Here is a 57,671-nt window from a genome sequence, read left to right as displayed (position 1 = left end):
AAGACCTAACTGATACACAATTTGTGTTGCTGTGCTCCACAAGGTTAACTGATTCATGTACTCCGCATCCAATGGTACGACTATCGTGTCACCGGGCTGAAGCACTTGATCATCATCATGAACTGCGAACCAACTTGAATGGTTTGGAATATAAACAGAGCCGTTAGCTTTGATTACGTAGATTCTGTCTTCATCAGCCCTTTGCTTTAAACCACCACTGGCTTTTAGGTAATCCTCAACTGACAGGTTTTTACCGTATAGATGAGATGTTGCAACATTAACTTCACCTATCACACTAATAGTGCTCTGTTTGGCTGGAATATATAGGGCATCTCCTTTCTCCAGCTCTAATGACACGGAGCCAGACTGAACTTTTGGTAGGTCAATTACAAGACGACCTAAAGCTTGAACTTTGGCCAAATCTTTTAATAGTTTATCAGTATCATCATAGGTCAGCGTGGCATCCGTTACTGAGTTAGAAAAACTCTTCGATGCAATCTCACGGCGTAAATCGTCTGATAGTTTTTGTAATTGCGCACGTTCCTGTGTACGGATTGATTCTCTTGTAAAAATGGCTCCGTTTTCTGATGCAAACTCGGTTAATCCACCAGCTCGTTCAAGTACATTTTGTAGTGTTTCGCCACGCTTGATAGAATATTTACCTGGAAAACGAACTTCTCCATAAAGACTAACGGTTCTTTCCTCTGACCAATTAGGAGTAGGGAAAATATTTAATGCGTCTTTACTTTTTAATCCATGGTTTTCTGGCTCGGAAATCGCACTATCTAAGCTAACTGAAATATGTTCGACACTTGCATCATCACCTTTAATTACACGAGTTACTTCAGCATTTTGCATATAAGCAGACTCGAGTAGCCCACCTGCGGCCTCAATTGCAAGTTTAATGTTTGATTTTTTAACTAAAGGATATACACCAGGATATCGAACACGGCCATTTACTGCGATTAATGCCGTATCTTCAAATGCAGATGCTTGTTTTTGCAATTTTAGAATAATTGGTGCTAGTAGGTTTTTACGACTAAATACAGAATACTCATCCTCACCTAGTTCTTCCGTCTGTCCTGTTAAAAGCTTCGTTAAATTGTCTAACTGGTTTTCATCAGTTTCTTCAGCTTCCTCAAGTTCTTCACCAATAAACTCCAAAAACTTACGAGTTTCAAATTCCTGCCATTGCTCAACTTTTGCTTGATGGGCTAAATCTTTTTCACTTACAGCTAGATCTGTTAAAAGCCTTTTTTCTTCAGATTTTTCTTCAAAACGACTAAATACAATAACTATATCACGCGGTTTTAATTGGAAATTACTCTCTTCTCCTTCGAGTGCATCTACTAATGAGAATTGCAACAATTCAATATCACCACGGATATTCTTTTCCCTTACAATTAAAGAATAATCAAAATCTGCAATTGGCAGTACATCAGACTTCAATGATGTAATCAGATCTGAAATACGATCACCACTTTTCCACTGATAATTGCCAGGGTGTGAAACAGCTCCCATTATTGTAACAGCATTTTCAAGCTCTTCACTGGAGCCTTGTATCTTAATAATATCGCCATCATGCGGCTCATAATTAAGTGTCTGTTGAGCAAAGTCCCTAGTTAAAACCGTTTTAAAACTATTGCCTGCATAGCGCTCTATAACTGTTTTTTTAGGAAAAGCCTCAGCTTTAAAGCCACCAGCTAAACGAATTAAATCCTTTGCACTTTCGCCTTTCTTTAGCTCAAAAATAGCAGGACGCTTAACTAAACCTGAAACAGTTACTTGCTTGCCTACAGGAGGCACAAATACAACATCTCCTGATTGCAATACAATATCATTTGAACTGTCGCCTTTGGTGAGTAAGTCGTATAAGTCAAGCGACGCTACAACCTTACCACTACGTTTCACTTGAATATTTCGAAGCGAACCAATTTCTGTGATACCACCACTAACAAATAACGCGTGAGTTACCGACGCAAGTGAAGTTACACTATAGGCACCAGGTTTATAAGCCTCACCTAGTACCAATATACGCATTGAACGAAGGCGCCCCATAGAAACGAAAGCTTGAACACCAATAACCTCCTGCTCTACTTTCGCTTTAACTAAATCTTTAACCTCTGAGAATCGAAGACCTGCAACGTTAACAGGGCTTAAGTTTGGAATAGCTAAACGCCCCTCTCGATCAACTTCTATTTCAAAACTATCGCTCTCTTTACCATATAAGTTTATTTGAAAACTATCCCCTGGACCCACAATATATGAATCAGGAATTGCAGCATTTTCGCTGGGCATAAAAGACATTGGCTCACCAGCAAACAATTCATAGCCAAACGGCTTTAACTCTGCCAACTGTGGCTTAAACTTTTCCTCTTCTGTTTGTTCTTCTTCATCAGCCCGAGGTTGAACCAGCAAACTTTCATCTTGAAGCACTTCGTCTAACTCTTTTTCAGATTTATTAAGTTGGTTTAGATCTATTCCGTACTGCTTTGCAAGGGCTTTCTGTTGAGATTTCGGCAGTTTTTTAAACTGCTCAATTTGCTGTTTCGACGGAGTCACAGCTATTGCTATGTGACTTAATGATAATATAACCACACATAAAAAAAGTTTGAGTATATGCACAGGATCCCTTTTCATTCTCAAAAGTTAAAATTTAACAAACAATCTTACCCAACTAATAGGTAAACAAACCAGTTTAATTCATTACTAGTTTTAGCCTAGTAAAGTGTTATTAAAGCCTTTTCGAAATCAAGTTTTTAGGTAAAACACCTTTAATATCATAAACTAAAGTACCATCATGAATAATATCGCGTATCATTTTCGCATCATGAGCTAAAAATTGCTCATGTCCAACACACAAAACTACGATGTCAAAACTAAGACCTTCAAGTGATTTTATAGGTTCGATACCATACTCCTTTCTGATCTCTTCACTATCAGCTAAAGGATCGAAAACACTAGTGTTAACATTATATTCGTTCTTAAGTTCTGAAACGATATCTATCACACGAGTATTCCTAATATCCGGACAATTTTCTTTAAACGTAAAGCCTAGCAACAATATATTAGCGTCTTTAGGTGCAAGTCCCTTTTGAAGAGTTAACTTAATCAACTCATTCGCAATAAAGCCACCCATAGAATCATTTATATGCCTACCTGACAATATTACGTCAGGAATATACCCTATAGATTGTGATTTATAAGTTAAGTAATAAGGGTCTACACCAATACAGTGCCCACCCACAAGGCCGGGTTTAAAATGAAGAAAGTTCCATTTTGTCGCAGCGGCTTCTAAAACTTCATGAGTATCAATTTTTAGGGCATTAAAAATGATCGCTAACTCATTCATTAATGCAATATTTAAATCCCTCTGTGTATTTTCTATGACTTTAGAGGCTTCTGCTACTTTTATTGACGACGCTTTATGCGTGCCAGCGGTAATAATTTCAGAATATAATTTATCGACCTGCTCAGCAGCTCCGGCTGTACTGCCCGACGTAACTTTCTTGATATTTGATAATTTGTTAGTTTTATCGCCTGGATTGATACGCTCTGGAGAATACCCCGCGAAAAAGTCCTTATTAAATTGCAAACCTGAAGCGTGCTCTACTTCAGGTATACACACCTCCTCTGTAGCACCGGGATAAACTGTTGACTCATAAATAACAATATCACCTTTATTAATAACCTTACCTATTAACTGGCTGGCTTTTACTAGAGGCGTTAGATCTGGAGTTTTATTATTATCTACTGGTGTAGGAACGGTTACAATATAGTAGTTCGATTCTACTATATCTTTATAGTTTGAAGTGAAGGTAAGATTAGTTGAGTGTTGCAACTCCTCTCTTTCAACCTCTAAAGTTAAATCTATTCCTGAAATTAACTGTTCCACTCTTTCATTATTGATGTCAAACCCTACAACATGGTTTTTCTTACTTAGCTCAACTGCTAAAGGTAACCCCACATAACCTAAACCAATGACCGCAACTTTTCTCATAATAAAATCCAAAATAAATTAAATATTAGATATTCTAAGTATTTAATTTTTACATGCCCAAATTAAATTTGCGTATAATACCAAACTAATGTAAAAATTCCTTTTTTTATTTAAGCTCATTCATTACTTTCAAGTCTCTTTATGAAATTATTATATCTCCATCAGTATTTCACTACACCAAAAGGAAAAAGTGGAACTCGTTCCTATGAGTTTGCTAAAAGACTCATCGATAAAGGGCATGATGTAACAATGGTTACAACTAGTGCAGCTTTAGAAAATGAGGGTACCTTCACTAGAGGTTGGAATGAGTTAACTATCGATAAAATTAGAGTTTACGCATACCATCTTCCATACTCAAACAATGATCCTTTTTACAAACGTATTTATAAATTTTTAGCTTTCTCAATTGTAAGCTGTATGAAGGTAAAAAATATCCATGCTGATTTAGTGTTTGCAACGAGTACACCACTAACAATAGCTATCCCTGCTTTATTCAAAAAGCTTTTACACAAAACGCCATTTATTTTTGAAGTAAGAGACCTTTGGCCTGACGTCCCCATAGCAATGGGTATTGTAAAAAACCAAATTGCGATCAAAGTGCTTAAGATATTCGAAAAATACACATATAAGTCTGCAAAGCATATTATTGCTTTATCGCCCGGAATGAAAGATGGTGTTGTTAATACAGGCATATCTCCCGAAAAAGTCACAGTTATCCCTAATTCATCTGACACAAAACTATTTGATGTTCCAAAATCCATCGGAGAAAACTATAAACAATCAAAATTATCATACGTTGGAGAACGCAAACTAGTTATTTACCCTGGTTCATTTGGAATGGTAAATAAGGTTGATTACATTGTCGATTTGGCACGCTCAGCAAAAAACAGTGGCTATCCAATTTGCTTTTTAGCAATTGGTGCAGGAAACCAAAAAAATGCAGTTATCGAAATGGCTAAAAAGCACAATGTACTTAACGATAACCTTTACATATTAGAACCGATCTCAAAAAATGAAATTGTACAACTTTTTTCATCAGCTGATTTATGCCTAAGTCTTGTAGGGCCAATTAAAGCATTTTGGAATAACTCTGCAAATAAAGTATTTGATTCTTTAGCTTCTCAGACTCCGATTGCTATTAACCATCAAGGTTGGCAAAAAGATTTTATTGAAAGGACAGGCTGCGGGTTAGTACTCAATGAAAACATTGAAGAATCAGCAAGTAGAATAAATAACTTCCTTAATAATTCAAGCATGTACCTTGAAGCCGTTAGTGCATGTAAAAGTCTGAGTTACAATGACTTTTCAAGAGATATCTTATTTGAAAAGCTCTATATTACAATAGAAAATAACAAAAATTAAAAGGGTTGCAAAGCTACCCTTTTAATTTTTTGCATCCTGCACTGAATAAGGTTGTCCTTTTCCAATTTAAGTTTGGGAGAATGTAATGAGAGCAAAACTTAGAAACGTTACCTAATTCTTCAGCAAGATTAAGCAAACCAGTTTTGTGTTTTATGATTGGATTATTAGTATGCAACATGAGAGTTACCACCTTTTGGTTGTTTTGTTTTAAGATTCAGCACCTTTATCAAAACGGGTAACTCTCAATTTCTCAAATCGAAATGCCAGAGCTTGTCTCAACTAATTCAACTAATACGAATCATCAAAAACTATACACCAAGGTCAATACTGTCTCAGTGTCTGTATTTACTTTATCAGCATCAACTTCTGAGTTGTGAGTTACGTTAAAGCCAACTTTCATTTGTAATGAGCCGTTGATCTTAGTCAGTAATGCTGTTTCAGAAATACTTTTGGTATTGGTACTACCTGATTCAACTTTAACGCGCTGGGTAAATTTAGCGTTATCGCTGATTGTCCAGCTAAAGTCAGCTTTAGCTAGCGCAATCCACTCATCATCGCGCTCACCTGCTTTCGGGCGACCATCTTTGAAAAGCTCTTGGTTTTTCTCTGAGTACTGGAAATATTTGTAACCCGGACCAAAATCGAAACCAAGTGTCATATTTGACTCATCAATCAAACGAAAACCATAACCGCCTGAAAGTACTGTTTCGTGACGGTATGCGCCAAAGTAATCACTATCGTGCGTTAAACCAACAAATAAGTGAGAGTGTTTTTCGCCAAGGTTGTAGTTACCTTGAATCGCCGCACCGTATTTTTCATTGGTACGCTGTGTGTCTTTTAAACCACTATCAAGCGTCACTTCGTCTTCTTTATAAAGTGCGTTTAACTTGTATTCATTGGTCCATTTACCAATATCATGTTTAGCATTTGCACCGAACTTAAACGTGGTAGTTTCGGTATTACCACTGGTAATAATGGCACCAAGCTCGCTACTTGCTTCCCATGTTTTATCTTCGTCAGCAATCGCTTGGTTAGTAAGTGCAATTGCTACAACTGACGCTAAATATCTTAATTTCATTATCTCAGCCTATTACTCGCTAATTTTATTTAAATGAACATCCATTTGAGGGAAAGGAATTGAAATACCCGCTTCATCTAATGCAAGTTTGAAGTTTTCTTGAAGGTAAAAATAAACTGCCCAATAATCTTCAGTTTTTGCCCAAGAGCGCGTTACAAAGTTAACGCTTGAGTCACCTAACGTATGAACACCGATGAAAAATGCAGGGTCTTTAAGTACTTTATCATTTGATTTAATTACATTTTCAAGCACTTCTCGCGTTTGCTTTAAACATGAGTCGTAGCTAACGCCAACCATAATATCAACACGACGCGTTGCTTGACGGCTGTAGTTTACAATTGCGCCACCCATAATTGCCGAGTTTGGTACTATGATTGTTTTATTATCAGGTGTTAACAGTTCTGTTGAAAAAATCTCGATTTTAGAAACACTACCTGAATGACCCGCAGCATCGATAAACTCACCTGATTTAAATGGACGTAGAATAATAATAAGCACGCCTGATGCAAAGTTTGAAAGAGAGCCTTGTAACGCTAAACCAACCGCTAAACCCGCTGCACCCAAAATTGCGATAAACGATGTAGTTTCAATACCAACTTGAGAAAGTGCCATTAGTACTGTTGCCGCAAATACAAGTGCGTACACAATATTTGCTAAAAACGAACCAACTGCTTTATCTACTTTTTTCTTTTCGATCGCTTTTTTGGTTAACTTTTCACATACTTTTGCTACGCGAATGCCCACAAGTAAAATGACAATTGCGACTACCGTTTGTAAGCCGTAATGTAAAAGTAAGTCAGAGTTTTCATTCAACCATTTAGCTGCAGAATCCATGAGTATTCCTTTTGTCGTTGATTTAGGTAATTTTAAGAATTATAAAGATTTTTGAAATTTACGTCACTTCTTTTCACAGTTTAAGCGGATCTTTAGCTTGATTGTCACTCGGTTTTGAAGGTCTACTCCAAATAAACAACAAAACGCTTACAATACTGATCACAACAATCGCTTTCAGCCATATTGGGAAGGGAATAAAGAGCAATGGATAGGAAACTAGTAACAACATGGAGCAAGTCGCGATTACTTTAACTTTTGTTCTTATCACACCATGCGCTTCCCAATCAGTTATTAATTGACCGAATATTCGATGATTCAATAGCCATGAATGCATTCGCGTTGACGATTTAGAAAAGCAAAATGCCGATAACAGTACAAAAGGAGTGGTCGGTAGTAACGGAAGAAAAACCCCAAGTATTCCCAGCAGTAAACTGACCAAACCAATTAGCAACCAAACTGAACGAATAACAGTCTTTTTTAACACTATAAAATCGCACACTAAATTTATTTAGCTAAAAGCATAACATAAGTCTTCACACGGGCATGTTTTTTATGTATTATGCGCGCCACACCAAATAATGTGTTTCAAATTTTGTGGCGGCTGTAGCTCAGTTGGTAGAGCCCTGGATTGTGATTCCGGTTGTCGCGAGTTCAAGTCTCGTCAGTCGCCCCACTTCTTCTTAAAAATTCCTTTTTAAAACTTCAAAAATTTAACATCTAGCTAATTAAAATGCATGTATTTTGCAAGTCACTTTCCTTCGTTTCTAATTAAATCCGTTAATACACCATAAGTTTGTCTCGAGCGTTCACTTTTACAACCTAACGCCAACCTCATTAGCATTATAAAGATTCATACCTTAAGCATAGAACAAGCATATTTGCTCATTGTCTATTAGCTGCTTTTAACAAATTAAAGGTGTTTAGCATACTAGAGCGCGCACACATGACGACACTAGAAAACATTATTTTAAGCAATAAAAAACGCGACTTAAGTCGCGTTTTTTTTAATTTGATTAAGTTTGAAAAAACTAAACTGTTGCAGTTTCCAAACCTGGTGCAGCCATAGTGACAGACTCTTCAAATGTTGCCCATTCCCAAGCTGATTCAGTCGCCATCAACTTACGAAGTAGCTTATTATTCAGATCATGGCCTGATTTATACGCAGTTACCTTACCAAGTAAGTTATGACCCGTCATAAACAAATCACCAACACAATCTAAAATCTTGTGTTTTACAAACTCATCAGGGTAGCGTAATCCATCTGGGTTAAGTACTTTAAAGTCATCAAGTACAACTGCATTATCCATGCTACCGCCAAGTGCTAAATTGTTAGCGTGCATGTATTCAATATCACGCATAAAGCCAAATGTACGCGCTCGGCTAATTTGCTCGATAAAGTTCTTAGCTGTGATGTCTAACCCAATACGTTGGCGACTTTCGTTAATTGCTGGGTGGTTAAACGCAATTTCAAAGTCGATATGAAAACCATCATATGGTTCAATCTCAGCCCACTTATCGCCGTCTTCAACACGCACCGTTTCGGTAATGCGAATAAAACGTTTAGCTGCATTTTGCTCTTCGATGCCAGCCTTTTGGATAAGGTAAATAAACGGTAATGAACTACCATCCATAATTGGCACTTCAGGGCTATCTAATTCAACAATCAGATTGTCTAAGCCTAATGCTGCAATTGCAGCGATTAAATGCTCAGTGGTCGATAAGCGAACGCCATCTTTATTAATTAAGCATGTACATAATTGAGTATCGCCCACGGCCTCAGGTGTTGTTTCAAAATCAACAACAGGATCAAGGTCTACCCGGCGAAATACAATACCTGTATTCGCACTAGCAGGTCGGAGAGTGATAGAAACCTTTTCACCCTTATGTAATCCAACACCTACGGCACTGACTTTTTCAGTTATGGTACGCTGCTTAATCATAGGCTATCCACTTATTCGTTAAAATCGGCCGGCTATCCTACCACAGATAAGACCAGCTTGCCAAATTATGTATATTTTTCAAACAATCTTATTAATCAGCTTGATTACGTAAGAAAGTTGGTACGTCAAAATAATCTGCTTTGTCTTGCTTTTTGTCTAATGGCGCGCTTTCTTTGACTTCGTTTTGAACACTTGGTTCAACCGTCTCAGGCGTTTCTACACTGCCCGACTGCGCAAAACTTGGTACAAATACACCTGGTGTTGCAGTAGCGTTGCTCGGAGCACTTGTTGCTTGCGCTGTATCAGAGCCAGACACTTTTTTGATATCTGCACCTACAATACCAAACTGAGGTTTGCGCTCGCCGCCAAGTCCCGTTGCAACAACAGTCACACGTAACTCTTCGGACATATCAGGGTCGATAACTGCACCTACAACAACCGTTGCATTTTCTGATGCTAGTGCCTTAACGTGGTTACCAACTGTTTCAAATTCTTCAATCGCAATGTCCATACCCGCGGTAATATTTACAAGAATGCCTTTCGCACCAGTTAAATCAACGTCTTCAAGTAACGGGCTAGAAATTGCAGCTTCTGCAGCTTCTTGTGCACGATCAGGACCTTTCGCTGACGCTGTGCCCATCATTGCAGTTCCCATTGCAGACATAACTGTACGTACGTCGGCGAAATCCACATTGATCAGACCTGAACGAGTAATTAACTCAGCGATACCTTGTACAGCACCAAATAACACATCATTCGCTTTAGCGAATGCATCTAATAATGTCGTACCTTTGCCTAAAACTTTAAGCAATTTATTGTTAGGAATTGTAATAAGCGAATCAACGTGTTGAGACAACTCATTAATGCCATCTTCTGCTGCCGATGCACGCTTTTTACCTTCAAATTCAAAAGGTCGTGTTACTACTGCAACAGTTAAAATGCCCATTTCTTTAGCAATACGTGCCACAACAGGTGCAGCACCAGTACCTGTACCACCGCCCATACCGGCAGCAATAAAGATCATATCTGCGCCTTCAAGACTGTTACGAATCGTTTCTGCATCTTCTTCTGCAGAATCACGACCCACTTCAGGGTTTGCCCCAGCACCTAAACCTTGCGTAATTTGCGTACCTAGCTGCACTGTTACATCAGCTGATGATTTACGCAGTGCTTGCGCATCGGTATTAGCCGCAATAAATTTTACGCCTTCAATTTGCTTTTTAACCATGTGCTCAACAGCGTTACCACCGCCACCGCCGACACCGATCACTTTAATTACGGCTTCTTCACCGTGCTGTTCCATTAAATCAAACATGTTTAACTCTCCGACTAACTACCTTATGAAAATTCACAAGGCAAAAGCTTAAAACTCCCCTTGAAACCATTTGGTTAAACGGTTCCACCAATTTCCATTACCAGACTCTGTGGTGCGGCTGCTCTGGCTATGCTGCATAGTTCGACCATACTGCAACAACCCAACTGACGTTGCGAACGACGGATCATTCACATAATCAGTAAGTCCAGCTATCCCTACTGGTTGACCAACGCGCACTGGCATTTGGAAAATTTCTTCTGCTACTTCAACAACACCTTGCATCTTGGCGGTACCGCCTGTCAGCACGATGCCTGCAGCTATTTGTTCTTCTAAACCTGAGCGACGAATCTCTTTCATCGCCAACTCAAAAATCTCTCTCATGCGCGGCTCTACAACTTCAGAAAGTGTATGGCGCGACATAATGCGTGCAGGTCTACCACCTACACTTGGTACTTCAATACTGTCTTCTTGACTTGCTAAGCGACTTAGTGCGCTGGCATATTGTACTTTAATTGCTTCAGCATGCGAGATAGGCGTGCGAAATATTTTCGCTATATCGCCAGTTACTTGATTTCCCGCAACTGGTAGCACCGCCGAGTGGCGCAAAGAGCCTTGCGTGTATATGGTAATGTCCATAGTGCCACCACCAATATCAACCACAGCAACACCAAGCTCACGCTCATCTTCAGTTAAAACTGAATCGCCCGACGCAAGCGCCGAGAAGATAAATTGGTCAACACGTAAGCCACAACGCTCAACACATTTTTCAATGTTTTTCGCCATATCGTTTGAACACGTAATAATATGCGCTCGCGCTTCCATACGTACGCCACTCATACCAAGAGGATTACGAATGCCTTCTTGCATATCAACGGTGTATTCTTGTGGTAACGCATGCAGCATCTTGCGTTCAGCTGAAATAGGAACTGATTTAGCGATATGAATAACATTATCGATGTCGTCATGGGTGATTTCAGCGTTGTTAATCGCCACTACACCATTTTCATTTTGACACTGAATATGTTTTCCAGATATGCCTAGGTACACCGAGCTAATACGGCAATCTGCCATTAATTCAGCTTCATCTAACGCACGCTGAATCGACTCAGACACTAAATTAAGATCGTTAACACCACCTTTATCCATGCCTTTCGCGTTTTGACTGCCAACGCCTACAATGCTCAGCTGATTATCAGGTGTTACCTCACCGACAACAGCAACAACTTTAGACGTTCCTACGTCTAAGCCGATAATGAGATTACGTTCAACTGCCTTGGTCATACCCTAGTTATACCTTATTATTTTTAGTTTGCTCTTGCACTGGCTGAAGCCAGCTCACAGCTAATCCCGTATCATACCTTAAATCTATCGACTCTACCTCTTTATCCGACGAGTTTTTTATCTCCGGATATAAATCGATAAACCGCTGCACTCTAAGCGCAATATCTTTGCGTCCTAGATTTAATTTAACACCGCTATTGAGCCATAATTTCCAGGAAAAACGCTCAGACAGTGCAAGGCTGCTTAACCCGATCTCATGTAGCGCTAATAACTCTTTAAATGTTTTAAAGGTTTTCCACGCTTCATTTTCACTGCCTTCTGGCCCATACAACATAGGTAACTTGTTAAAAAACTGCTCTGCCGGTGCCTGAAAGATGTCGCCATGGGTATTTAGCAGTAAATCTTGATTCCAAATTGCCACAGCCTGATGCTCAGTAACATAAACACGTAGTGTGTCTGGCCACTGTTTCCGTACCGATACACTTGCTACCCAAGGCAATTCCAGCAATTTTTCTTGCACTTGGTTTACATCTACATCAAAAAACGTTTTAACTTTTAATGACTTAATCTTATCAACAATTGCTTTCTCACTTGTATATACAGGATCACCATGTACCAATACTTTGCTCAACTTACTATTTTGTTCCGTTGCTAAGTAATCAGTTAAGGCATTCACCCCTTGCCACGTAATAAACAAGGTCAAAACAAAAAAACTTACTCCCATTAGCAAAGACCAATTAGTTGCAGCAACTAATCGCTTTGTTAAATTTGCTAATGTAAGTAGTGTTTCTTTCATTTACAGTGTCGAATCTAAAATTTCTAAAACTAACTGAGCAAAATCTCTACCTGAGTCTTTTGCAGCCATAGGTACCAATGACTTTTCTGTCATGCCCGGTACAGTATTCACTTCCAACAAATAGAATTCACCGCTTTGGTCACGCATCGCGTCCACTCGGCCCCAATCTTTAGCACCAACAAGCGCAAATGCCTGCGTTGCGATCATTTGTAAATACGCGGTATCAGCGTTTGATAAATCAGCAGGGCAATGATAACTCGTGGTAGATGACTTATATTTCGCTTCATAGTCATAGAAACCACGTGGTGTTTTCATTTCAATCACCGATAGCGGTTGGTTGTTAAGCATGCTAACGGTATATTCGGTACCTGTGATCCACTGCTCAAGCAATACTTCATCATCAAATTTGAAGGCATTTTCAAGCGCACTTTTTAACTCTTCACTCGTGCTTGCTTTAGCCATACCGATACTCGAACCTTCATGGCTAGGCTTAACCATTACCGCGCCAAATTCGTTAATAATCGATTCAATACTAAAGCCTTCACCTTTTTTAACCGTGGTAAATTTAGCGGTTGGTAAGTTGCTGGCAACAAATAACTGTTTACAACGTACTTTATCCATAGCTAACGCACTGCCTAACACGCCGCTGCCGGTATAAGGCAAGCCCATAAATTCAAGTGCACCTTGAATCGTACCGTCTTCACCGCCACGGCCATGCAACGCAATAAACACGCGATCGATACCTAATGTTTTAAGCTCAGCAAGTTCTCGTTCTTTTGGATCAAATGCAATCGCATCAACACCATTGGTAATCAGGGCGTTTAATATGGCACTTCCCGAATTGAGTGACACCTCACGCTCAGCCGAATTACCACCTAATAAAACGGCGACTTTACCATACTGCTTTTGGCTCATTGTGCTACCTGCTTTAGCTTAGTTACTTTCATTTCTGTTTCAGCAATTTGTTTTACCAATTGACCTATATTGCCCGCACCTTGCGTTAACACTAAGTCATTGTCTTTTACCGCGTCAGCCAATGCTGTGAATAGCTCATTCGGCGTGGCGATATATCTAGGCTCTTTACCACGTTGTCTTAAGCTGCGACATAAACTCTTGCTGTCTGCACCAACGATAGGTTCTTCACCAGCTGCGTATACTTCCAACAACAATAATTCGTCTACCTGACTCAACACATCTACAAATTCTTCATAAAGGTCACGCGTGCGCGTAAAGCGATGGGGTTGATACGCCATTACTAAACGCTTATCAGGCCAGCCTTGTTTTGCCGCCTTAATTGTTGCTGCGACTTCAGATGGGTGATGGCCATAGTCATCGACTAACATTATTGAGCCAACTTCGTTATTGAACTCGCCATAATGTTGAAAACGACGACCAATACCTTCAAATTCTTTTAGTGCTGCTTTTATTGCGCTTTCACTTACGCCTTCCTCAAACGCCACCGCAATTGCCGCTGTTGCATTTAAGGCATTGTGCTTGCCCGGTAAATTCAGGGTAATCGCCAGTGTTTCACCATTTGGCAATACAACTTCAAAGGCACTGCAGCTAGCTGATTGTGAGAAATTAATGAGACGGTAATCTGCGTCTTGCGATTCACCATAAGACACATATTTACGACTAAAGCGTGGCAATAACTCGCGAACCACTGAGTCGTCTATACAAGCTACAGCTAACCCATAAAAAGGGAGGTTATGGATAAATTCAATATAGGTGTCTTTCATATTTTCAAAGTCACCTTGATACGTATCCATATGATCCGCTTCAATATTTGTAATAATGCTGATCATTGGGCTTAAGTGTAAAAAGCTTGCGTCACTTTCATCTGCTTCCGCAATAAGATATTGACCACTACCTAACTTCGCATTGGTACCCGCGCTATTTAATAAGCCACCAATCACAAAGGTGGGATCAAGTTCAGCTTTGGCAAAAATACTTGCTACTAAACTCGTTGTTGTGGTTTTACCATGCGTACCAGCAACTGCAATACCCTGCCTAAAGCGCATTAACTCAGCCAACATTTCCGCACGGCGTACAATTGGAATGTGTTTTTCTTTCGCGCAAATGATTTCAGGGTTACTTTCATCAATGGCACTTGAAACAACTACCACGTCTGCTTGCTCAACATTTTCTTCTCGGTGTCCAATAAAAACGTTCGCGCCCGCTTTACTCAAACGCTCGGTCATGGCGCCTTTGTTTATATCTGAGCCAGTAATTTGATAGCCTAAATGTAATAGTACTTCTGCAATTCCGCCCATACCTGCACCACCAATACCAATAAAGTGGATAGTGTTGATTCGTCTCATTGCAGGTAAATTATCTTTTTTCAATGTTCTACTCTTACTTACTAAATTCGATACATAAATTTGCAACATCGCGTGTTGCATCTAATTTGGCTGCTGCTTTTGCTTTTTCAGCCATTTTTAATACCCGTGACTTATCTTGAACATAGGGTTTTAGCAAGGCAACTAGGTCGTCTTGCGTCATATCTTTTTGCTGAATAAGTAACGCAGCTTGTTGCGCTACAAGGTAATTGGCATTTGCAGTTTGATGATCATCAACGGCGTACGGAAAAGGCACAAATACAGCCATTTTACCTGCGGCAGCAACTTCGCTTACCGTTAACGCGCCTGCGCGACATACAACAATATCCGCCCACGCATAAGCTTTATCCATATCATGAATAAATTCGTTCACCTGTGCGTTAAGCGCCATTTTTTCATAACGTTTAGTTACTTCCGCCAAGTGACCTTTACCGGTTTGATGGAAAATAGCCAATTTACTTTCTTGTGCCAGCGTTTTAAACACATCAGGTAATTGATCATTAAATACTTTTGCACCTAATGAGCCGCCAACCACCAAAATATTGCAGCATTCGTTGTCTTTCTCTACTTGCGCTGTTGCAACACTGCTGCGAACGGGATTACCAATGATTTTGCATTTTGCGCTATCAAATGCCGAAGGAAAAGCAGCCATCACTTGATTTGCAATTTTGGCAAGCAACTTATTGCTAAGCCCAGCAACCGCATTTTGCTCATGAATTAGTACCGGAATACCTAGTAACTTTGCCGCTACACCAGCAGGTCCGGTTACATAACCCCCCATGCCAAGTAATACATTTGGCTTTTCTTGTTTCATCACTTTACGTGCTTGCAATATCGCTTTAGCCACCATAAAAGGCGCTTTTAGCAAACGTATAATGCCATTACCGCGCACCCCTTTGACATCAATGTAGCGAATATCAATACCGTGACGCGGCACAACATCCGCTTCCATTCTATCGGAAGTGCCTAACCACACTATTTGCCAACTTTGCTCTTGCAGATAATTTGCTACGGCGATCCCCGGGAAAATATGCCCCCCTGTGCCACCAGCGACAATCATTATTTTCTTACTCATGATTTTCGCCCTCTTATAGTGGCTTGTTTCGTCGCCATTTTCACCTCAAAATCAACACGCAATAAAATGCCGGCTGCAACCGTCATTACTAATAAACTTGAACCACCATAAGATACAAAAGGTAAAGTCAGGCCTTTAGTAGGTAAAATACCCGCGCTTGCCCCAACGTTAACCATACTTTGAAAGGCGAACCAAATTGCAATACCTAGTGCCAAATAACCTTCGTAGTCTTTACCAGCTTTAAGGGCATTAAAGCCAATATTTAGCGCTCTAAAAATCAGCACAAATAACACAGTTAAAACACTTAATACGCCGATAAATCCGGTCTCTTCTGCTAAAATCGCAAAAATAAAGTCGGTATGCGCTTCAGGCAGATATTGTAGTTTTTGCACACTATTACCCAACCCTTGGCCAAACCAATCACCACGGCTATATGCCATTAACGACTGAACCAATTGATAACCCTTGCCAAACGGGTCATCCCAAGGATCCATAAAACCGGTAATACGTGCACGACGATAAGGAGAACTGGCAATCAGTAACACTACGAGGCCAACACCTGCCATCATCAAAGCAAAGAATTGCCACAAACGTGCGCCCGCTAAGAACAGCAACCCCACAGTTGTAACAAACATTACTACTACCGTACCTAAGTCGGGTTGCATCAAAATCAAAAATGCATAAACCGTAAATACAGCTAGTGGTTTAATAAAGCCTTTTAAATTTTCTTGCACTTCAGATTTTTTGCGAACCAAGTAACCTGCGAGATAACAAAAGAAAAATAACTTAGCAACTTCAGATACTTGAATATTAATCGGCCCTAAACCAATCCAGCGCGTTGAACCGTTTACTTCACGACCGATAACCAGTACCGCGATTAACATAGGTACACCCGCCAGCAACAGCGGTAAATTGGCCTTTTTCCAAAAACTCATCGGTAAGCTGGTTGAGATCATCAACAAAGTCATACTCAACACTAAATACACCACATGGCGAATGGTGAAATGGAAGGGGTTATCAAACATACGAATTGCAGTTGGCATCGACGCGCTGGTTACCATAATAAAACCAACACCAACCAAAATAACCATGCAATAAATAAGTGGAATATCGTAAAGTGTATTTGAGCGCACATGAAATTGCGCTTTTAAAAACTCAAGCACCTTCATGATTTCACCGCCTTGTTAACCAGCTCAACAAATACATCGCCGCGATGTTCAAAGCTGTTAAACATATCAAAACTCGCGCACGCCGGCGCAAGCAATACAATATCGCCCGAAACAGCGATAGCCTTCGCCTGTAATACGGCATCTTCAAGTGAATCTGTCTGGATTGCGCTTTCACATAACGCTACTATCTGAGCTTTATCTTTACCAAACGTAATAAGCTGTTTAACGGTCGTTTCAATATCAACTTTTAACGGTGAAAAATCGGCACCTTTGCCAACACCACCCGCTAATAAAATTATATTTTTACCTTTAGCTAAGCTTGTTAATGCAGCTTGAGTTGCACCAACATTCGTCGCTTTGGAATCATTAACATAAAGTACGCCGTTATCTTCACATACTAACTGGCAGCGATGAGCAAGCCCTGAAAACTGATTAAACGCCGTTTTAAACACATCAACTGACAGTTTAAGATTTTCTAACAGCGCCATAACTGCGAGTGCGTTTAATTGGTTGTGTAATCCAATCACTTTTAGCTCGTCAGAACTCAACATTTGTTTGCCGTATACATTAAAGTATTGCTGCGAAATCGTGTAATCACCTTGTTGCGCACCAAAACTAACACAAGGCGTTTGCTTGCAATGAGTTAACACATCATCAAAATTAACAACCACGTGTTTACTGTGTAAATGAATACGCTGTTTAGCGTAAGCATAATCACCAAGGCTGTCGTAACGATCCATATGGTCTTCACTAATGTTTAGCACGCAACTTGCTTCACACACTAACGAATGCGTTGTCTCTAATTGGAAGCTCGATAGCTCCAATACATAGCAATCGTAATCTTGGTCAATAACATCCAGTACCGGTGTACCAATGTTGCCCGCAAGTGCCACTTTATAACCCGCTTGTTTTAATACATCGCGCGTTAGTGTAACCACAGACGACTTGCCATTAGAGCCTGTTACTGCATATACAGCTTTGGTATTGATCCGAGCAAATAGCTCTACATCGCCAATCACTTCTACACCACGGGTTATTGCATCTTGTATATACATGTTAAAAAGCGCAATACCTGGGCTAATAACGATTAAATCAACGTTTTTAAACAACGTATCATTAAGAGCACCAAAATGTGTATCTGTTGCAAGCTGTGTAGCGATATCAGCGTTAGGTGGCAAATCACGACTATCCACAACACTAAAAGCAATATTTTTACGAGCGAAAAAACGCATTGTGCTCAGACCGGATACACCCAGCCCAAGCACAATAATTTTTTTGTTTTTAAGTTCGTCTAAATAATTCATTTATCTCAGCTTTAATGTTGCTAAACCGGCTAAAACCAAGACCACCGAAATAATCCAAAAACGTACAATAACGCGTGGTTCTGGCCAACCTTTTAACTCATAGTGATGGTGTATGGGTGCCATGCGAAATATACGTTGGCCGCGTAACTTGTATGAACCCACCTGTAAAATAACCGATAGTGCTTCCATTACAAAAACACCACCCATAATCACGAGTACCAATTCTTGTCGCACTAATACCGCGATAATGCCAAGTGCACCACCTAGCGCAAGTGAACCTACATCGCCCATAAATACTTGCGCAGGATATGTGTTAAACCATAAGAAACCTAAACCCGCCCCCACAATCGCAGTACACAGAACAACAAGTTCACTCGCCTCAGGGATATAAGGAATATGCAGGTAGTTGGCAAAATTAACGTTACTGGTTACGTACGCAATAAATGCAAATGCGCCCGCAACTAAAATCGTAGGTACAATAGCTAGTCCGTCTAATCCATCGGTTAAGTTAACCGCATTTGATGTACCAACAATTACAAAGTAAGCCATTACAATGTAAAACAAGCCGAGCTGTGGCATTACTTCTTTAAAGAAAGGCACAACAAGCGCAGTTTCTTGCGGTAACGCAGCACTGTAAAATAAAAATGCACCGGCAGTTAAGGCGATTACTGACTGCCAAAAGTATTTCCAACGTGCAATCAGGCCGTCAGTGTTTTTGCGTACTACTTTACGGTAGTCATCAATAAAACCCACAACCCCAAGTGAGCCGATAACAAATAATGTGACTAATACATAACGGTTGCTTAAGTCAGCCCATAACAATGTACTGGCAAAAATAGAACCTAAAATCAAAATACCACCCATTGTTGGCGTGCCTGATTTAGATAAATGCGATTCTGGACCGTCATCACGTACAGTTTGGCCAATTTGCATTAGCTGTAAACGACGAATCAATTTTGGACCAAAATAAAGCGACAGCATAAGTGCGGTTAACACACCTAGAATAGAGCGAAACGTTAAGTACGAAAAAACGTTAAAGCCTGAGTAAAATTGTGTTAAATATTCAGCCAACCACATTAACATGACTGTTCACCTTTCTTATTATTGAGCTCGTCTACAAGTAGTTCCATTCGAGAACTACGCGAACCCTTTATCAAAATTGTTGTACGTTCATTGCCGCTAGCTGCATCGTTAAGTAACGCCTGCTTTAACGCATCGACAAGTTTTTCGCGGGTTGAGAAGTGGCGGCCAGGTTGTTCAAACACATCACTCGCCGATTGACTAAGCACACCTAATGTATATACATGGTCTATGCCTTTGTCTCTGGCGTATTCACCTACTTCTTGGTGATAGACACGTGCATCTTCACCAAGTTCAGCCATATCACCTAAAACCAGTATTTTTTTGCCATTAATGCCGCTTAGTAGGTCAATTGCTGCACGAACCGAGCCTGGATTAGCATTGTAGCTATCATCGATAAGAGTCAGCTTTTGCGAGACCTCAATAATATTCACGCGCCCTTTTACCTGCGGCATATTACTTAAGCCCGAAGCGACTTGTTTTAAACTAACGCCTAGCGGAAGTACCAACGCTGAAGCAACTAAGCTGTTAGTGACATTGTGTGAACCTGGAATCGGCAAATCAACTCGCACCGCTTCACCTTTATAAACAAGGTCAAAGCTTGCACGACCAAAATCATCTAATATTATGTTTTCAGCCCAAATATCTTTGTGCTGCGTTGCTGAGAACTGAGTTACCTGTTTGTCTTCAAGGCGTGCTAACCAATAGTCAATAAACTCACTATCGGCATTAACCACTGCCACACCGTTTTCAGGTAAGCCTAAGAAAATTTCGCCTTTTGCACGCGCTACACCAAATAAGTCACCAAAACCTTCTAAATGCGCTTCCGCCACATTGGTGATCGCCGCAACATGCGGTTTTACTAAATCAGTGGTATAGGCAATTTCACCTAGGTGATTTGCGCCCAGCTCAATCACCGCATACTGATGCTTTTCTTCTAATCGCAACAGCGTAAGAGGTACACCAATATCGTTATTAAAATTGCCATCGGTCGCCAGTACTTCACCGAGCTGCGATAAAATAGCTGCGGTCATTTCTTTAACAGTGGTTTTACCTACACTTCCCGTCATTGCAACAGTTTTAGGACTTACTTTAGCCATCACAGCTGCGCCTAATTTACCTAATGCAAGACGAGAGTTTTCAACGATAAACTGAGGGATATCGACATCTTGTTCTACTTCAACAATCAGCGCTTTAGCACCTAACTCTTGTGCTGTTTGGGCGAATTTATGGCCATCAAAGTTTGGTCCTTTAAGTGCTAAAAACACTTCGCCTGCTTGTAATTTTCTTGAATCGGTTACAATTGTTGAAAATGCTACATTTTCGCCGCGGTATGACACACCTAAGACGTCTGCAATCCAATTTAGATCAGCCGTAATCATGCGCTTTCCCCTTTTAAAATCTGCTGTGCAACTAGGCTGTCACTAAAGTGCAGCGTGTTAGTGCCTATTATTTGGTAGTCTTCGTGGCCTTTGCCAGCAATTAAAACAATGCCATCAGCAGAGGTGGTGGCAATCGCATGTGCGATAGCTTGATAGCGATCATGCTCAACCACAGCTCGTTCAGCAGCTGCAAATCCAGCTAAAATGTCTGCGGTAATTGCTTTTTCATCCTCTGTACGCGGATTATCGTTAGTAACAATTACTTTATTTGCATATTTTTCAGCTATTTGCGCCATTAGTGGGCGTTTACCTTTGTCTCTGTCACCACCACAGCCAAACACACACGTGATATTGCTGCCAACATGTTCCGACAATGCAATCAATGCTTGTTCAAGGGCATCTGGTGTATGGGCGTAATCGACAATACAGGTAGGTTTATTATCTGCGCTGAAAGCTTGCATTCTTCCGACTACCGCATCTAATTGGGCAATTTTATCAATTAACCAATTAAAGTCATATGTTAAATTCAGTAATGTCGCGAGTGCAGCGGTTAAGTTATATAAATTAAACTTACCAAACAAAGGTACAGTAACTTTTTGACTTCCCCAGCTTGAGCGAATATCACAACATAAGCCTTGTTTTGAATACTTTGCATTATCAAATGATACAAATGGATAGCTAATATCGGTTGGCAGGTTTTCACCAAATAGAACTGGGTTAGGAATACGACCTTCTGCGAGCCATTGCTTTACTTGTACATCATCAAAATTAACGACATTACATTTCGTAGAGAAATTTGTTAATAATGATAATTTTGCCTCGCCATAAGCGAGCATAGTGCCATGATAATCAAGATGGTCACGACTTAAATTAGTAAACACCGCAATATCAAATGCACTATGCGCCACGCGCTGTTGCACTAAACCATGAGACGATACTTCCATTGCCACTAATTCATAATCGCGCATTTGCCAAAATAAATCTTGTAGGTCAATGGCTGAAGGTGTGGTGTTTGCAAGTGGCGTAAGCTGCTCGGTTTGACCCCAGCCGAGAGTACCAATAACACCTGTTTTAGCATCGTCTGCGCTGGCCAGATTTGCGATCATGCTCGTTACGGTAGATTTACCATTAGTACCTGTAACGCCAACTAACTTAAATTGTGTACTCGGCTCGCCGTAAAAAGCACTCGCAAAAAGGCTCAGCTTATTCGCTAAGCCATCAATAACCTGTACATTCGCTAGAGTTGGTTGATATTGACACTCGCTATCAACAAGCACTAGCGCAGCACCTGCCGCCAAAGCGTTATCGATAAAGCGTGAACCATCGAGTTGATGACCTTTAATCGCAATAAACGCAGTACCGGGCGCTATGGCCCGGCTGTCTAAAGTCAGTTTATGTGTTTCAATGCCGCAGCTAGGTTCTCCTATTGCGAGCAATGCGCGATCAATAGGTAACATAGTTCTGCCGTTGAGTTAGTTGCGCCACTGCCTCAAGATCCGGTGCAACATTTAAAATTCGCAGCGATCCCGACATAATTTCAGAAAACGCAGGGCCGGCAACATCACCACCATAATAAACGTCACCACCAGGTTCATTAATCATCACAACAACCGCTAAACGCGGGTCAGATACTGGCGCAATACCTGCGAAGTAACCGACATATTCATCACCATAGCCGCCAAATGCCGCTTTTTTCGATGTACCCGTCTTAGCTCCAACGCGATAACCATCCAACTTTACACGTCTTGCCGTACCGCCGCGCTCAAACACGCTTTCCATCATTTCTAGCACTGCATAAGCATTACGCTCTTCAAACACGCGGTCGCCATGTACTTTGCCATCTTGTTTTAAAATCGTCAGAGGACGGTTAATACCACCGGAACCGATAGCTGCATAGGCACGCGCCATTTGCGCGGTACTTACTGAAATTCGGTAGCCATATGCTAATGTTGCCACCTCAAAATCAGACCAACGACCATGCGGTGTAAATAAGCCATCGCTTTCACCAACCATACCCGTGCCAGTTTCCTCGCCAAAACCCAAACGTTGGAAGAAACCAATGAAGTCTTGTTTAGGCATAGTTTGTGCTATTTTCGATACACCCACATTTGACGATTTTTGTAAAATTGTACGCAGATCCATTGAGCCATTGTTCTTACCATCGGTAACAATACTACCGCCAACACGCATCCACCCTTTTGTATTAATCACGGTATCAAAATCGATGGTGCCATACTCTAGTCCAGCTAAAACCGAAATAGGCTTTAACGTTGAGCCAGGCTCAAATAAGTCAGTAATTGCGCGGTTACGGCGTTTATGCGGTGCTGCGTCTTTTAAATTATTTGGATTGAATGACGGGCTATTCACCATCGCTAAAACTTCACCGGTCGTCACATCAACAACCATAGCGCTACCCGACGTTGCTTTATAACTCAGAACTGCTGATTTTAAAGAACGGTAAGCCAGTGATTGAATGCGCTGATCAATGCTCAATTGGATATTTTCAGGTTCAATACGCGCACGCTCGTCAAGAATTTCTATTTCTCGACCTTGTGCGTCTTTACGAATGGTACGTTTACCCGCTTCTCCGGTTAACGCTTCATTGTAAAGTTTTTCAATACCTTCGATGCCTTCACCATCGATGTTAGTAAAGCCAAGTACGTGGGCAGTGACTTCACCCGCTGGGTAAAAGCGTTTTGATTCGTCGAGTAGGTAAATTCCAGGCAATTTTAATTCTGAAATATAGCGTGCTACAGGTGGAGTTACCTGACGCTTTAAATACACAAAGCGACGGGTGTTATCGCTTGTTAGTTTTCCATCGATTAACGGCTTTTGCAGGCGTAATACTTCAGCGAGATCCTGCCAGCGCGAATCGCTGTTATAGATTTCAATTTTTTCTTTTGCAACACGTGCGGGATCATCATCTAATGCTTTGACCGCTTGTTTAATATCGAGCTGATTTTCTCTCGCATGCTTGCGCGCAAGACTATAAACCTTGGCTGTTAAGGCCTTATCAAGTTGTTTTGGGTCACCGTATACACTTACAACCGGTACGCTAATCGCCAGTTCGTTACCATGGCGATCTAAAATTAAACCACGCTGTACATTCACCTTTTCCACACGTACCGTGCGTTTGTCATTTTCAGACACAGCAAAATCAGGTTCGATAACCTGAATATAAGCGGCACGTGCAACCAATGTTGCAAATACGGCAAAAATCGTGGCACATACCAATAAGTATCGCCAGCGAATTAAGCTGCCTTGTTTTGGTTTAGTAGTATGTCGTTTCATGGTAATACCACCAGCTTTTCATCCTTGCGTTCTGGTCGTTTCATATTAAGTTTTTTCTTGGCGATATCTTCAACTCGGGCGTGCTGTGCGTAGAATTCACTTTCTACAACCAAGTAGCCCCATGCCAAATCTAATTCATCTTTTTGTTGTAACAACGTGTCTTGTTTGATCACTTCAGCGCGTGACGCATCGGTAACCATCACTACGGCAAATGCCGAAGCAAAAATAGAAAAAAGCAGCCCCAAAGTGACTTTCTCCCTAAAAAGTCCCTTAGTGATCTCGATAAACAGGTTTGGCTGACGTGTATTATTTTTACTAGCCACTACAACCTCTTAGCGATCCTAAGTACGGAGCTGCGCGCACGGCTATTGCGAGCTATTTCTTGCTCGCTAGGTTTAATAGCCTTACCTATCGCTTTTAACGTTAGGTTTTGTTTTAACTGTTCATCAGTAAGCGGGAGGCCTCGCGGTACTGCTTCGCCTTTGCTTTGCTTTTTAACAAATTGCTTAACAATGCGATCTTCGAGCGAATGGAATGAAATTACCGCTAAACGGCCATCTTGCTTAAGCACATCAAGCGAGCCTTGTAAAGCTGTGGTGATTTCTTCAAGCTCACTGTTGATATAAATTCGAATTGCCTGAAACGTACGGGTTGCTGGGTGCTTGTGTTTATCTTTTACTGGTACTGCTTCATCAACTAACTTTGCTAATTGCTTAGTCGTTGTGATTGGATGCTCATCGCGCGTTTCAATAATTTTGGTCGCAATACGGCGACCAAATTTTTCTTCGCCATATTTCTTAATAACAAAAGTGATGTCTTCTAGTTCCGCTTCTGCTAACCACTGCGCGGCACTGCGGCCTGAACTCGGATCCATACGCATATCCAGTGGACCATCATGCATAAAGCTAAAACCACGGTCCGCTTCGTCAAGCTGCGGGCTAGAAACACCAATATCTAGCAAAATACCATCAACCTGATTTAACAAATTAAGGTTTTCAGCTACCTGACGGATATTTGAAAAGCGATCGTGCACAATCTGAAAACGCACATCATCGGCAAACTTTTTCGCCGCTTCAATTGCCGTTGGGTCGCGATCTATCGCAACTAGTCGCCCTTGCTCACCTAAGCGTTTTAAAATTTCACCCGAATGGCCGCCACGACCAAAGGTACCATCGATGTAAATACCGTTTGGCTTAATATCTAAAGCCTCGATCGTTTCGTCGAGTAACACGGAGATATGCTGTTGGCTTTGAGACATAGGGCGCCTATTATTAAAAATTGAAATCTTGTAGTCGTTCGCTAACGGTCAGATCTTTTTGCTGTTCTTGGGCGATATCTTGTTGTAATTTTTCATTCCAAGTATCTTCATCCCAAAGCTCAAACTTATTGAGTTGACCAACTAACATTAGTTTTTTATTGAGCCCTGCATGTGCTCGAAGTGGAGATGACAATAAAATTCTGCCGTTTTTATCAAGCTGACATTCCATCGCACTACCAAGTAAAATACGTTTAACGCGGCGTTCCGCTTCAACCATATTCGATAACTGACTCAGTTTTTGCTCAACTTCTTGCCATTCACTTAGCGGATACAACAAAAGACAGGGATCTTTTAAATCAATCGTGCACACTAACTGGCCTTCGCAATCTGCCTGCAATAAAGCACGAAACTTGGTTGGTATTGCCAAGCGTCCTTTATCGTCGAGGTTAATTGCATGTGCGCCACGAAACATGTAAGCGTTCCCATATTGTTATTAGTGCCGATCCACTGAGATCCATTTTTTACCACTTTTCTCCACAACGTTAGAGTCTAGGGCTTGACACAGGTATTTGTCAAGAATTGTAACAATAATATTTTTCTCGCAAGCCCTTTATTGATAAGGGCTAGAGCAAAGTTAATGAATTTAGTGGAAAAATGTGGAGAGAGATCTTAGATCAGGCCTTTACTAGCCTAGCATTGAAACTTTTTGCACAAAAAGCGATCGAATATTTATGGTTTAAGAAAATAAGCATACGCATAACAGATCGTGCTTTTACAAACTTTAACTGTAAACAGTTGTTGTTATTTTGACCCTCTGATATTTTGTGACGATAAATTGCGATCTTATTTAAGGAAATATTTATGAAGTTCAGCAAATTGCAAAAAGGAATTACCTTAGCGTTATCAATGTCGATGTTAGTAGCCTGTAATGGTGATTCAGACTCAGATAATGATATTGGTAGCGGCGATAATTCATGGGTTGCCGGTGAATTTAAAGCAAAAGAAATATTTGCGAATAAATGTGCCGTTGTTCGTACGGGGTCTGATCCTTATACCAATGAAGTATATAAAGACCGTGCTGGTACACTCACAGATGAGAAAATGTGGTTACGTTCATGGAATCATGAATCATACCTCTGGTTCGATGAAGTTGAAGATGTCGACCCTGCCAATTACAGTACACCACAAGCTTATTTCGAGGTGCTTAAAACGTTTGCCAAAACCAGCTCAGGTGCAGATAAAGATAACTTCCACTTCGCGCAAGATACCGCTGAGTATCGTAAGCGCACGCAAGGCAGTGCATCTTCAGGATATGGCATTCGCTGGCAAGCGCGTAACCTCGATGAAGATGGTCGTTTCACGCTTCCACGCACATTGTATGTGGCAACTATTGAACCCGGTTCACCTGCAGATACAGCAGGCTTTATGCGTGGTGACCAAATCATCAAAGTGGATGGTGCTGATTTCTTAAATGGCAATGATGTTGACACACTTAATGCCGGTTTGTTTCCGACAAATAATGGTCAAAGTCATGACATCACAGTAAAAGATGTATTTGGCGCAGAAAGAACCATTACAGTTACATCTGGCAGTTATGACCTTTCGCCAGTTAAAGCGACCAATACCTTTGTCCATGCAGGTAAAACAGTTGGCTATATTCAATTCGATACATTTAATATCAGCGACGCACAAGATGAGCTAATCAACAAGTTCACCCAGTTTAGGAACCAAAATGTTAGTGAGCTGGTAGTTGATTTAAGATACAACGGCGGTGGTTTGCTCGCGCTTTCGTCACAGCTTGCTTATATGATTGCCGGTGACGTAAATACGCAAAACAGAGATTATTATACGCTTAAGTACAATGGCAAATGGTCTAACGATGAAACTATCGGCTTCTATGATAAAAAAATTGATTGGCAAAACGGTAATTTAACTAACATCGATTTACCTACCGTAGGCCTAAACAAGGTATACGTGTTATCGAGTGATTCAACTTGTTCAGCGAGTGAAGCACTAATTAACGGCTTAAAAGGTATTGATTTAGATGTTGTGTTAATTGGTGGCCAAACATGTGGTAAGCCTTATGGCTTTGTTCCAACCGATAATTGCAGCACAACCTATTTCACAATTCAGTTTAGCGGTGTAAATGATAAAGGTTTTGGTGAGTACTCTGATGGACTAATCCCTAAGCAAAACCCTAACTTCCAAAACGAAGTACGTGGTTGTACGGTAAGTGATGACTTAACTCGTCCACTCGGTGATATTTCAGAAGGCATGCTATCAGCTGCGCTTTACCACATCGAACGAGGCAGCTGCCCACCAATTGCTGCAAGCTATGCACCAAAGACATCAACAACGGCTAAACAAGTTGTTGGTGAGCCTCTTAAAATGCCACAAGATCGTACGCAACAAATGATTGAAAATAATGCGATCTTTACGCCTCTTGAGACTACAAATAAATAAACGGCGGTTTATTTATTAACACTAAAAAAGGTGGCTTTGCCACCTTTTTTATTAACACATCGTATTTATTGCATTTGTTTTCACATCAATACTGTTAAGTATGTGATCAGCAATACTGTTAAGTATGTGATCAGCAATAGCGCTGGATAAATGAAATGGTATCAATTACCGGAAAATAAAAAACAACGAGATCCCACCGACCGCAAGCACAGTGCCAAACAGCGTTTTTCCAGAAGGGATTTGCCCTTTTAAAATTGAAAACAACAAAATAAATAAAGGTGATGTGGCAATTAACGTTTGCGCTACAGCCGGATTCGCATATTTAAGTGCAATTTGCTGCAACCAAAGTGTCAAGAAGGTACCTACCACAATGGCAAGTAACAGTAATACAAACTCACGCTGTGCCATTTTTGAAAAACCAATAACTAGCTGGGCTAACTGTTGTCGTTTAATCAGTACAAGGGTTAAAAGCAGCACGCCCACACCTGCAAGTAGTCTAAGTACTGCACCTAGTAACGGCTCAATATCGCCAGCGACAAGCGCATAATGAGATATCACCACGCCCGAGGCTTGGCAAACACTGGCTAATAGACCAAACCCGATGCCAGCTGCATTCACTTTTTGGGTATGGGTTTCAGGCTGCATCACCACTAAGGCTACCGCAAAGGTCGTGACTAATACTCCTAACCAACTCTGCCAAGTTAATAAGCTACCAAGTATTAATACCGCTAAAATACCGGAAAGTGGCGGAGCTATAGATTCAAGCAAGAGAGTTTTATTTACGCCTATGCGCTTTAATGATGCAAAATAAGCACTATCACCAATAGCAATACCTATCACACCTGAAAATAACAAAATCCCTATATGTTCAGGCGATAAAGAAAATTCCACATTTGGCAGTAAAGGCAGCGTAAACAGCATTAATGATGCAGCAATAACACCTTTAACCAAATTAAGCTGCAAGGCACTAAAGTGATGACTAAAACGACCGTACAGCAGGCTTGCTAGTGCCCAAAAAAAAGCCGCAGCTAACGCTGCCACTTCACCTAACATACTATTTCCTCAATAAAATTCTTTCCACCAGATTGAAATTCTCAGCGCAGCTGCCACAGTTAAAGTAGCCCCAAATAAATGTTGAGAGCAAATTATGGCAAATTGGATTGATGGACAAGTTACTCATATCAAGTGGTGGAACGACAAGCTATTTAGTTTAACCGTGTCTGCATCATTACCAAGTTATAAAGCAGGGCAATTTACTAAACTTGCAATGACAATTGAAGATAAAAAAATCGCCCGTGCATATTCTTTCGTCAATACACCCTCAAACAATAACCTTCATGAGTTTTTACTGGTTACTGTGGAAGACGGATTACTTTCACCGCCGCTTTCGGATTTAAAAAAAGGTGACACATTGCAAATTGCTGAGCAAGCCTCTGGTTTTTTTACGTTAGATGAAGTACCAGAATCTGACACATTATGGCTCTTAGCAACAGGCACGGCGATTGGGCCTTTTTTATCTATGCTAGGTGATGATGTGATTTGGCAAAAGTATAAACATGTTGTGCTTGTTCACGGAGTACGTAAACACACTGACTTAGTTTATCAGCAGCTAATTCGGGAGCTGTGTAGCAATCATCCACTGACGTTTGTGCCCGTTGTCAGTCAAGAGAAATGGCCCGATGGGCTGCAAGGTCGCATTACTAATGCGATAACCTCAGGTGAGTTGTTTAGCCATGTTGAAATACCGCCAACGCCACAAAACAGTCAATTTATGCTTTGTGGTAATCCAGAAATGGTCAAAGAAACAACGCAATTACTATTAGATTTAGGCTTTACGCGAAATCGCCGTGCAAAGCCTGGAAATATTACCGTGGAGCAATATTGGTAAGGTGTCGTAGTTAAGGCCGACTACTCACCGGCAATAGACATACTCTCAATCAAAATTGAGCCTGTTTGAATGCTGCCGCGCACATCAACATCACCGCCAATTGCCGCCACTTTTAAGAACATGTCTTTTAGGTTTCCAGCAATGGTAACTTCACTTACCGGGTATTGAATTTCACCATTCTCTACCCAAAAACCAGCTGCACCGCGTGAATAGTCACCAGTAACAATATTAACACCTTGGCCCATCACTTCAGTTACTAACAAACCTGTGCCCATTTCATTAAGCACATTTTTTAAATCGTGATGCGAGGCTTCAACTAACCAGTTATGAATACCACCAGCATGACCTGTTGCCTGCATGCCTAGTTTACGCGATGCATAACTTGCTAATAAGTAAGTTTGTAACTCGCCACCTTTAATGATTTCACGATCTATGGTTTTAACCCCTTCACTGTCTACAGCTGAAGATGCTAGGCCACCTAAAATGTGCGGACGTTCTTGAATATTCACTTTATCGCTAAATACTTGGCTACCTAAGCTATCGAGCAAGAAACTCGATTTGCGATAAAGTGCACCACCACCAATGGCTGAAACTAAATGACCAAATAACGAGCTGGCGATATCAGCGCGAAACACAACCGGATACTTACCCGTTGGAATACGGCGACAATTTAAACGTGCGATTGTTTCTTCTGCCGCTTCAATACCAACACTTTCAGCGCTACTTAACCCTTCTTGCTTACGAGCGATGGTATAGGCTGAATCGCGTTGCATCATGCCATTTTCTTCGCCAATCACCATACAGCTAATACTATGACGACTGCGCGGAAATCCCACTAATTGACCGTAGCTATTACCATAAACACGCAGGCCGTTGTGGCTAGAAAAGCTAGCGCCATCTGAATTACTAATACGACTATCAAACTGCATTGCCGCCGCTTCAGCTTGTTTACACAAGTCAATTCCTTGTTCAGCGGATACTTGCCATGGGTGATACAAATCAAGGTCTTGCGGAGCAAAATCAAGCAACTCTTTATCAGCTATGCCATTACATGGATCTTCTGAAGTATATTTGGCAATCTCAACAGCTTTCGATACAACTGTTTTTAGCGCCTCGGGGCTTAAATCTGCAGTTGACGCTGAGCCTTTTTTATTTCCTACGTAAACACTAATGCCAAGTGCACCGTCTTGATTATATTCAATCGTTTCAAGTTCGCCTAAACGGGTTGAAACAGATAAACCTGAGGTACTCGACATTGCCGCTTCAGCAGAGCTTGCGCCTAACTGTTTTGCGTAATCGAGCGCTTCGCTCACCGCTTGCTTAACTTCATTAAGGCGCTGAAAAATTGGATCGTTAGAGTCTGCTTGCATAGGTAAATGAGTTTAAATTTAAATATTTTTTTAAGCATATCAAAAATACCGTCATAAGGCAGAGCATCGAAACAGATTTTTCACGTATAATATAAAGAAATTACGCAATTAGACTTGGGTTGATTGATCCAATACAGACTAACAATGCGTGACATTACTAATTTGTGGAGAAACCATGGCCAAAAAGAACAAAGTTGATTTCGATACGCCAGAGGAAGAAATTATTTACGTATCACGTGCAGAACTTAAACGTGATGCCAAAGAGTTACATGGACTTGGTGCCGATATTGCTGGACTAAGCAAAAAGCAACGTAAGACAATTCCATTAAATGATGAATTGATTGAAGCGATGGAGCTTGCAGATCGCCTTAAAGAGAAAACAGAAGCTTACCGCAGACATTTAAACTACATTGCAAAATGTTTACGCTTAGCCGCAAATATTGAAGAGATCACTAAAGCGGTAGATATTCTGAAAAACAAGCATGCTCAAGGCAATGTGTTGTTTCATAAACTTGAACATATTCGCGATGAGTTAATTGAAGTTGGCGACAATAAGATCAATGAGTTAGTATCAGAATATCCCGAACTTGATAGACAGCGATTACGTCAATTAACACGCCAAGCAAAAAAAGAAAAAGAAGCAAATAAGCCAGCTAAAGCTTATCGCGAAATTTTTCAGTGTTTAAAACAAGTAATCACGCACTAATAAAACAAACAGCAACGGTTAAGGATAAGCATGAGAACAATAAGGCAACTTGGTATTTTACTCACTGCATCTGCGCTTGCAGCGTGTAATGGCTCATCGGGTAAAAACGATGAAGTGACACCGCCAGACCCAAATGCGCCAACACTATTGACGCTTTCGGTACTTGATGAAAACTGCCAAGCACTTACCACACCTTCTCTCGTTGCTGGGTCAACATTTTGTGTACAGGCTTTTCTAAGTAAAAATAGCGAAGCCATAAGCAATACCAGTGTTAGTTTTGAAACAGCGCTAGGCACATTATCGCCAAGTAGTAAATTAACCAATGTCGATGGCATTGCACAAGTATTGCTCAGCAGCACCCCTTCTGATATCGGCGCAGCGGATATCACAGCAACATCGCAAGATGCGAGCGCTAGCACAAGCTTTGAATTTTTACGTGACACTAGTCAAACAACACTACTGCCTGTTGTAACACTCACCAGCTTAGTTGGCGATTTAGCGGTAAACAATGCAAAGCAAGGCGAAGTTATTACCTTAAAGGCCAACTTGCTCGACGACCTCAGCAACCCGATTAGCCAAGTACCGATTAGTTTTTCTGCTGAGATTGGTGAGCTTAATGCTGCATCTTGGTTAACCGACGCAAATGGTAATGCCAGTGTACAGCTAACGCTCGCTTCCGACAGTCCTATTGGCGCGGCCACAGCCGTAGCAACCTATCAAATAGATGAAAGTAATAGCGTAAGTTCGCAAATAAACTATCAAGTATTAAGTGCCGATGATATTGATACACCAGTTGTACAAGCAGGTTACTTTGATAACAATGGCAATTTTGTCGCTAACCAATTGAAACTAAGCGTTGCGCGCCAAAGCAATGGCTCGGTAGATTTAGCGGCTGGCGGTACTCTCGGCTTATCACTGGTATTAGTAGACGAAAATCAGCAAGTAATCACTACGCCAACGGCTGTTAATTTTAGCTCCAGCTGTGTAATTAATGGTACAGCGAGCATTGACCAGCAAGTCCTGACGATAAACGGTGAAGCTAATTCAACGTACAAAGATATTAACTGTGCTGGGGCAAACGGCAATGAAGACCAAATAATCGCAAGCGTTACCGTAAACGGCGAAAACATTATTTTAACGCAAGATGTAAACCTATCAGGCGAAGCACTCGGTGCCATTGAGTTTGTATCAGCAGATCCGATGTCAATCGTGATTAAAGGGACTGGCGGCGTAGGCAAACAAGAAATTTCAACTATCACTTTTCGCGTTAAAGGCAAACAGGGTAATTTACTGGCTCAACAGTTAGTTAATTTTAGCGCAAGTACCGATGTTGGCGGTCTAGAAATATCTCCTACTTCCGCAATTACTAACTCACAAGGAGAAGTGAGTACCAAAGTAATCTCGGGTACTGTGCCAACACCTGTTCGCGTTACGGCAAGTGCCACAACGACTAACGATGCAGGCGAAAGCGTCGAGATTATCAGTCAATCTGATTTGCTCTCGGTTAATACCGGTCTTGCCGATCAAAACAGTATTTCTTTATCTGCAGAAATTCTTAACCCTGAAAGTCACAATACAAATGGCGTAACCAGTGAGATTACCGCATGGCTAGCAGACAGTTTTAATAACCCCGTGCCCGATGGCACTACGGTTAACTTTACCACTGAAGGCGGTCAAATAGAGCCAAGCTGTCAAACTACTAATGGTTCATGTTCAGTTACTTGGCAAAGTAGCAACCCTCGCGTGTTTAACCACAGATCTACCATTCTCGCTACCGCCATTGGCCATGAAACCTTTTTCGATACCAATGGTAATAATCTATTTGATAATCAAGATGGCAGTGCCGTATCAGATACAGCTGTATCAAGCGGGTTTGGTCGTGCTGAATACTTACCTTCAGGTTTTATCGATATGTCTGAAGCATGGCGCGATGACAACGAAAACGACCAATACGACCAAGGCGAAACTTTTATCGACTTTGATAACAATAAAACATTTGCCAGCGCCGATGGCATGTTTAACGGCCCGCAATGTTCGGGCGATTTATGCGCAACAAAAAGCTTAATTAATGTGCGTAAGTCCTTGGTACTGATTATGGCAAGTGGCAATAGCTATTGGTCATTATATGAAATGGTGGAAACCACACCGGGTGAATTTAGCGAAACTATAGTCGCGAGTAATCGTGATAACGTAAGTATCTTTAGAACACCAATTGCACGCGGTGCTAGCCAATCATATTCATTAAGCTTTGCTGACACTGCATTACAAACCTTACCCCAAGGTAGTACTGTCAGCGTAAATACCGATGTTGGCGAGCTAGTTGGTCAAACAAGTTTTACGGTAGGTAATACCAATGGAACACCAAACCCAATTAGTCAAACTGACTTAAATACTAGTATTACTATCTCAAGTGCAAAGAGTAAGAATGTATTTGGCGGCGATACGATAGGTTTTACGCTAAAAAACACGCTCGCTGAAGGTGATGATGCTACTACCGCGAACTTAACGATTGAAATAACAAGTTCCGGTGGCGTGGTCACATCACAGTTTATTACTGTCGACTTACAATAAAGTAAATAAAAAAACGCTGCAATTGCAGCGTTTTTTTGTTTTCTAAAATCAGTGTAGCAATTTAAGCAGCTGTACCGCCAACAGTAAGCTCATCAATTTTAAGGCTTGGCTGACCCACGCCAACTGGCACACTTTGACCATCTTTGCCGCACACGCCAACGCCATTATCAAGTGATAAGTCATTACCTACCATTGAAATTTTGTGCATTACGTCTGGGCCGTTACCAATTAGGGTAGCCCCTTTGATTGGTTGCGTTACTTTACCATCTTTAATCAAATACGCCTCTGATGCAGAGAACACAAACTTGCCTGATGTAATATCAACTTGACCACCTGCAAAGTTCGTCGCGAAAATACCGTTTTCAACACTTTCTAAAATTTCTTGTTGCGTACTTTCACCCGCTAGCATGTACGTATTAGTCATACGCGGCATAGGTAAATGGGCATACGATTCGCGGCGACCGTTGCCTGTAGGCGCTACCCCCATTAAACGCGCATTTAGCTTATCTTGCATATACCCTTTCAGCACACCGTTTTCAATTAGCACGTTGTAACCTGCGGCAACACCTTCATCGTCAACATTTAAAGAACCTCGGCGATTATCTAGCGTACCGTCATCAACCACAGTACATAAACTAGAAGCCACTTGCTGTCCTACTTTACCACTGAATGCCGATGAACCTTTGCGGTTAAAGTCGCCCTCAAGGCCATGACCTACAGCTTCGTGTAGCAGCACACCAGGCCAGCCTCCACCGAGTACCACAGGCATAGTGCCTGCAGGCGCTTCAATTGCGGCAAGGTTAACATTTGCTAAACGCACAGCTTCGTCGGCATAGGTCATCCAACGTGGTTTGCCATCAACCATTTCATAAAAGTAACCATAGTCTAAACGCGCACCACCACCAGCACTGCCACGCTCACGTTTGCCATCTTGCTCAAGTAGTACCGATGCGTTTAAACGAATAAGCGGGCGCACATCAGTTGCAAATGTGCCGTCACTCGCGGCAATAAGCACTTCTTCATAAACCGCTGCCATTGAACACACAACTTGCGATGCATTTGGCGCAATTTTGCGAATATACGCATCAATCTGTTTTAGCAAATCAATTTTTTCGCCATCCGTTAAGCTGCTAATTGGCATAATCGGCTGAATAATTTGCTTATCAAGCTCTACCACCTGAATTTTGCTGGTGCTTAGTGCTGCACTATTTTTGTCAGCAACACTTCGTGCTGCCAAAGCAGCCTGAGTAATGGCATTTTTATTAATTGCGTCAGAATACGAGAAGCCGGTCTTTTCACCAGATACTGCTCTAACACCAACGCCACGCTCAATGTTGTAGCTGCCATCTTTTACAATGCCGTCTTCGAGCACCCAAGACTCATGATGACTTGATTGAAAATACAGATCAGCATAATCAATTTGGTGTTCTTGAATTAAAGACAAACTATCGAGCAAATCTTGGCGTGAAAGGCCGCTTTGCGCTAGTAAATGCTGTTCTACGTTATTGCTCATGTTTAAACTCATAATTAAATTGGTTATGTGACAACAGCGGCATTTTTTGCCTTACGTCTGTCAATTTATCCATATTGGGTAAGTATACGATATTGTTAGCTTCATCACCTAACATCGCCTCTATCTCACCCCAAGGTGAAATAATCACACTATGGCCATACGTTTGTCTGCCATTGTCATGTGTGCCTGTGGTTGCCGCAGCAACTAGGTATACTTGATTCTCAATCGCTCGCGCTTGTAGCAATGGCAACCAATGTGCCTTGCCAGTAGGTACGGTAAATGCCGATGGCACTAAAATAATCTCCGCTCCTAAAGCTCTAAGTGCACCAAACAAGCCCGGAAAGCGCATATCATAACAAACCGTTAAGCCTATTTTACCAAACGGTGTGTCAACTACGACTAAGTCTTTGCCGGCGATAGTGGTATTGGATTCACGATAATTTTGTTTTGCATCGTCAACATCCACATCGAATAAATGAATTTTGTTATAGCGTGCGACCACTTCACCTAACTGGTTAATCATTAAAGAAGCTGCATAATATTTTGCCCCTTCGGCGATTGGGATGGTGCCGGCACTTATCCAGACGTTAAACTGTTTTGCCAGCTGACATACTTCATCAATAAATGGCGCACTATTATTGGCAAATGCCATTAAGTCGTGGGCTTTGGCATCAAAACAAGCAAACCCTTCTGGCAAACAAACCAGCAAGGGATCATTTACATGCTCGCCGCGCAAGGCAATTAGCTGCTGGCGTAAATAATCCAAGTTGCTACTCGGTTTAGCGCTTACCGTCCATTGCAAAACAACAATCATTGATTTTGACCTTCTGTTTTATCAACTTTAGGTAGCTCATTTGGCATAGTTGCATCACTTAGCGGCACTATTTTCTTTTCAGCTGGCAACACATCTTGTTTGGGTGTACCAGGCAAAGTCGATTGTGGAATTTCAATTTCACGGCTCTTCTTGCCTTTTTCTGTAACAACTGGTTGCTCAAAGGTGCCTGTAATGGTGTATTCAATTTCAGAAATAACGCGCGCTGAATGCAGCACTTTATCTATCGCGAGTGCCGCTAAACCTGTTACAGGGTTTACCATCCAAGCAACAATTACTGGAATGCTTGAAGTCACCTCTGGCGCAACCCACATGGTGTAATCAATTTTTTGCGTATTGAGGTCTGCATAACCTTTGATGGTTAGATCTGCAGGCACACCATTTAGCTCAGTATCCTTGGTATACGCCACGCCCTTATCAACCTGCATACTGCCTTGCATGCTGTTGTAGAAAAATCCTTTGGCAAATACATCTCGAAAATCCAGCTTTAGCTTACGCACTAACGAATCTAGGCTTAACAATGAAAATACACGTGCTCCGCCATCGCTAATATCGGTAATATAGCCATCGCCTAAACGCCATTTTAAATCGCCAGAAAGCGACTGCGTATTAAACTGATAAGGCGTACCATACCAGTACAAATCGATATCGATTTCAGCGTTAGATTCTTTAATTGAGCTGGTGAGGTCAAATTCGTCGGTTAGCTCTCCGATATCCTTACTTACTAGCTTGCCGCTTAAGTTAGTTTTTTGTTTTTGCCAGCTGCCTTCACCGATAAATAAGTGCTTGCCTTTATCGACAGTCAACTTACTGATCAGCAAACCGTTATCAGCCGGATCTAAATCGAGCACGAGCTTATCTAGCTGATAGCTATCCACTTTACAATCGGCACAGTTAAATCGAATCGCCGGTAAATGGGTTAACCATTCATTGTCTTGTGGGCTACCAAAGTCATCAATTGGCTTTAAGCCAACACTAAGCTGTGGTTCTGCTTCTTCAGGTTTAAAGTTAAGCCGTAAATAATCCGCTTCAATAAACACAGGTCGCTGCGCAAGAATACGAGGAATACTCACTTCTGCGCGCACTTCTTTACCATTAATTTTCAGCTGGGTAGATTGCGCTAATGCGCTGAGATTTATCTCAAGATCATTAAACTCAATTTCCGATAGTGTCGCATAATCGATATTGGCATTTACCTCTTTTAACTTAGGAAATACGTGATTATCCGAAGTCGACTCGGTTGGTGTAGCAACCAAGTGGTCTATAAACGGGATCCACTCCACGATATCGGCTTTTGCAAGGGCTACCGTCACATCAAAGCCACTAGCGTTAATACCAAGATCGTTTTCACCGACGATTAAGTGTGCATTGCTTACCTTACCTAAGCGATTATCAACAATACTATTAAAATAGAGTTGCTGATTAATATTTGCTGTGATCAAGTTCGAGATTTCATCGCCTCTTACATTTAAGGTAAGGGGCCATACTTGATCACGTTTTTTACTATATGGCGCTGGTAATGCAGTATTTAAGCCTATTAAATCTGACGATGCACTGGCAGTATAATTAAACCCTTGTGGCTTTAGCTGCATATTAAACGCTATATCAAACGGCACAACACCACTCATGTAACCACTCATAATGCCTTGCGTATGCTTAACAATATCACTCACTTGCCAACTGGCATCGCCAGTCACTGACAGGTCGTAGTTTTCGCCTTGCTGCTTGCCTTGCAAATTAAACTTAAACGGCATATCGAGCCAGCTAGCCGTCGCATTTTTGAGCTGAATATCACTGTTGTCAAAGGTTAAAGTACCGGTAACCTTATCAAAAGGAATACCCGGCTTTGCAATAAAAATCGGGGTGTTTTTAAGGTCAACAGAACCACTAACACTTACTTCGCCCTTACTACTGCTTTTACTTAACGGTACTTGAATACGTGTTTTACCAAGTACCTTACCCTGCCCTTGCACGGTTTCAAGTACCGCACCAATAGAGTTATTTAGTGGTGTGGCTGCAAAGAAAGGCTGTAATTCTTGTGCTTTTTGCTGTGTTTCAATATCAACATTTAGCGTACTTGCATGTGATAAGTCGTCAATACTAACAACAACGCCATTACCTAACTGTAATCCAGCAAGTACTCCCTGCTGCGACACAATGTCCATGCGTTCATTTGAAAAAATTAAGTCAGCTTCAAGGTTAGTAATATCTGGCCACGATTGATTAAAATTAAATGTTGCGTCGGTCACTTTAGCGTCAACTAAAAAACGGCCGTTGTGCTCTTGAAATGGGAAGTCGCTTAGCTTGCCTTGCCACAATACCTTTGCCACATCTATTTTACCGCCTCGCAGTGAACGATTGAGGTAATCAATTGTGCCCTGCGGCATATAACCTCGTGGAAAATAATGACGCGCTTTAAGTACTTCTGGACCCTGCATCTCTGCATATAAACTAAGTTCACTTTGCTCAAATAAATTAAGGGAAAACTCTGCTGCGAAGGTCAGCTCATCATTATCTAACCAAATGGTGTCACTTTCGAGGGTCCAGCCTTGCGCCTGTTTTAGAAAATCAAGGTTAATGGTTAATTGCTTGTACGGAATAGCACGCGTAAACAGCTCGCCGGTCATGATGTAGTCTTCATTACCTTGCACTGACAACTTAGCTGCTGACTGATCGCCTACCAGCGTGAGCGATAAGTTTTGCACCCCAGGAATGCCGTTATAGTGCTGCCATGACAAATCGCGCACTGATGTAGTAAAGAAATAATCTTCTGGATTGTGATATTGCACATAAAGGTCTGAGACTGAGCCTTTTAGCAATAGCTGCTCAACAATTTTAGTTTGCTCAAAGGGGAGCAAAGGCGCTACATCACTTAATAATGCCAGTGGAAAGTCACGCCATTGCGTCGTAATGCGACCATTGTTGTAGTCAATTTTACCACCAAAGCTTGGCCATTGATTTTGATTAGCACCAATATCAAGTTCAGACGTTTCAAATCGCCAACCATCGTTGTGCGGTCGCACTCTTAGCGTACCTGCGTTGATTTGTAACGACTCTCTTTCGCTTGCTTGTTGCCAGCTAATCTCGCTTGGTTGCCAATCTAGTTGAATGTTTTCAACTTTAAACTCTTTAAATCGCGCCCATGCTTTAAAGTTAATATCGCTTTTAACCTGGGTAACGTCATCCGAAAGCACATCGCGCAACCAGCTGCTCGCATTTAGCTGCTTACTTTCAACAAATAAAGTACCAAAAGATTCAGAGAAATGTTCACCGTATAAATCGAGAATAATTTCTAATCGATTATCAGAAATACCCGGCAACGTGATGTAACCTACGCCTTGATGCTGATTGTTACGGTTTTGCCAAGTGACACGCTCAATAGCAATAACGCGCTTTTCATTGCGCTTGGTGTTAACTAAAAATTGGCTATCTTCTACAGCAAAGTGACCACTTTGCGCTAAAAATAGAGTTTCGAGTACATCGATTAAGTTAGCACCGTCGGTGCTTTCTTCACTGCTTGGGAAGGGCTGGGTTAAATCAACTTTGGCGTTAAGCCCTGACAACACAAAATAATTTGATACTAACCTGCGCTGCAGCACAGATTGCCACACATTAACATGCAAACGCGATTGTTCAACATAGAGTCCAAGAGCTAGTGGCTGGTTTTTGCCGAACGATACCTGATTAAGTACCAATGCGGGGCCTGTGTGCTCCCAACCAGCAGAAATAGAACCAATAGCGATACTAGTGCCAACTTGTTCGGTAATCAGTGCTTCAATTTCGGCTTTATAGTCATTAGCATAGGGCAAGCTGTATTTTAGCAACGACACAAGCACAGCGACCAGCACAAGGCTGATCGCGAATATTTGCCAAACTTTACGTAAACACCAAAAACAGGTGTGCCTTACTTTTTGCACTACATCATCACCACATCAAACTGCTCTTGATTATACAAGCTTTCCGTTTGAATACTGACTTGTTTCTTAATAAAAAGTTCAAGTTCAGCTAAGTTGTGATACTCATCATTTATCAGTGCCTCGCTCACAGCTGGCGAAGCGTAAACGACAAATTTAGTCGCATCGTAAGCACGATTAACACGCACAATTTCACGTAAAATTTCATAGCAAACAGTTTCAACTGTTTTAAGTGCGCCTCGCCCTTTACACACTGGGCACTCGCCACACAGAATATGCTCTAAACTCTCTCGCGTACGCTTACGCGTCATTTCTACTAAGCCTAGCGCTGAAAAACCGTTGATATTGGTTTTTGCACGATCAGGCGCCATAGCAACTTCTAAGCAATGAAGTACACGACGTTTATGCTCAGCACTGACCATATCAATAAAGTCAATAATGATAATGCCGCCTAAATTACGCAAACGTAATTGACGAGCAATCGCTTGAGTTGCTTCAATATTGGTATTAAAGATGGTTTCTTCAAGGTTACGATGACCAACAAACGCACCGGTGTTTACATCTACCGTTGTCATTGCTTCGGTCTGGTCAAATATTAAATAACCGCCCGATTTAAGCTCAACTTTACGTTCAAGAGCTCGTTGGATTTCATGTTCTACACTGAACAAATCAAAAATTGGACGTTCACCCGGATAATATTCCAGTGCTTTGGCAAGCTCTGGTACAAACTCTTCGGTAAACGCTGTGAGCTGCTGATAAGTGAGCTTTGAATCAACACGAATACGCTCCATGTCTTCACCGACATAATCACGCAGTGTGCGAAAAGCAAGGGTCAAGTCTTCGTGCAGAATCGATTCTTTACGCGTTTTTTTGCGTTTTTTTGCTATTTTATGCCACAGCTTTTTTAAGAATTTTGCATCGTGCTCTAATTCAGCTTCAGTTGCGCCTTCAGCTGCAGTGCGCACAATAAAGCCACCTTCCTGATCATGAAATGGCGCAACAATCTTTTTTAAACGCTCGCGCTCTTCTTCACTCTCAATACGCTGCGATACACCCACATGAGTGGCATCTGGCATAAATACTAAATAACGCGATGGAATCGTGATATCTGTCGTTAAACGCGCACCTTTAGTGCCAAGTGGATCTTTAACCACTTGCACCATAATAAACTGACCCTGCCTCACTAGTTCACGAATATCCTGAACTTTTTTGATCGGCTGATCATCCACGCCTTCGGCAATTGAGGTGCTATTTACAATATCAGATGCGTGTAAAAATGCGGCTTTTTCAAGACCTATATCAACAAACGCTGCTTGCATACCTGGTAACACGCGGCTCACTTTACCAAGGTAAATATTGCCAACAATACCAAGATTACCTTCACGCTCTAACTGTACTTCTTGCAGCACGCCGTTTTCAATTAATGCGACGCGACTTTCACTAGGGGTGACGTTAATTAATAACTCTGAGCTCATGCAAATTCCTTTAAAAATTGCGCCAATAATTGCTCGGTTTGATACAGTGGCAACCCCATAACGGCAAAGTAACTGCCATTAAGCTTAGTAACAAATCTACCTGCTCCACCTTGAATACCGTAGCTTCCTGCTTTATCAAATGGCTCGTTTGTTGCGCAATAATCGTTAATTTCTTGTTGTGACAACTTTTTAAATGTAACGTCAGTCACAACTAACTGCGACATTACCCCTTGCTGATTGGCAAATGCAATGGCGGTCATCACTTGATGGGTTTGACCTGACAATGACGAAAGGGTAGCAATTGCATCAGCCAAATCGGCTGGTTTACCTAACACCGTATCGTTTAATACCACCACAGTGTCAGAACCCAATACAGGACAATTGTGAGCAGCTAATTTTACACCTGCTAACGCTTTTTCTTCTGCAAGGCGACAAACAAACTGCTCAGCTGATTCGCCTGTTTGTTGTGTTTCATCAATATCTGTTGCGAACTGCTCAAACTCAACATGCAGTTGAGCAAGCAGTTGTTTGCGTCTGGGAGAAGCAGACGCTAAATAAATTTTAGTCAAAATTAGCGTATCCTAAAGTGACGTCGATATTTTCTTAGCAGTAAAAACAACCACGGCCACGCCAATGCACCCGTTAAAACCGGCCATAAATATTGTGGTAAAAAATAAATATCGAGTAAAAAGTGATTCAGCCAAAACACCAAAAGATAATAAAGCGCCAAAAATAACGCCACTAACATCGCTTGCTGCCAAACACTAAAATTACGAATTTTCTGGTAATTACTTGCCGTAATATAAATCACAATTGAGTAAGTAAGTGATCGCACACCTAGTGGAGAACCTAGCGCTAAGTCAATAATCAGGCCGGCCATCCAAGCAAAACCTATGTTTACCCTATGGGGTAAAGCGATAGACCAATACATAATTACCAACAACACTAAGTCTGGGCGATACATTTCAAATGCAATTGGCAATGGCATTAATGCAACTACTAAAGAAACAAATACCGAAAGTAAAATAAATCCTAAATGCCTAGTCATTGGCCACCTCATTACGCCAAAGCAAAATCAGCAAACGAATGCGGTCAAGTTCGGCAATTGGACTGGCATAGACTTCAGAAAAAGGCCTACCCTCGTTACGATTAATACTGGTTACAGTGGCGACCGGATAGCCTTCAGGAAACACGCCACCCAACCCCGAACTCACCAGTACATCGCCAATACGAATATCCATGCTATGTGGCACATGAGATAATTTAAGCTGATCAATTTTACCAATACCTTCCACCACAGTGCGTACATTATTGCGCAATACACGCACAGGCGTAGCGTGTTGCGTATCGGTGATTAATAACACTCGACTCGTCGTGCTGCCAACCTGAGTCACTTGACCAACAATGCCTTTGTCATCAATCACCGCGAGGCTTTCTTTTACATCATCAAGTAAACCGCGATTAATTAACACCTGATGGCTGTATGGGTTGGAATGAACTGATAAAACCTGAGCAACCAGCTTACGTTCTTCAAGTTTATTTGAAGAGCCGAGCAAGGCTCTTAGCTTTTGGTTTTCGAGTTGTAAGAACTCATATTGCTGCAATTTTTGATTTTGCACCAATTGTGCTTCGCGTAGAGCATCGTTCTCAACCATTAAACGCTGGTGAGAAGAAAGATTTTTACTGCCTTCGCGGAACATTTCATAAGGGAGGTTTGCAAGGTAAAACAAAGGGCTAACTATGGTGTTTAAGCTAGCCCTTACTTTGGAACCGCCATCGGTGTAGCGATCGCCGATAATCAGCACCACACTCAATACGATGGCAATTACCAAACGTAATTGCAACGAGGTATTTCTACCAAAAATTAAATTCATTGCGCCCTCAAAGAGCAGTAAAACAAGTGTATCTAGCTACTTAATCGTAGCTAAATACATCACCACCGTGCATATCAATCATTTCAAGTGCTTTACCACCGCCACGCGCTACGCAGGTTAATGGATCTTCCGCAACAACAACTGGAATGCCCGTCTCTTCCATTAATAAACGGTCAAGATCTTTTAGCAATGCACCACCACCGGTTAATACCATACCGTGTGCTGAAATATCAGAAGCAAGTTCAGGTGGAGATTGCTCTAGCGCAACCATTACCGCACTGACAATACCTTGTAACGGTTCTTGTAGTGCTTCTAGTATTTCACTTGAATTTAGCGTGAATGAGCGCGGCACACCTTCAGCAAGATTGCGACCACGTACTTCAATTTCTTTTATTTCTTCGCCATTAAATGCAGAACCAATTTCATGTTTAATGCGTTCAGCGGTTGCTTCACCAATTAAACTACCGAAATTACGACGTACATAGTTAATAATTGCTTCATCGAACTTATCACCACCAATTCGAACTGACGATGAGTAAACAATACCGTTTAAAGAGATAATAGCGACTTCAGTTGTACCACCACCAATATCAACAACCATTGAACCAGTTGCTTCAGATACCGGTAAACCAGCACCAATCGCAGCGGCCATTGGTTCTTCAATTAGGTAAACTTCGCGCGCACCTGCACCCATTGCTGATTCACGAATCGCACGTTTTTCAACTTGTGTTGCACCACACGGTACACACACTAAAACACGTGGACTTGGACGTAAGAAGTTATTGTTGTGCACTTGTTTAATAAAGTGCTGTAACATTTTTTCGGTTACGTAAAAGTCGGCAATAACGCCGTCTTTCATTGGGCGAATGGCTTTGATATTACCAGGTGTACGGCCAAGCATTTGTTTTGCTTCTTGGCCTACTGATGCAACACTTTTAGGGCCACCTGGTTTGTCGTGGCGAATTGCCACAACCGATGGTTCATTTAAAACAATGCCCTGATCTTTCACATAGATAAGTGTATTGGCAGTTCCGAGATCGATTGATAAATCGTTAGAAAAAAGACCACGTAATTTTTTAAACATGGAACTGGGGTATCCTTGTAACGTATGACGTTCAGTTTTATTTTAAATCGAATAACTAAACGCTCAAATAATAAATATAAAGTGTCTAGCGCTCACGCACTAAACGAAAACCGATGTAATTAGCACGAAAATCCGTTGCTAAAATTAGGCGTGTCGACGCTCGCGCTAAGGTAGGTGCAAAATTCCATGCACCGCCACGAATCGCAACATCAGAACGACCAGCCGTTTTTTGGGTCCACTCCCACACATTACCAACGGTGTCATAAACGCCAAAACGGTTAGCGCTAAACGACCCTACAGGTGCTGGGCTCTGATTTGACCACTCACTACCACACCAACCACAATTAGCTAAGTTATTGCCAATATCATTACCCCAAGGGTAATCGGTTTTAGTGCCGGCACGTGCCGCATATTCCCACTCCACCTCAGTTGGCAGACGATATTCATTGCCTGTTTTTTCACTTAACCAATCAGCATACGCTTTGGCATCTGAGTAAGTTAAGCACACAACTGGAAAATTATCTTTTTGCTCGTAGCCTGGGTTTTGCCAATTAAGCGACGCTTCCCACACTGGCTCACCATTTAAATAGTAAGCACAGCCTTGGCCACTTTCTGCTTCTGTTTTATAAGCAGTATCAGCAACAAATTCGTTGTATTCGCCTACTGTTACTTCTTTCTCGTTCATCGCGTACGAATCACTCAGGATCTTTTTAACAATAGGTTGCTCGTTTGCTAAACCGTTACCGGTTAAATCACCCATTTCAAACTCGCCTGCGGGGATCACAATCATGCCAGCTGAATTTGCAATCGTGCTGCGAGTTGAAAGGCTTGGTGTTGACGTTGTTTGGCGAGTACGCGTTTGATTATAGTTAGACTGAGTAATCGTCTCTTTTCTTAAATTTGCGCGTAATGTTTGCGAGCGTTTTAAATTAATATTTCGCGTATAGGTTTGATAACCTTGTTTACGAATTTCAATATCATAGCTGCCTGATGGCAATGACACATCTAAGCGAGTAGAGCCGTAACTCACGCCATTTATAAACACTTCATCATCGCGCACGTTAGAACGCAATGTGAGCTGGAACAATCGCTCCTTTTTTGGCGTATTTACCTCTACCGTATCACGGTTAGTTACCATGCTTGCTGATGATGGTGCGCTTTTATTATCTTTAAAACGCACTACTGGTTCATCGTAGCTTGCACTTATAACTGGCTGATAGACATTGGGAATTGCAGAACCATAGTCAGAACAGAAGCTATTATCTAGATTAAGCAAGTTACATAAACGGCTGGCGTTTACTTCGCCGCGCATGGTTACGCTTAGGTTGGTATTATAATTACCTTGCCCACTAAATGAGCTGTTAACCACATGACTGCTTAATACTTGAACCTGTGCACCTGACATATTGCGCTTTGGTTCAACCACTCTCTGCTCGGTAATATTGGCAAAAATTTGATCCATAAAGCGTTTTGTGGCTTTTTGTAAACCTTGTGATTGACCACGTTGCTCACACGCCGCCAGCGTTTCTGTACGCTTACAGTTTACTGTGTGATTCACTTCAACAGTGCCTTCACGGGTAAACTCATTACGTAAACGCTCAACACGTGCGGTATTTTTTTGCTGCTTTAAGCTTTCGAGGGTGTTAACTAAGGTATGTTTTGAAACGCGGATTGCTTCAATATCTTTGCGATGAGATGAAATCGCTACAAGCTGTAGGTCTATATCATCTTTATTTTGCTTTAGATCCGCAATCGCTTTTTGGTAGCGCGTTTGCGCCGCACTAATATCCAATGTTGGGTCTTCAATTAAACGGCGATACAAATCATTCATCGCGTCTAATGATTGGTTGCGTTCTTTCTCTAACGAAATAGAACGTGAACGAAGTAATTCCAATTGCTCTTGCAATTGTTTTTCTTGTTTTAGATGTTTATCTAAAACACCAGATAACTCTTTGAATTCAGACTGCTTAATATCTATTTCAGCTTGAATGCTTGATACTGTATTAGTGTCTTGTCCATGTGCTTGCCATGTAAATAGGCTAAGCGAGATCACCAATGACAAAGGTGCTAGTCGCATATAATTATTCCCAAAACGGCCGATTTTTGGTTTTCTTGTTTTCGTTTTTATCGTAAGGGCACTTGCCCTAATGCTTTATGCTATTTTTTTGTCATGCAAAACACAAGCTTTGTCTTACCTTAAATGGCAAATTTTCAATTAAAAAGTAAAACTAAAGGTTGTTGTTGTTTGTTTAATAATTCAGCCGAACAATAAAACCACTTTAATTAAGGCGAAAATAATAAAATTTAGTGACCTAAAGTAAGTTATTTTATACGCAAGAAAGAAGCTGCTTTAATCTCACAGTCCGAGGGGCCATAAAAATTTATTTCACTCCAGCATTTCATTCACTTGGAACAAAAATAGCGTTGCAAAGCTCAAAAGATATTAGTTTTCTCGCCAGTAAATTACGCGGTCATTTCCTCTAAAACGACCAAACTGTAGCACTGCATTAGGATTATCGTTGACATCGTTATAGTTGCCATCGTTATTCCAATCAAACTGTAACCACTTTTCTGGGCTTACGTAATCAACATTATAAGTACGCTGCTCTGTTGGCGTTGGTGGAGTCAAGAATAATTCTCGACCCGATTTATAGATACCTGCGGCAAAACTATCACTCAAATTGCCTTCGAGTGGTTGGTTATCTTCAATCACTAAATTAGCAAAACTATATGCGCTACAAGAATCTGACGTATTAACTACAAAGTTAGCGCCATCCCAATATTCAACTTTCATTGGAATTTGTAGCGGTTCATATTCACTGCCATAGTTATTGCTAAGTGTTAACCGACCAAAGCGCATTTCTATCGGCGAAATAATTTCAACACCGCCAATTACATTAGTGTTAATAGCGCGACTATCGGCTGTACCAGCAAGTTGATTAGCATTTTGATTTAAATCGTTGAGTACTTTGCCATCCGAGTCGGTTAAACGCACTAATGGAATCACTTGCGTCATTGGAATTGACGGCGCACTATCACGCTCTAACGTGGCATTGTTTACATTCACCACATACAAACCTTGCTGCCAGTCGACACCATCATCAGCACTCAAACTGTAACGCGGCGCAAGTTGTGTTGCCGATTTATAATTCGCAGCATCATCATTTTCAATTAAGTTTTCAATGCTCGCTTTGACAAAGTTAAGCTTACTATTTGCATTATAAGTGTAATTGTACAAGCGGTTACCTAATACATCTTGCGCTGCAATGGTGTAACTCAATTCATCAAACGGCTGGCTGTAATAGGTAAAACTATTGCAAGCACTTGTCAGTGTTTGCTCTGTCATTCCAAATTGCGCAGGGATAAAGCGCCCTACATTGGCTTTCCTGCCAGAGATAGCTCCGCCACCACTATGATTCAAGTAATTACTGCTCGAAAGGTTAGCAAGCAGCTCAATAATCCCTACTTCATTAAATTTTGCATCAGTGATCGTCGCGACACCCGATACAAAACCATTTGCCGGCACAGCATTAGGCGATAACACACCGTCAATACCCGCTTGCGGCGCCTGTAAGTTATGCGTTAACGCGACGGCTCCTGTGATATCAGCGCTTCGAAAATTACGAGTTATCGCACCATTGGCATTGTGAGCCTCGACTTGAATAGTAAAATCTTCCGACGCCATTTTAAATACAGGATCTTCCGCATCAGACGCGTTAGGATCTCCTGTTACAGTGATGTTAAACCTTTCAGGACGCACCACATAATTATTATTACTGGTATCAGTTAAATTCGCTCCATTAGGTGCTGATGCAAATGCCGACAAACTAATTCTACCGGCATCAAGATAATTTAACGTCAAATTCGCTTTGTAGTTATTAGTTGGATCAAAATTAACGGTAACAGGTGTGTTGTTTGTTACTGGCGTATTATTTACAGTAAACGCCATCGATGAAGGGCTACTTGGTTGTACAAAGTTGTTAGTAAAGTTAACTGTTTGTGCACCGCTAAAAATATTTTCACACGCGCCTGTATTATCGTTTTTTCTTACCGCCATTAATTCAGCGCTATACGGCACACCAGATATTTGATCGCTAATGGCACTGATTTTAAGTCCCGTATCCAAAAATTGGGTATAACAATTAGCAAGCGACACTTCATTTGCACCGACAAAACATCTAAACCCTGAGCTCGGATTCGTTATGTTAGTGTTGAGCGCGTAATTAATGGTACTTGCTTGGGTGTTATTTAAGCTGATATTTGCTCGACCATTTACCGTAAATGGGTTACTTGGCGACCAACTTAACGCGCCACCACCTGAAGTAGAAAGCGATACAGTAGCTGGGTTTGGATAATAGCTACTGCAGGTATCGTCAGCACATGCCTCAATTGTCATGGTTTCAGCTTCGCATGTTAACCCCGTATTATCACTTAGCGTAAGGCGATAATGGTCAACACTTGGCGCATTGTCACACGTGCGTACCGTATTCATATCACTCAAAATTTCAGACTGTTGTAACGCACGTGAGTAAATTCTTACTTCATCAAGCTTACCTTTAAAATAACGATCGCTGCGAATACCGCCACACTGTGTTGAAGTATTCGTGCCTACATCAACGCCAATAAAAAACTTACATGGTGAATCAGCTAACCCATCGCTGTAACTACGCGAGGCATCGGCAATTCCATTAATGTACATAATTTGCGAACCAGATCTGTAAACAACAGCAACATGAGTCCATTGATTCAGCGGTACAGTGCGCGAGCTGGTAAATGAACGAGATTGCCTAGATGCGTTTTGCCACCACCAGAATAGTCGATTATTTGAATCTAAATGGAATTCAAAGTGCTCATCTTTAGATACTAAACTACGCAGGCCACCGCGATTTTCGGTGGGATAAACCCAGGTACTTACTGTTAGTTCTTGATAGTTAAAATCACCACTGTCATCAACTGATGCGTAGTTGGTTCCATCAAATTCTGCATATTCACATGTGCTTTGGCTGCCTATGGTGTTTGCCGGGCCAGGTGAGCTTATTGAAAACGAAGGACTTCCCGACGGACTTAAATCATGAGGATCATTTAAATTGGCATCTAAAAAATCACTATCGAGCTGCCACCAACCATTGGCATCGCAATATTGTTCGCGCGCGGCTCCATCCCAGCCTAAGCCTTGGTTTTGATTTTGATAGATGGTTTGAATTTGTGTCTCACCAATCGCTTTATCAAAAATCAGTAGTTCATCAACTAAGCCACGAAAGCGCTGGCTAGCATCAAAGCCACCGCCCAAGTTATCTTGTTCTTGTCCTAACATTAAGTAATTAATGTTTAATGAGCCATTACTGTGATTTGATACACAGCCTTGTTGCTGCCCATTAACAAAAAAGCACGACGTTGAACCATCACGACGCCAAACAAAATGTCGCCAAACATTATCTGAAAAGTTTGGAATGCTAATGCGAGAGGCGCGATCTTGTTTAATCCAAGGCTCAAATAATGTACTGCTTGGATGCCACCAAATTAATTCATTAGCATTATTATTGTTACGCGCACCAGAAATTAATACTTGGCTACCTGAAAAACGACTTTTAACCCACGCCGAAATAGTAAACTCTCTGCCACTGAGTAAATCCTCATCAATATCAATTCGTGCATTGCTAATACCGTCATCAAAAAATGCGGCATTACAAATTTTGCCTTCTGCGGGTTGAATATTAAAAGGTGTGCCATGTTCACTGTTAATTGATTCTATTACTTGGTTATTTACACCGCTTAACCATGAAAATTCATCAAAACGAAATTCCGCGATAGGTGACTCATTTGGGTCAACCATTGTCGCACCACAAATACCCGTAAAATTATTTAATATACTTGGTGCAACGTAGCTTACTTCTGCATTGCTACCTACACTAACCGACGCGCCTGATGTAAGCGCGCCTTCGAATTCAGCACCAAATGCAAGATCTATATGGCTTTGCGAATAAACAAATCCGCCAAACTCAACATTATTGGCTGTTGAAACACTGCCAGCTACGTAAATAATTAAATCGTCTGGGCGCGGTACATCAATATCACTAAAAATAGATAAAGATCCTCTTACAACTATTCGTGTTGGCCCGGTAACACGTAAGTTTGGACGGTTAAGCGATAAAGAACCAGTAAATAAATAGTCGCCAGAGAGCTTACCGTTCCTTGGAATACTGGTTTGAGGGTTAAATAAACTTGGTTCTTGAATGGTTTCAGCATTCGTGCCCGAAGCGATACACTTTGAACCACACGCATCAGGGTTATTATCTAGCAAATTGGTCGTAACAATTACACTATTTGCTTGGCCACTAATCTCTGCACCATTTCTAATAATTGCACTGCCGGTATTAAACGTTGCAATTCCTGAAGGAAATACATCTTCACAGGCAGGTAAATTTGCCCAAACTAAATTAGGAATCAACAGCATTAGGTAGAAAAAGCTAGTTAAGTGTTTTTGCTTCAACATTGATACTTCTCTGCGTTGTCCACTGGCCAGAATCACAACTTACTGTACTGATAATCCGATACACAGTCACCGTAGAGGTTGGAGAATTTGCATCCGCCACATTATTTACCGAACTACATGACAGCTCTAAAAATTGGCAATTTTCCATATACTTAGTTGCATTAAAATGGTTTGGCGGCACATCAGCATTACATACGCCGTTTGGCGCATTGAGTGGAAACAACTGTGTGAGCTTCCACTCAACACCACTTTGCGCTGACAAAAACGCTTTAGAGCCATAATACTCTACCGCATTTGATTGCGCGCCCCCTTCAATAACACGGGTAAGCGCTAATCCGAGTGCCAACAATACAATAGCAACAAATAACGATGTAATTAATAAACTGCCTTGCTGTTTAAACCTTAACGTCATACATTTCTCTAGGGCACGTTTGGAATATGCACTTCATGGTTAAATACCAAGGATTCAGAGCTATTAAATCCCATCGCCAGCCTTATATTAACAATAGCATTTCGCGTTAAGCTTGCGTCATTAAACTCAAAAACTAAGTGCTCTGAAATGTATTTCGCTAATAACTGACCTTTCACTCCATCAAGCACATGCAAAAGTGAAGGTGTTGGCTGATTCACTTCAAAATCATAACCTTGATAATAATACAAACTATCACCTTCAACACAAAAGCTAATTGGGCTGTTATTCAATACAAACAATCGCTGCGTTGGAGAGGAAACTGCAAAGCCATTATCAAATGACCAACGCTGTGTTTTATTTGTCTCTTCTTCAACCGGGTCTGCCGATAACAAGCGAACGCGATTATTACTCAAATCATAAATATCGGCAGGGCTTTGTGGATACAAGGTGACACGATCATTTTCAAATGCTTTATCTTCATTATTAAACGCCACAACAATCAAATCACCTGCACTTGAGATATCAAGCGGTGGATTGTTAACATAGATACTACTGGCTTTAAACGGGGTGAACTCTAAACACTGAAACGTTTGACCTGAAACATTGCCAGCTTGAACTCGAATCGAATTAGGCGTTGCTTGACGTAACTCTTTACTTAAACGCAGTAAGGCAAAACGCGCTTGTGCTACCACTTCATCACGCTCTGTACCTGTTGCATAAATTTGTGCACCAAACTTTATAAACTGCATCGTGCTAATGCTTACAATACCGATAATAACAATCACAATTATCAGTTCGACCAAGCTAAAACCTGTTCGTTTAGCACGGTTCATTAGTAATTACCTTTGTAGGCAGAGAAACCATATACATCGCCTGTTGGCGCTGTCACAGTTACCGTGATTAGTTTTAAGGTATTAAAATCACCAGATGTATCTGCTACACCATTGGCATCATCATCGTAAACAACACTAACTGACAGGCTAAAGCCAGGATAAAGGTTTGCAACTGGTTGGCCTAAGCTATTTTGTAAATCTGCAGCTTGGTAATTGCCAATAAAGTCATCTACATCATTAAATTCCGCACGCGTTTCACCACTATCACTGCCTAATTCAGCTGGCGATTTACATAAATTGGGAGCTATACCGCATTGAGTATAAGGAGGGCTGCGTCGTGATTGCTCGTCGAATGAACGCCCTAAAATCTCGTTCATCATCGCCTGACCGAGTTCATTGGCTTTAACTTGAATCACGGGATCGGCACTTTGCTTTGCCTGTGGCGCTAACAGGCCTGTTACTATGGTAAGCACAATCGCCATTAACACTATGCCAAAAATCACTTCAACTAAGGTAAAGCCCTTAAGACTATTCACATGCATAAATGCCACCTTGTGCAGAAATGCAAATATCCACCTCACCAAAGTCGATTTTGCAATTTGCGGCGCAATTTAAATTTGGTCTACCATAATCATCAAACTCGACCTCACTAAAACTGGCATTATTTGAATCAAGGGTTTGGATACGTGTTGCTGTGCTAGTAGTTGGAATATTGACAACAAGATAGGCAAAGTCGAGCGCTAAGTTAGCGCAATTATTGGTCATTGCAGGTGCGATTTGAGCGCTACTAAAACACACTTTGTGAGATAAAGTATTATTTGTATTTTGCATTGCGCGCAGTTGCATAGTGCGCAATATAGTAAGGGTTCTGTCGCGGAACTCAAAGCTATCAAAACTTTCGTTTGTAAAAAATTTAGGCACCACAGTTACCGCCAAGGTGCCTAAAATTACCAAGGTTATTATTAGCTCGACAAGACTAAAACCTTGTTGTTTCATTTAATATAGTTAACAGCCTGTTGTATCAACAAATGTTTTAGCTGCAACATATGTTGTACCATCAAGCTCAGCTTCAACATATGTCACCGCACAAAACTCGGTAGCACTACCTGGAGCCGCCGGATTTGGTGTACCATTGGCATAAAAGTATGCTACTGGCGTACCATCGGTAACTCCTGTAATGCCTGATGCCGTACCTGTTGAAAAATTAAAATCAGCATCGCTATTGCCTGCAACGTCAACACTAACATCCATTGCTAAAACAATACCGTTTGCAGATGCTTCTGGATAACCATATTCAGTATTAATCGTCTCACCAGTATCTGCTTGAATATTTTGGGCTGTCAGCTTTTGCTCACCTGCAATCACTGATTTACCGTAAACGATTGAGCTTGCGCTATCTGCTGCACCTGCAACACCTTGAATAGTCGAAGCATTAGCATCACCTTGTAAATCTAAGAATTTAGGTGCTGCTGTTACTGCTAAAATACCTAAAATTACAATAACGATAATTAATTCGACTAATGTAAAACCTGTTTGCTTTTTCATATTTCTTACCTCTTTAAAGCCTAAAATTAGTTACCAAAAACTCGCACTACGCCAGTTGCTGGAGTGTATTCAATACCACGTAAATTTGTGTCTGCAGGGCTGTTTGCCGCTGGAGGAGAATTGATATCAAGCGCGCTTACTAAATAATAGAGACAAACGCCACCATTACCATTGGCTGCACCATCTGCATCGTGTCTTACAAAATAAGTATTTTGTTCAAGCTCCGCGACTGTTGCCACAACAGTGTTAGATGGCGCACTTTGCAACACTGAATTAAAAGCGCCTTGGCATTTTAGTGCTGTTAAGGCTGTTGACTCTGTCGAACCAGCTATTTCATTACCCGCGGCGTCCACACCTGATGTTGGGTAGCCAATATCTGGGTCAATACCAACACGCGTTGTATCATAATCAATAAAGTTGATAGCGGTATTATTGTCAGGGCGACCTAACACTTCCCATTGACCGCGTACTAGGCCAACTGCAGCGGCTAAACCACCTGCAACGCCTTCAACCGTCGAGCGCTCTGCTTCTTCTTGAATATCAATAAAGCGCGGCAATGCGGTCACAGCCAGTAAGCCTAAAATTATCACTACAATAATCATTTCGATTAATGTAAAACCTGTGTTCTTTGCTAGATTTTTCTTCATTTGACGCCTCGACGACTTAATTGTAACCAAAGTTTACATTTATGCTCTAACTATTGCTCACTATGCCATTTAAGAACATGTACTTAAATAGTAAAACTGAATTTTTATAGTATTTACAGCCAATTATTTGACCGTGATCTAATATTTCTACACTGTTAACATCCGATAACGCAATCGACTGTAAGTTTTCGAACAAGCCATCACATTGCGCTTTGGATGAGGTAACTACGTGGGTTACAAATCCATTACGGTTAACACGTGCTTTTAACACCCCTTCGCTACTTAGCGATGACTGTGCGACCAACGACATTTCAACTTCGCTTTGCTTATCTCGCATCCATTGATGCCTAATATGGTTGATGCTAGTTACAAACTCATCTTTTGATTTTTTTGCAACCACTTGTTCTACTTCATCATATAAGCCTAGCATTTTTCCTGCCAACACCCAGTAAAGCAGGCAAAAAATAATCAATATGATTATAAAACGATATAACCCAGTGCTAGATTCTTGCCTATCTGCCACATTTATCGTCCTTTAATTGCCGACATCATATCCCACATTGGCGTAAAGATACCTAAGGCTAAAACAAGCACCATACCTGCCACAATCGAAATTAGAATTGGCTCAATTTTGGCAGTTAAACTCTTTAAATCAAAATCTACTTCACGCTCGTAAAATTCAGCCGCTTCTTGCAATAACTCCTCTACTCGCCCGGTTTCTTCGCCTACGGCGACCATCTGCAATACTAATTGAGTAAACAGTTCGCTGTTTTTCGATGCGCGCAGCAAGCTTTCACCTTTTTCAATACTGCGTCGCATATCGATTACTTTCTCTTCCATAAAGGCGTTATCAATCGCTTCGGCCACCAATGATAGCCCGGTCGTCATGGGTACGCCTGCGCGCAAAATCATAGCGAAAGAACGGCTATAGCGCGCCAGTAATGAGCGTTCGATAATACCGCCCACAATGGGAATTCTAAGCTTTACTCTGTCCCATTTCAGCCTACCTACAGGTGTTTTTAGATAACTTCTAACGCCTATAAAAGCCCCTAAAATACCAAGTAAAAGCAGATGCCAATACGTTACAAAAAAGTTGGATGTGCCAATCAAAATTCGCGTCATTAATGGCAGCTCGGCATTAAACTTTGCAAACATCTCAGCAAAGGTTGGAATAACGAAAATATTTAGAATAAACATTGCAATTGCCAACGCAATAACCACAAACGTTGGATAGCGCATCGCTGCTTTAATACGCTTACGTGTTTCGTGCTCTTGTTCAAAATACGTCGCAAGTTGCAAAAATGCATCTTCTAACTTACCCGTACTTTCACCCACTACCACAATCGATACCATTAAACGGTTAAATATCTTTTTGTGACTGGCAAATGCCGCGGATAAATTGCGACCTTGCTCTAGTTGTTTTGCGACATCGAGCAAAGCATCGCGAAAAACGGGGTGTGTAGTGGTTTCAGCAAGCCCAACAATCGCCCGAATAATCGGAATCCCCGCTTTCATTAGCGAGTACATTTGGCGTGAAAAAACAATCAACTCATCAAGGGTCACTTTTGGCTGAAAAAACGCCATTATCGGCGAGTTCTCACCCTCTTTTTCACCAGTACTAGGTTTAATAGACAGCGGTATTAACCCACGCCTCAATAGTACATCTGCAGCCGCATTATCATCATGCGCCTCAAGCTCACCGTTAACCGGTTTGCCCTGTTTATCTTTTGCTTGATAGGCAAAAAACGGCATCGGCTTAACCTACTAACTCAGGCAAACTTTCAGCCACTCTAAACACCTCTTCAAGTGAGGTAATGCCTTGGCTTGCGTAATCCAGTGCCATCACTGATAAAGGTTCAAACTCTGGGTTTGCGCGCGCCGCTTCTGAGAACGCTTGTGTATCAGCTAAACGTAGTGCATCCATCATAGGCTCGTTCATTTCTAGTAATTCGAACACACCTATCCGGCCACGATAACCGGTCTGATTGCAACTGTTACAACCTTTGCCTAACTTAAACTGCGCGCCGCTAAAGCGAGGATTGATATGATTTACCCAAGCAAGTTCTTGTGCATCAGGCGTATAATCGCTAGCACATTTATCACATACACGACGCACTAGGCGCTGCGCTAAAATCGCACGCAAAGAGCTTGCAACCAAATAGCTTGGCGCTCCCATATCAATTAAACGCATGGCGCTGGTAATCGCATCATTGGTATGCAATGTTGATAAAACTAAGTGACCGGTTAACGCACCGCGCAAACCAATTTCAACCGTTTCTTGATCTCGCATCTCACCTACCATCAAAATATCAGGGTCTTGACGAAGTGTAGTACGTAATACAGATGCAAAACTTAACCCAATTTTGCTATTTACCTGAACTTGGTTAATACGTGGTAAACGATACTCTACGGGATCTTCAACGGTAATGATCTTTTTGCTTGATTGGTTTAACTCACTTAATGCACCGTAAAGTGTCGTGGTTTTACCCGAACCCGTTGGCCCTGTAACCAAAATCATGCCGTGTGGTCGCTTTAGTGCTGTGCGCA

47 protein-coding genes and 1 tRNA gene (2 of these 48 only partly in view) are annotated in these 57,671 nt (G+C 41.4%); 6 read left to right on the top strand and 42 right to left on the bottom strand.

The genetic code is table 11. The features are described 5' to 3' along the window. Both ACXAFE_RS01740 and ACXAFE_RS01735 read right to left on the bottom strand, forming a co-directional pair. Positions 1–2,625 carry the 5' portion of an SLBB domain-containing protein gene (locus tag ACXAFE_RS01740; RefSeq protein WP_475147709.1) on the bottom strand. Its footprint begins 27 nt before the window's first position, so the window shows 2,625 of its 2,652 coding nt (coding positions 1–2,625); it begins with the start codon at positions 2,623–2,625; its stop codon lies beyond the left edge, outside the window. Positions 2,626–2,734: 109 nt separating this feature from the next. Next, positions 2,735–4,000: a nucleotide sugar dehydrogenase gene (locus tag ACXAFE_RS01735; protein WP_475147706.1), complete on the bottom strand. Its 1,266-nt coding sequence runs from the start codon at positions 3,998–4,000 to the stop codon at positions 2,735–2,737. A gap of 141 nt (positions 4,001–4,141) precedes the next feature. Here ACXAFE_RS01735 and ACXAFE_RS01730 point away from each other — a divergent pair, with 141 nt between their 5' ends. Further along, positions 4,142–5,362: a glycosyltransferase family 4 protein gene (locus tag ACXAFE_RS01730; protein WP_475147703.1), complete on the top strand. Its 1,221-nt coding sequence runs from the start codon at positions 4,142–4,144 to the stop codon at positions 5,360–5,362. Positions 5,363–5,663: 301 nt separating this feature from the next. Here the strand turns inward: ACXAFE_RS01730 and ACXAFE_RS01725 are convergent, their stop codons facing one another. The 3 genes from ACXAFE_RS01725 to ACXAFE_RS01715 form a co-directional block, all read right to left on the bottom strand. Continuing rightward, positions 5,664–6,440: a DUF481 domain-containing protein gene (locus tag ACXAFE_RS01725; protein WP_100912542.1), complete on the bottom strand. Its 777-nt coding sequence runs from the start codon at positions 6,438–6,440 to the stop codon at positions 5,664–5,666. Positions 6,441–6,452: 12 nt separating this feature from the next. After that, positions 6,453–7,274, bottom strand: coding sequence for a mechanosensitive ion channel domain-containing protein (locus ACXAFE_RS01720; protein WP_010561160.1), 822 nt, complete (start codon positions 7,272–7,274; stop codon positions 6,453–6,455). Between the two features lie 73 nt (positions 7,275–7,347). Continuing rightward, positions 7,348–7,758 carry a YbaN family protein gene (locus tag ACXAFE_RS01715; RefSeq protein WP_475147698.1) on the bottom strand — a complete coding sequence of 137 codons (411 nt, stop codon included), beginning with the start codon at positions 7,756–7,758 and terminating at the stop codon, positions 7,348–7,350. A gap of 113 nt (positions 7,759–7,871) precedes the next feature. Here ACXAFE_RS01715 and ACXAFE_RS01710 point away from each other — a divergent pair. Beyond that, positions 7,872–7,947, top strand: a tRNA-His gene (locus ACXAFE_RS01710). Between the two features lie 355 nt (positions 7,948–8,302). Here the strand turns inward: ACXAFE_RS01710 and lpxC are convergent. The 16 genes from lpxC to mraZ all read right to left on the bottom strand — a co-directional run bounded on the left by lpxC (position 8,303) and on the right by mraZ (position 25,976). Next, a complete protein-coding gene (gene lpxC, locus ACXAFE_RS01705) occupies positions 8,303–9,214 on the bottom strand; it encodes a UDP-3-O-acyl-N-acetylglucosamine deacetylase (RefSeq protein WP_475147689.1) in 912 nt (303 codons plus the stop codon). A 91-nt stretch (positions 9,215–9,305) separates the two neighbouring features. Beyond that, a complete protein-coding gene (gene ftsZ / locus ACXAFE_RS01700) occupies positions 9,306–10,529 on the bottom strand; it encodes a cell division protein FtsZ (RefSeq protein WP_054978916.1) in 1,224 nt (407 codons plus the stop codon). A 48-nt stretch (positions 10,530–10,577) separates the two neighbouring features. Continuing rightward, positions 10,578–11,810 carry a cell division protein FtsA gene (gene ftsA, locus ACXAFE_RS01695; RefSeq protein WP_010561164.1) on the bottom strand — a complete coding sequence of 411 codons (1,233 nt, stop codon included), beginning with the start codon at positions 11,808–11,810 and terminating at the stop codon, positions 10,578–10,580. 7 nt (positions 11,811–11,817) lie between these two features. Then, positions 11,818–12,606 (bottom strand): cell division protein FtsQ/DivIB, encoded by a 789-nt coding sequence (locus tag ACXAFE_RS01690; protein WP_475147682.1) that lies wholly within the window; start codon positions 12,604–12,606, stop codon positions 11,818–11,820. Beyond that, positions 12,607–13,521 (bottom strand): D-alanine--D-alanine ligase, encoded by a 915-nt coding sequence (locus ACXAFE_RS01685; protein ID WP_054978918.1) that lies wholly within the window; start codon positions 13,519–13,521, stop codon positions 12,607–12,609. Next, positions 13,518–14,927 carry a UDP-N-acetylmuramate--L-alanine ligase gene (murC, locus tag ACXAFE_RS01680; RefSeq protein WP_475153582.1) on the bottom strand — a complete coding sequence of 470 codons (1,410 nt, stop codon included), beginning with the start codon at positions 14,925–14,927 and terminating at the stop codon, positions 13,518–13,520. Before murC ends, ACXAFE_RS01685 begins: the two co-directional genes overlap by 4 nt. A gap of 34 nt (positions 14,928–14,961) precedes the next feature. Further along, positions 14,962–16,020, bottom strand: a complete 1,059-nt coding sequence (gene murG / locus ACXAFE_RS01675; protein ID WP_475147679.1) for an undecaprenyldiphospho-muramoylpentapeptide beta-N-acetylglucosaminyltransferase — start codon at positions 16,018–16,020, stop codon at positions 14,962–14,964. Continuing rightward, on the bottom strand, positions 16,017–17,189 hold the full coding sequence (gene ftsW, locus ACXAFE_RS01670; RefSeq protein ID WP_475147676.1) for a cell division protein FtsW: 1,173 nt from the start codon (positions 17,187–17,189) through the stop codon (positions 16,017–16,019). Before ftsW ends, murG begins: the two co-directional genes overlap by 4 nt. Continuing rightward, on the bottom strand, positions 17,186–18,493 hold the full coding sequence (murD, locus tag ACXAFE_RS01665; protein WP_475147673.1) for a UDP-N-acetylmuramoyl-L-alanine--D-glutamate ligase: 1,308 nt from the start codon (positions 18,491–18,493) through the stop codon (positions 17,186–17,188). The genes ftsW and murD overlap by 4 nt, the downstream gene beginning before the upstream one ends. Next, entirely contained in the window at positions 18,494–19,576 is a 1,083-nt protein-coding gene (gene mraY, locus ACXAFE_RS01660; protein ID WP_010561171.1) for a phospho-N-acetylmuramoyl-pentapeptide-transferase, read from the bottom strand. Continuing rightward, entirely contained in the window at positions 19,570–20,955 is a 1,386-nt protein-coding gene (locus ACXAFE_RS01655; RefSeq protein ID WP_100912533.1) for a UDP-N-acetylmuramoyl-tripeptide--D-alanyl-D-alanine ligase, read from the bottom strand. Before ACXAFE_RS01655 ends, mraY begins: the two co-directional genes overlap by 7 nt. After that, positions 20,952–22,412, bottom strand: a complete 1,461-nt coding sequence (locus ACXAFE_RS01650; protein ID WP_475147660.1) for a UDP-N-acetylmuramoyl-L-alanyl-D-glutamate--2,6-diaminopimelate ligase — start codon at positions 22,410–22,412, stop codon at positions 20,952–20,954. Before ACXAFE_RS01650 ends, ACXAFE_RS01655 begins: the two co-directional genes overlap by 4 nt. Then, a complete protein-coding gene (locus tag ACXAFE_RS01645; protein ID WP_475147657.1) occupies positions 22,399–24,246 on the bottom strand; it encodes a peptidoglycan D,D-transpeptidase FtsI family protein in 1,848 nt (615 codons plus the stop codon). Before ACXAFE_RS01645 ends, ACXAFE_RS01650 begins: the two co-directional genes overlap by 14 nt. Continuing rightward, positions 24,243–24,569, bottom strand: coding sequence for a cell division protein FtsL (ftsL, locus tag ACXAFE_RS01640; protein WP_054978925.1), 327 nt, complete (start codon positions 24,567–24,569; stop codon positions 24,243–24,245). The genes ACXAFE_RS01645 and ftsL overlap by 4 nt, the downstream gene beginning before the upstream one ends. Beyond that, positions 24,569–25,504, bottom strand: a complete 936-nt coding sequence (gene rsmH / locus ACXAFE_RS01635) for a 16S rRNA (cytosine(1402)-N(4))-methyltransferase RsmH (RefSeq protein ID WP_475147652.1) — start codon at positions 25,502–25,504, stop codon at positions 24,569–24,571. The genes ftsL and rsmH overlap by 1 nt, the downstream gene beginning before the upstream one ends. A 13-nt stretch (positions 25,505–25,517) precedes the next feature. Further along, positions 25,518–25,976 carry a division/cell wall cluster transcriptional repressor MraZ gene (gene mraZ / locus ACXAFE_RS01630; protein ID WP_010561177.1) on the bottom strand — a complete coding sequence of 153 codons (459 nt, stop codon included), beginning with the start codon at positions 25,974–25,976 and terminating at the stop codon, positions 25,518–25,520. Positions 25,977–26,365: 389 nt separating this feature from the next. Here mraZ and ACXAFE_RS01625 point away from each other — a divergent pair, with 389 nt between their 5' ends. Continuing rightward, positions 26,366–27,967, top strand: a complete 1,602-nt coding sequence (locus ACXAFE_RS01625; protein WP_475147647.1) for a S41 family peptidase — start codon at positions 26,366–26,368, stop codon at positions 27,965–27,967. A 165-nt stretch (positions 27,968–28,132) separates the two neighbouring features. Here the strand turns inward: ACXAFE_RS01625 and ACXAFE_RS01620 are convergent, their stop codons facing one another. Next, positions 28,133–29,020: a DMT family transporter gene (locus ACXAFE_RS01620; RefSeq protein WP_475147644.1), complete on the bottom strand. Its 888-nt coding sequence runs from the start codon at positions 29,018–29,020 to the stop codon at positions 28,133–28,135. Between the two features lie 94 nt (positions 29,021–29,114). On the opposite strand from ACXAFE_RS01620, the gene ACXAFE_RS01615 reads away from it, so the two are divergent. Continuing rightward, on the top strand, positions 29,115–29,855 hold the full coding sequence (locus tag ACXAFE_RS01615; protein ID WP_475147641.1) for a ferredoxin--NADP reductase: 741 nt from the start codon (positions 29,115–29,117) through the stop codon (positions 29,853–29,855). 20 nt (positions 29,856–29,875) lie between these two features. Here the strand turns inward: ACXAFE_RS01615 and pmbA are convergent, their stop codons facing one another. Continuing rightward, positions 29,876–31,225 (bottom strand): metalloprotease PmbA, encoded by a 1,350-nt coding sequence (pmbA, locus tag ACXAFE_RS01610; protein WP_475147634.1) that lies wholly within the window; start codon positions 31,223–31,225, stop codon positions 29,876–29,878. A gap of 175 nt (positions 31,226–31,400) precedes the next feature. On the opposite strand from pmbA, the gene yjgA reads away from it, so the two are divergent. Both yjgA and ACXAFE_RS01600 read left to right on the top strand, forming a co-directional pair. Next, positions 31,401–31,931, top strand: coding sequence for a ribosome biogenesis factor YjgA (yjgA, locus tag ACXAFE_RS01605; protein ID WP_010561182.1), 531 nt, complete (start codon positions 31,401–31,403; stop codon positions 31,929–31,931). A gap of 30 nt (positions 31,932–31,961) precedes the next feature. Next, positions 31,962–34,502 (top strand): Ig-like domain-containing protein, encoded by a 2,541-nt coding sequence (locus ACXAFE_RS01600; RefSeq protein WP_475147625.1) that lies wholly within the window; start codon positions 31,962–31,964, stop codon positions 34,500–34,502. Positions 34,503–34,563: 61 nt separating this feature from the next. Here the strand turns inward: ACXAFE_RS01600 and tldD are convergent, their stop codons facing one another. The 19 genes from tldD to ACXAFE_RS01505 all read right to left on the bottom strand — a co-directional run. Next, positions 34,564–36,015, bottom strand: a complete 1,452-nt coding sequence (gene tldD, locus ACXAFE_RS01595) for a metalloprotease TldD (RefSeq protein ID WP_475147622.1) — start codon at positions 36,013–36,015, stop codon at positions 34,564–34,566. Beyond that, positions 36,005–36,829, bottom strand: a complete 825-nt coding sequence (locus ACXAFE_RS01590) for a carbon-nitrogen hydrolase family protein (protein ID WP_475147619.1) — start codon at positions 36,827–36,829, stop codon at positions 36,005–36,007. The genes tldD and ACXAFE_RS01590 overlap by 11 nt, the downstream gene beginning before the upstream one ends. Then, complete coding sequence (locus ACXAFE_RS01585; protein WP_475147616.1) at positions 36,826–40,764, bottom strand: YhdP family protein; 3,939 nt, start codon at positions 40,762–40,764, stop codon at positions 36,826–36,828. The genes ACXAFE_RS01590 and ACXAFE_RS01585 overlap by 4 nt, the downstream gene beginning before the upstream one ends. Next, entirely contained in the window at positions 40,764–42,236 is a 1,473-nt protein-coding gene (rng, locus tag ACXAFE_RS01580) for a ribonuclease G (RefSeq protein ID WP_475147613.1), read from the bottom strand. The genes ACXAFE_RS01585 and rng overlap by 1 nt, the downstream gene beginning before the upstream one ends. Beyond that, entirely contained in the window at positions 42,233–42,808 is a 576-nt protein-coding gene (locus ACXAFE_RS01575) for a Maf family protein (RefSeq protein WP_475153581.1), read from the bottom strand. Before ACXAFE_RS01575 ends, rng begins: the two co-directional genes overlap by 4 nt. Next, positions 42,808–43,284, bottom strand: coding sequence for a rod shape-determining protein MreD (mreD, locus tag ACXAFE_RS01570; RefSeq protein ID WP_054978936.1), 477 nt, complete (start codon positions 43,282–43,284; stop codon positions 42,808–42,810). Before mreD ends, ACXAFE_RS01575 begins: the two co-directional genes overlap by 1 nt. Next, the gene (gene mreC, locus ACXAFE_RS01565; protein WP_054978937.1) at positions 43,277–44,110 is read right to left on the bottom strand and encodes a rod shape-determining protein MreC; all 834 of its coding nucleotides are present in this window, start codon (positions 44,108–44,110) and stop codon (positions 43,277–43,279) included. Before mreC ends, mreD begins: the two co-directional genes overlap by 8 nt. 40 nt (positions 44,111–44,150) lie before the next feature. After that, entirely contained in the window at positions 44,151–45,194 is a 1,044-nt protein-coding gene (locus ACXAFE_RS01560) for a rod shape-determining protein (protein ID WP_475147605.1), read from the bottom strand. Positions 45,195–45,279: 85 nt separating this feature from the next. Continuing rightward, positions 45,280–47,271 carry an SUMF1/EgtB/PvdO family nonheme iron enzyme gene (locus ACXAFE_RS01555; RefSeq protein ID WP_010561192.1) on the bottom strand — a complete coding sequence of 664 codons (1,992 nt, stop codon included), beginning with the start codon at positions 47,269–47,271 and terminating at the stop codon, positions 45,280–45,282. A gap of 366 nt (positions 47,272–47,637) precedes the next feature. Next, positions 47,638–51,687 (bottom strand): DUF6701 domain-containing protein, encoded by a 4,050-nt coding sequence (locus ACXAFE_RS01550; protein ID WP_475147601.1) that lies wholly within the window; start codon positions 51,685–51,687, stop codon positions 47,638–47,640. After that, entirely contained in the window at positions 51,662–52,099 is a 438-nt protein-coding gene (locus tag ACXAFE_RS01545) for an agglutinin biogenesis protein MshP (protein WP_475147598.1), read from the bottom strand. The genes ACXAFE_RS01550 and ACXAFE_RS01545 overlap by 26 nt, the downstream gene beginning before the upstream one ends. An 8-nt stretch (positions 52,100–52,107) precedes the next feature. Then, positions 52,108–52,932: a prepilin-type N-terminal cleavage/methylation domain-containing protein gene (locus ACXAFE_RS01540; RefSeq protein WP_475147592.1), complete on the bottom strand. Its 825-nt coding sequence runs from the start codon at positions 52,930–52,932 to the stop codon at positions 52,108–52,110. Further along, on the bottom strand, positions 52,932–53,474 hold the full coding sequence (locus tag ACXAFE_RS01535) for a type IV pilus modification PilV family protein (protein WP_475147585.1): 543 nt from the start codon (positions 53,472–53,474) through the stop codon (positions 52,932–52,934). The genes ACXAFE_RS01540 and ACXAFE_RS01535 overlap by 1 nt, the downstream gene beginning before the upstream one ends. Continuing rightward, positions 53,461–53,928, bottom strand: coding sequence for a type II secretion system protein (locus ACXAFE_RS01530; RefSeq protein WP_475147580.1), 468 nt, complete (start codon positions 53,926–53,928; stop codon positions 53,461–53,463). Before ACXAFE_RS01530 ends, ACXAFE_RS01535 begins: the two co-directional genes overlap by 14 nt. A gap of 9 nt (positions 53,929–53,937) precedes the next feature. Next, positions 53,938–54,477, bottom strand: coding sequence for a prepilin-type N-terminal cleavage/methylation domain-containing protein (locus ACXAFE_RS01525; protein WP_475147575.1), 540 nt, complete (start codon positions 54,475–54,477; stop codon positions 53,938–53,940). Between the two features lie 26 nt (positions 54,478–54,503). Beyond that, positions 54,504–55,124: a type II secretion system protein gene (locus tag ACXAFE_RS01520; RefSeq protein ID WP_475147570.1), complete on the bottom strand. Its 621-nt coding sequence runs from the start codon at positions 55,122–55,124 to the stop codon at positions 54,504–54,506. Between the two features lie 46 nt (positions 55,125–55,170). Further along, a complete protein-coding gene (locus tag ACXAFE_RS01515) occupies positions 55,171–55,554 on the bottom strand; it encodes a hypothetical protein (RefSeq protein ID WP_054978946.1) in 384 nt (127 codons plus the stop codon). 95 nt (positions 55,555–55,649) lie between these two features. Next, positions 55,650–56,876, bottom strand: a complete 1,227-nt coding sequence (locus ACXAFE_RS01510; protein WP_475147567.1) for a type II secretion system F family protein — start codon at positions 56,874–56,876, stop codon at positions 55,650–55,652. Between the two features lie 4 nt (positions 56,877–56,880). Then, positions 56,881–57,671, bottom strand: partial view of a GspE/PulE family protein gene (locus ACXAFE_RS01505; RefSeq protein ID WP_100912513.1) — the end only. The gene runs 919 nt beyond the window's last position; 791 of the gene's 1,710 nt are visible here — the last part of the coding sequence; its start codon lies off the right edge, out of view; its stop codon occupies positions 56,881–56,883.

The sequence above is a fragment of the Pseudoalteromonas sp. ABV4_021 genome, assembly GCF_056159365.1.
This window is presented reverse-complemented; position numbering and strand designations above follow the sequence as displayed.

Coding starts and splice junctions, on each gene's coding strand:
- ACXAFE_RS01735 (WP_475147706.1), bottom strand. CDS start 4,000: ATGAGAAAAGTTGCGGTCATTGGTTTAGGTTATGTGGGGTTACCTTTA.
- ACXAFE_RS01730 (WP_475147703.1), top strand. CDS start 4,142: ATGAAATTATTATATCTCCATCAGTATTTCACTACACCAAAAGGAAAA.
- ACXAFE_RS01725 (WP_100912542.1), bottom strand. CDS start 6,440: ATGAAATTAAGATATTTAGCGTCAGTTGTAGCAATTGCACTTACTAAC.
- ACXAFE_RS01720 (WP_010561160.1), bottom strand. CDS start 7,274: ATGGATTCTGCAGCTAAATGGTTGAATGAAAACTCTGACTTACTTTTA.
- lpxC (WP_475147689.1), bottom strand. CDS start 9,214: ATGATTAAGCAGCGTACCATAACTGAAAAAGTCAGTGCCGTAGGTGTT.
- ftsZ (WP_054978916.1), bottom strand. CDS start 10,529: ATGTTTGATTTAATGGAACAGCACGGTGAAGAAGCCGTAATTAAAGTG.
- ftsA (WP_010561164.1), bottom strand. CDS start 11,810: ATGACCAAGGCAGTTGAACGTAATCTCATTATCGGCTTAGACGTAGGA.
- ACXAFE_RS01690 (WP_475147682.1), bottom strand. CDS start 12,606: ATGAAAGAAACACTACTTACATTAGCAAATTTAACAAAGCGATTAGTT.
- ACXAFE_RS01685 (WP_054978918.1), bottom strand. CDS start 13,521: ATGAGCCAAAAGCAGTATGGTAAAGTCGCCGTTTTATTAGGTGGTAAT.
- murC (WP_475153582.1), bottom strand. CDS start 14,927: ATGAGACGAATCAACACTATCCACTTTATTGGTATTGGTGGTGCAGGT.
- murG (WP_475147679.1), bottom strand. CDS start 16,020: ATGAGTAAGAAAATAATGATTGTCGCTGGTGGCACAGGGGGGCATATT.
- ftsW (WP_475147676.1), bottom strand. CDS start 17,189: ATGAAGGTGCTTGAGTTTTTAAAAGCGCAATTTCATGTGCGCTCAAAT.
- murD (WP_475147673.1), bottom strand. CDS start 18,493: ATGAATTATTTAGACGAACTTAAAAACAAAAAAATTATTGTGCTTGGG.
- mraY (WP_010561171.1), bottom strand. CDS start 19,576: ATGTTAATGTGGTTGGCTGAATATTTAACACAATTTTACTCAGGCTTT.
- ACXAFE_RS01655 (WP_100912533.1), bottom strand. CDS start 20,955: ATGATTACGGCTGATCTAAATTGGATTGCAGACGTCTTAGGTGTGTCA.
- ACXAFE_RS01650 (WP_475147660.1), bottom strand. CDS start 22,412: ATGTTACCTATTGATCGCGCATTGCTCGCAATAGGAGAACCTAGCTGC.
- ACXAFE_RS01645 (WP_475147657.1), bottom strand. CDS start 24,246: ATGAAACGACATACTACTAAACCAAAACAAGGCAGCTTAATTCGCTGG.
- rsmH (WP_475147652.1), bottom strand. CDS start 25,504: ATGTCTCAAAGCCAACAGCATATCTCCGTGTTACTCGACGAAACGATC.
- mraZ (WP_010561177.1), bottom strand. CDS start 25,976: ATGTTTCGTGGCGCACATGCAATTAACCTCGACGATAAAGGACGCTTG.
- ACXAFE_RS01625 (WP_475147647.1), top strand. CDS start 26,366: ATGAAGTTCAGCAAATTGCAAAAAGGAATTACCTTAGCGTTATCAATG.
- ACXAFE_RS01620 (WP_475147644.1), bottom strand. CDS start 29,020: ATGTTAGGTGAAGTGGCAGCGTTAGCTGCGGCTTTTTTTTGGGCACTA.
- ACXAFE_RS01615 (WP_475147641.1), top strand. CDS start 29,115: ATGGCAAATTGGATTGATGGACAAGTTACTCATATCAAGTGGTGGAAC.
- pmbA (WP_475147634.1), bottom strand. CDS start 31,225: ATGCAAGCAGACTCTAACGATCCAATTTTTCAGCGCCTTAATGAAGTT.
- yjgA (WP_010561182.1), top strand. CDS start 31,401: ATGGCCAAAAAGAACAAAGTTGATTTCGATACGCCAGAGGAAGAAATT.
- ACXAFE_RS01600 (WP_475147625.1), top strand. CDS start 31,962: ATGAGAACAATAAGGCAACTTGGTATTTTACTCACTGCATCTGCGCTT.
- tldD (WP_475147622.1), bottom strand. CDS start 36,015: ATGAGCAATAACGTAGAACAGCATTTACTAGCGCAAAGCGGCCTTTCA.
- ACXAFE_RS01590 (WP_475147619.1), bottom strand. CDS start 36,829: ATGATTGTTGTTTTGCAATGGACGGTAAGCGCTAAACCGAGTAGCAAC.
- rng (WP_475147613.1), bottom strand. CDS start 42,236: ATGAGCTCAGAGTTATTAATTAACGTCACCCCTAGTGAAAGTCGCGTC.
- mreD (WP_054978936.1), bottom strand. CDS start 43,284: ATGACTAGGCATTTAGGATTTATTTTACTTTCGGTATTTGTTTCTTTA.
- mreC (WP_054978937.1), bottom strand. CDS start 44,110: ATGAATTTAATTTTTGGTAGAAATACCTCGTTGCAATTACGTTTGGTA.
- ACXAFE_RS01560 (WP_475147605.1), bottom strand. CDS start 45,194: ATGTTTAAAAAATTACGTGGTCTTTTTTCTAACGATTTATCAATCGAT.
- ACXAFE_RS01555 (WP_010561192.1), bottom strand. CDS start 47,271: ATGCGACTAGCACCTTTGTCATTGGTGATCTCGCTTAGCCTATTTACA.
- ACXAFE_RS01550 (WP_475147601.1), bottom strand. CDS start 51,687: ATGTTGAAGCAAAAACACTTAACTAGCTTTTTCTACCTAATGCTGTTG.
- ACXAFE_RS01545 (WP_475147598.1), bottom strand. CDS start 52,099: ATGACGTTAAGGTTTAAACAGCAAGGCAGTTTATTAATTACATCGTTA.
- ACXAFE_RS01540 (WP_475147592.1), bottom strand. CDS start 52,932: ATGAACCGTGCTAAACGAACAGGTTTTAGCTTGGTCGAACTGATAATT.
- ACXAFE_RS01535 (WP_475147585.1), bottom strand. CDS start 53,474: ATGCATGTGAATAGTCTTAAGGGCTTTACCTTAGTTGAAGTGATTTTT.
- ACXAFE_RS01530 (WP_475147580.1), bottom strand. CDS start 53,928: ATGAAACAACAAGGTTTTAGTCTTGTCGAGCTAATAATAACCTTGGTA.
- ACXAFE_RS01525 (WP_475147575.1), bottom strand. CDS start 54,477: ATGAAAAAGCAAACAGGTTTTACATTAGTCGAATTAATTATCGTTATT.
- ACXAFE_RS01520 (WP_475147570.1), bottom strand. CDS start 55,124: ATGAAGAAAAATCTAGCAAAGAACACAGGTTTTACATTAATCGAAATG.
- ACXAFE_RS01515 (WP_054978946.1), bottom strand. CDS start 55,554: ATGCTAGGCTTATATGATGAAGTAGAACAAGTGGTTGCAAAAAAATCA.
- ACXAFE_RS01510 (WP_475147567.1), bottom strand. CDS start 56,876: ATGCCGTTTTTTGCCTATCAAGCAAAAGATAAACAGGGCAAACCGGTT.